This is a genomic window from Rhodoblastus sp. (assembly GCF_052145335.1).
Classification (GTDB): domain Bacteria; phylum Pseudomonadota; class Alphaproteobacteria; order Rhizobiales; family Beijerinckiaceae; genus Rhodoblastus.
In genome coordinates this window covers 1-56,905 of sequence record NZ_JBKQOU010000305.1, presented here as the reverse complement: position 1 = coordinate 56,905, position 56,905 = coordinate 1, and the positions used below count along the sequence as shown (strand labels likewise).

Sequence of the window (56,905 nt, the reverse complement as noted above, 5' to 3'; positions counted from 1 at the left end):
CCATTTTGCCGGCGGCGCGGCGGAAGCTTCCACCTTGCTCGAAGACGCCGTCGCCGCTCTGGTCGAAGGCGAGATCCGCCGTTCGCTCGGCGTCGAGCCGGTTTTTCCCAGGGAAAAATAATCACGAAAATTTTTCGGCGGCGCCTCTGTGCACGGCTTCAATGTAAATGTATATTACATTCACATCGCCGCCGTCCACGGCGGCCGATGAACGGAGCTGTCACATGAGCTGTTCACACCGAGCCTATGCATCGGCTAACTCCCACGCCCATTCCGGGCCGTGCGGACGCATGCGCTGGAAACCGATCGAACTCCTGGCGATGATCCTCGGCTTCATTTTGTTCTGGCCGGTCGGCCTCGCCATACTCGGCTGGAAGATCTTCCAGGCCAAGACCGCCTATGCCGGTGATTTTGGCCAGTTCGCCCAGGAAAAATGGGGCGGATTCGAAAAACGCAGCGGCCTTGGAGCCATGGCGCGCAATTTTTCCGCCGAATGGCCGGCGTCGAGCGGCAATTCCGCTTTCGACGAATGGCGCAAGGCGGAGCTTACGCGCCTCGAAGAGGAACGCCGCAAGATTTTCGAGGCCGAAAAGGCGTTCAACGATTATCTGGACGGCCTGCGCCGGGCCAAGGACCGCGAGGAATTCGAGCGCTTCATGGCCAGCCGAGCCAGTCAGGGCCCGACCGAGCCCCAAGGCTGATCTTTCCCTGGAACGGCGGCCCATTCGGCCGCCGTTTTCCTTTCCGAGGCGAAGACGGGAAATGCCGGCTCTCATCCCCGCCAGAGCGCGCGGTCACTTCGGAAATTCTCAACGTTAACTATTTTGCTTTAGCGCCGATTAACGCGGCGGCTGCAGGAATTGCAGCATGGCGCGCCGCAGTCAAACAGCCCTTTTCATCATGCTTGCGCTCGGCGCTCTCGCCGGCTGCTCGAAATTCCAGCGCGCCGAACGCCCGGCGTGGCGCGCCCGGGCGGAAGCCGCCTGTTTTGCGGAACGGCGCGTCGCCTTGTCGAACTACGTCCAGCCCGCGGCGCATGAGATCGACGGCCCCTCGATTTGCGGCTTGACGCGGCCATTGAAAGTCACGGCGTTGCAGGGCGGGGCGGTGCAGTTCAATGCGACGCAGACGCTGGATTGCTCGATGGTGGCCGAACTCGAATCCTGGCTGGCCGAGGTGGTGCAGCCCGCGGCGCAGGCGCGTTTCGGCCAGCCGGTGGCCGAAATCGATTCCATGGGCTCTTATAATTGCCGCGGCATGAACAACCAGATCGGCGCGCGTCTGTCGGAACATTCCTTCGGCAACGCCCTCGACGTCGGCGGCTTCCGGCTGGCTGACGGACGCATCATCACCCTGGTCCATGACTGGACGCGCGGCGATCCGCAAACCCAGGCCTTTTTGCGCGACGTCCATAGTGGCGCCTGCGGCCATTTCGCCACCGTGCTCAGTCCCGGCTCGAATATGTTTCACTACAATCATATCCATCTCGATCTGGCCATGCACGGCATGACCTCGACCGGCCCTCGCCGGATCTGCAAGCCGGCGCCGCAAATGACCGAGCCGCCATCCCTCAAGGAAGGGCCGCACAAGGACAACCTGCCCGAAGCGCCGGAAATCGACGACGATCTCGACATTGCGCAGGTCGGCGCGCCGCGGGGCGCTAGCGCCTATGCCATGCATTCCGGCCCGGATCTGGCGCTTGCCGCCGCGACCATAGCTGCGGCCGATACGTCCCGGCGCGTTTCACCCAACGGGCCGCCGGCGCCGCCACGGCGCTCGGCGCAAACCGGTCCCATGGCGCTGCACGCGCCTGCTGCCGCCGAAACGCCGTCCCCGCCCGCGCGAGGCGCGATGAGGGAAGACGGGGTCTTTGTGCCGGAAGGCGCGCCAACCGATTTCGACCTGCCGACGTCGCGTTTCCGCTGATTTTTGGTGGCCCGGATCAGCCCCGCCGGTTACTCGTCGTCGAGATCTTCGTCGTCGGCGAATTCGATCAGCGCCAGGCACGCGGCCGGAATGGTCGCGGTGCGAATGGCGTCGTCGGTATCCGCGTACCAGATCACATCGACGGCGTCCTTGGTCTGCTTGACCACGGTCAGGCCGCGACCGCCGGATTTCAACTGCACGATTTCGCCAGGTTTGAATTCCATCGCCTCGCCTCTTGCTTGTTGAGAAATCTATTCCCCGGGCGGGTCCGCAGCCCGGAAAAATGTTAGGGCCATTTCACTATGGGCGGCATGGATGACAAAATGGCGTCGACATTGCCGCCGGTCTTCAGGCCGAAAATGGTGCCGCGATCATAGAGCAGGTTGAACTCCACATAGCGCCCGCGGCGCACCAGCTGCTCCTCGCGTTGTCCGGGCGTCCAGCTCTTGCCCATATTGGCTTCGACCAGGCGCGGATAGACGTCGTCAAACGCCTCGCCCACAGCGCGGGTGAAAGCGAAGGCCGGGTCGAAAGCGGCGCCGCCGGCTTCGAGATAATCATAGAAAATGCCGCCGATCCCGCGCGGTTCGTTGCGGTGTTTCAACAAGAAATACTCGTCGCACCAGGCTTTGTAGCGCTGGTAATCGGCGACGGCGTGGGCGTCGCAGACCTGTCGCATCGCGGCGTGGAAGGCGAGGGAATCCGCGTCGTCCTGGGTGCGGCGAGCGTCGAGAACCGGGGTGAGGTCGGCGCCGCCGCCAAACCAGGCTTTGGAGGTCACCACCATGCGGGTGTTCATATGCACGGCGGGGACATTGGGATTCCACGGGTGGGCGATCAGCGAAATCCCAGCCGCCCAGAAGCGCGGATCCTCGTCGGCGCCGGGAATCTGGCGCGCGAATTCCGGCGCGAAAGTCCCGTGCACGGCGGAGCAGTGGATGCCGGCCTTTTCGAATACCCGCCCCTTGAGCAAGCCCATGCGGCCGCCGCCGCCCGGCGCGCCGTCATGGTTTTGCCGCTCCCAAGGCGTGAGCGAGAATTGTCCCGCTTTCAAGTCCGTTTCGCTCCAGAGGGCGTCTTCGCGCCGCTCCAGAGCCTCGAACGATTCCACGATCCGCGATTGCAACGCGAAAAACCATTCCGTTGCCGTCTTCTGGCGGATTTCAAGTTCCGAATCGCTCACTCAAGTTCTCCCTGCGGAAAAGTCCGCGTCTGGCGCAGAGCTTCGCCCAGAACCATCGCCGCCGCCACCGCGACGTTCAGCGAACGCAGTCCGGCGCGCACCGGAATGCGCAGGCGCGCCTGGGCGCTGGCGTGAACCTCGTCCGGCGCCCCAGCCGATTCGCGCCCGACCATCACGATGTCGCCCGGCTGAAAAATGAAATCCGTATAGGCGGTGTCGCCGCGCGTCGACAAAAGCGCCAGCCTTCGGCCTTTCGCCGCGCGCCAGTCCTCGAACTCGCGCCACGAGACATGTCGCTCGATGTTCACATGGTCGAGATAATCCATGCCGGCGCGACGGAAATGGCGGTCCGACAAGGGAAAGCCCGCTGGTCCGATCAGCGCCGCATCCAGCCCGAGACAAGCGCAAAGCCGCAGCATCGTGCCAGCGTTTTGCGGAATGTCGGGCTGGTAAAGCGCAAGGCAGAAAGGGACGTCGGAGGGCATGAGGCTGGATAGCACCGCCTCGAAGCTCCGCCAAGAGCGCCATAAAGACAGGCCTTGATGCGACGCACTGAAGAGATGCAATAAAATGGCCGGGCGTCGGCGTGGCCGCCGCCCAAATCGCGAGCGTTCTTGCCGCCTGTCCAGCTTGTGGGCGCCAAATCGTCCCTCGAAGGCAAAAAAGCGGTCCCGCGTAAAACTTTCTGCCTATGAACGACTATGGACAAGGCGCCAGAACGATGCCAAATAACGGCGCTTGTTCTGTCAGGCTTAGCCAAGATCACGCTGTCGCGCCCGCCGGCGGGACCGCCACGCTCGCGGCGGACTGGCGCTTATCGCAACGCGGTGACCGGCCCGCCCGGACTCGCGCTCAAAGATTGAGGACGAAAACTTGGCCACCGCAACGACGGTCGAACCGACCCGCAGAGATTTTCTGTACATCGCCACGGGGGCGGTCGCCGCCGTCGGAACCGCCGCGGTCATCTGGCCGCTGATCAGCCAGATGAGTCCCGACGCTTCGACTCTCGCCCTGGCCTCGACCGAGGTCGATATCGGGGCCATTCCGGAAGGCCAGATCGTCACCATCAAATGGCGCGGCAAGCCGGTGTTCATCCGTCACCGCACCGCGAAGGAAATTGCCGCGGCCGAAGACGTCAATGTCGCGACCCTTCCCGACCCGCAGACCGACGCCGCCCGCGTGCAGAAGCCGCAATGGCTGATCGTCGTCGGCGTCTGCACCCATCTCGGCTGCATCCCGCTAGGACACGCCGGCGAATACGACGGCTGGTTCTGCCCCTGCCACGGTTCGGTCTACGACACTTCCGGCCGCATCCGCAAAGGCCCGGCGCCGAAGAATCTCGTGGTTCCGGCCTACAGCTTCCTGACCGACAGCAAAGTCAAAATCGGCTGAAGACCCGGCCCGGCGCAAGCCGGCCGCTTTCGCCCGTCCCGAACGCTTATCCGAAGAGATCACAAATGCACGGACTCTCAACCTTTGAGCCAAAGAGCGGCCTGGTGAAGTGGCTCGAAGCCCGCCTGCCGATCCTCAGCTTCATGCACGGCTCCTTCGTCGCCTATCCCACCCCGAAGAACCTGAACTACTGGTGGACCTTCGGCGCCATCCTGTCGTTCATGCTGATCGCGCAGATCGTCACCGGCATCGTGCTGACCATGCACTACACGCCGGACTCGACCCTGGCCTTCGGTTCGGTCGAAAAGATCATGCGCGACGTGAACTGGGGCTGGATGCTGCGCTACGCGCACGCCAACGGCGCCTCGATGTTCTTCTTCGCCGTCTATGTCCACATGTTCCGCGGCATCTACTACGGCTCCTATAAGGCGCCGCGCGAAGTGCTGTGGATCCTCGGCGTGATCATCTTCCTATTGATGATGGCCACCGGCTTCATGGGCTATGTGCTGCCCTGGGGCCAGATGTCCTTCTGGGGCGCCACCGTCATCACCAACCTGTTCTCGGCGATTCCGCTGGTCGGCGACGACATCACGGTGTGGCTGTGGGGCGGTTATTCGGTCGACAACCCGACCCTCAATCGTTTCTTCGCCCTGCATTACCTGCTGCCCTTCATGATCGTCGCCGTGGTCGCCTTGCATGTCTGGGCGCTGCATGTGTGCGGCCAGAACAATCCGGACGGCATCGAAATCAAGGACGTCGCCAAGGACGCCGTGCCCTTCACGCCGCACGCGACCCTCAAGGACAGCCTCGGCCTCGCGGTGTTCCTGCTCCTCTACTGCTGGTTCATCTTCTATATCCCAAACTATCTCGGCGACGCGGACAACTACATCCCCGCCAATCCGATGAAGACGCCGCCGCATATCGTTCCGGAATGGTATTTCCTGCCCTATTACGCGATCCTGCGTTCAATCCCGAACAAACTCGCCGGCGTCATCGCCATGTTCGCGGCCATCGCCATTCTCGCCTTCCTGCCCTGGCTGGACACGTCGAAAGTGCGCTCGGCCAAATATCGCCCGATCTACAAGATCTTTTTCTGGATCTTCGTGGCTTGTGGCGTCGGCCTCGGCTATCTCGGCGCCATGCCTCCGGAAGGCGGCTATGTGCTGGCGGCGCGGGTTCTGGGCGTGGCTTATTTCGCCTTCTTCCTGATCGTTTTGCCGCTGCTTGGCCTGTTCGAAAAAACCAAGCCGGTGCCGGCCTCCATTGCCGACGCCGTGCTCGCCAAGGGCGGGTCCGCTTCATCGACCGCGGCGGGCTCCGCCTCCGTTCCGCTGACCAGAGGCTGAACGGCCGATTTCGAGGAACTCAAGACAATGGCTTTCACCATGAAACTCGGATTTGTCGCCGCGGCCGTGCTCGGCGCCGTGACCTTCTCCTCCCAGACCCTGCGCGCCGAAGAGCCGGCGGGATTTGCGGAAGCGCCCAATCCGACGCGCCAGGAATGGTCCTTTTCCGGACCGTTCGGGACCTACGACAAGGCGCAGTTGCAGCGCGGCTTCAAGATTTACAAGGAAGTCTGCTCTAACTGCCATGATCTGCATATTCCGATGCGCACGCTCGCCCAACCGGGCGGTCCGGGCTTTACGGAAGAACAGGTCAAGACTTTGGCCGCGACCTATACCGTCCATGACGGACCCAACCTGGCGGGCGAGATGTTCGATCGTCCGGGTCGTCCGTCCGATTACTTCCCGGCGCCTTTCCCCAATCCGGAAGCCGCCGCGGCTGCTCTTGGCGCCGTTCCTCCGGACATGTCGCTGATCGCCAAGTCGATCAAATACGAGCGCGGTTTCCCCAACTTCGTCTTCGACGCCCTGCCGATCCCGGGCGTCGGCATGTATCAGGAAGTCGGGCCCGATCTGATCTACGCCATCCTCAATGGCTACACCAAAGAGGACGACGTCAATTGGAACCTCTATTTCCCCGGCCACAAGATCGCGATGGGCAAGCCGCTCGCCGACGGTCAGGTCGAATATACCGACGGCACGCCCACGACGCTCAAGCAGTATTCCAAGGACGTCGCGGCTTTCCTGTATTGGGCGGCGGAGCCGAGCCTGGAGCAGCGCAAGCGCGTCGGCGCCCGCGTCATGCTGTTCCTGATGCTGCTCGCCGGCCTGCTCTATTTCACCAAGAAACGCGTCTGGTCCGGCGTGGCGCACTGATCTTTTCGCTGGTCGCGGCGAGCGACGATCAACGAATCTTTCGCGTAACCAAATTCGCATCATAAAGAAGGCAGAGGTCGTTCGACCTCTGCCTTCTTTAAATGTCCCACCCGTCGCATACGATAAACAGCAAGAGACCCCGCCGGGGGGCTCCTCATCCGCCTTTTCAGCGTCGTGGTTTAGTGGCGCTCGCCTTCGACGGTCGTGTGGGCGGCGCGACCGCCCTTGCGGCCGGCGTTTTTCGCCAAATCCTTGTCGCGCGCAAAACTCCGGTTGGTCGGGCTGACGCTTTTGCCGCCCTTCCGGCCCGCTTCGGCAGCGAGTTCGGCGTTTTGCGAAAAGCTTCTCTTCTCCCTCGGAACGCTCTCTCCGCCCTTTCGAGCTATGGCGCGCTGCTTTTCGGGATCCATGGAGGCGAAGCCGCGTTTGGGTTTTTTCGCTATGTCAATCATCGACTATCCTCTGGGTCATTCGAGACAACGGGTGCGGCCCCCACACGCTTCAGTCAGAAACGCACGAAACGAGTTTCGGCTTCACTTTTTTGGATCGTTTAGGATCACGAATTCGTGACCACGGGAAACGGGACTGGAGCCGCTCCGCGGCGTTCTTCCCAAGGGAGCTTGATCGTGACTCGATTTCGCACGGAAGTGGACACATTCGGCCCGGTCGAGGTGGCCGACGACCGGCTGTGGGGCGCTCAGACACAGCGCTCCCTGCAGAATTTCGCGATCGGCGGCCAGGTCATGCCGCGCGAAATCATCCATGCTCTGGCGCTCGGGAAGAAGGTGGCGGCCAAGGTCAACGCCGAACTTGGCCTGCTCGACCGGCCCCTCGCCGAGGCCATCGTCGCCGCGGCCGACGAAATCATTTCCGGCCGGCTCGACGACCATTTCCCCCTGCGCGTCTGGCAGACCGGATCGGGCACGCAGTCGCACATGAACGTCAACGAGGTGATCGCCAATCGCGCCAACGAGATTTCCTTCGCCGCGCCGCGCGGCGGCATGAAGCCCATCCACCCCAACGACCACGTCAATTTGGGCCAGTCTTCCAACGATTCGTTCCCCACCGCCATGCATGTGGCGGTGGCTTCCGTGCTGAAGCAGAACCTGCTGCCCGCGTTGCGTCAACTCGAAACCAGTTTTCTTGGACGGGCGGAGAAATTCGCCGGGCTGATCAAGATCGGCCGCACCCATATGCAGGACGCCACGCCGATCTCGCTGGGGCAGGAATTTTCCGGCTATGCGGCCCAGCTGGCGCTTGCGACGGAGCGGATCGAAGCGGTCATGCCAGGTCTTTATTTCCTGGCGCAGGGCGGCACGGCGGTCGGCACCGGGCTCAATGCACACAAGAAATTCGCCGAAAAATTCTCTCGCGAGATGGCCCGCGAGACCGGATTGCCGTTCAAGCCGGCGGAAAATTTCTTCGAGGCCCTGGCCAGCCACGACGCTTTGGTGTTCGCCCATGGAGCGCTGGAATCGGCGGCGACCGGCCTGTTCAAGATCGCCAGCGACATCAGGCTGGCCGGCAGCGGCCCGCGCGCCGGGCTTGGCGAACTGATCCTCCCGCAAAACGAGCCAGGATCGTCGATCATGCCGGGAAAGGTCAATCCCACCCAGGTCGAGGCCTTGACCATGGTCTGCGCCCGGGTTTTCGGCAATCAGACCACCATCGCCTTCGCCGCGTCGCAGGGCCAGTTCGAGCTCAATGTGTTCAAGCCGGTGATCGCCTTCGTCTTTCTCGAAAGCGTGCGCCTGCTCGCCGACGCCATACGCAGCTTCTCGGAGCATTGCGTCGACGGTATCGAGGCCGATGCGCAAAGGCTCGACGAGACCATGCGCCGTTCGTTGATGCTGGCGACGGCGCTGACCCCGAAAATCGGCTACGACAAGGCGGCGCAGATCGCCAAGGCGGCGCACGCCAATGGAACCAGTTTGCGCGAGGAGGCCCTTCGGCTTGGTTTCGTCACCGAGGAGGAATTCGACGCCCTGGTGCGGCCCGAGGACATGCTGTCGCCGAAGGGGTGATCATTTTTTGGCGGCTTCAGCGTAGCAGGCGATGGCCTCGTCGTGGACGGTGCTTTTTTCCGGCTCTGTAAGCCTGCCCCGCGCCAAATTGTTCCACAGTCCCGCGTTTTTGGCCTTTTCGACCACGCAGACGCAGGATTTTTCGCAGATTTCTGCCTCTACGCCCTCGTTGACGCATTGCACGGCGCATTGCCGCACGAAGTCGCCGGCGTCGGGCGCTGGCGTGGCGACTAGCCCGAGAAGGGTGAAAAAGCCGAACAGCAAGGGCTGATGAACGAGGTAGAAGGTCAGGGAATGCCGGCCGCAAAAGGTCACGGCGCGAAACACCCGACCGTCATTGCGAGCGGAGCGAAGCAATCCAGCGGGCGCAGGAAGAGGCCACGGGATTGCCGCGTCGCTTATCTCCTCGCGATGGCGGGAAGAGAACTTGCCGGCAATCGTCCAGCGACCCAAAGCCACGCCGAACAGCACATAGGCCAACCACGGCAGCAAGGGCCGGAAATCATTGCTCGCGGGCAGGTAAGTTCCGAGCCCTGTCCACCAGAAGAGCCTGGCGTCGAAAAGCGGCGAAGCGAAAAAATGCGGCGCCAGCAAAGCGGCGAAACCGCCAGCGAGAGCCCGGATCGGCGGCGCTGCGACAAAGGGCAGGGCGAACAGGCTGGCCAAAGCGATGCAATGCAGAATGCCGAAAAAGATTGGCGTCGTGGGAAACAGCCAGAAGGACACGGCGCTGATCGCGCTCGCCGCCAGCACGATCTCGGCCCACCGCCGCCAGAATTTGGCGCTGCGCCACAGCGGCCCTTTCGCTGTTTCGGCGAGGACGAGACTGACGCCGACCAGAGCCAGGAAGCTCACGGCGATCGCGTGGCCGAACCAATGCATGATCGGGGTATAAGGCGCGTCATGGTCGATCCAGCCGAATTGCGCCAGATCCCAGACCAGATGAAAGACCAGCATCGCCCACAGCGCCAGCCCGCGCAGGAAGTCGACGAGGGGGAGACGCGCCTGCGTGTCGCTCATCGCTGGAAGTGCGAAAAGACCATGTCGGGCGCCGAGAGATTGTGCCGCGAGGAGGCATTGCGTCCGGCCCAGACCTCGGTGGCCAGTGCGCCGGGGAAACTCAGCACCGGCGATTCTCCCCAGCCCTTGCCGTCCTTTTCGCGCCAGGCGATGCGGGCGACGTCGGAGTTGCCCTCGTTCGTGTACATCGAGCGCATCGCGGCGAAGGGCAGGCTGTCGGGCATGGCGCCGGAATAGCTGACGTCGAGCGCGACATGGTCCTGGTCGACCTGCTTGAGCGTCACGGTAGCCGAACCGCCGCGTTTGAAATTCAGCGTGAACGCCTTTTTGGCCGGATCGAACGCGATGTCGCTGATCGCCACGACCGGCCGCGCGCCGCCGGGCCCCTCCTGCATCTCCAGCGGCCCGATCTGGAAGGACGATCCATAGGCCGTCCAGCGCATGTCGCCGTAGGGCAGGGGACGGATGCGCCAGTTGCCGTCCGACGGATACATCACCAAAATTTCTTCCGCGCGCTCGCGGGAAAGCATCCACAGCTGGATGTAATTGAAGCCCGGCTCGACATGGTCGCCGACGCGAATCGGAACATTCGCCGGGCGCCAGAAATCCGGATCGGTCAGGCCGGTGAGCCAAAGGGTCGGAGACTCATAAAAGGTTTTCCGCGGCAGGGCGCCCTCGCCGTGCGGAATGTTGCAGGCGGAAAAATCCGGCGCCCAGCGATCGGTGTTGATCATGCCGATATAGGCGGGATGGGTCGCCTGTATTTCCATGTGGCGCACGTCCGGCGAGATGAAATCCAGTTCGACGTTGTCCCGCTCGGCGCAAAGCTCCGGTGTGGACTTGTTGACGACGCGCACCGCCAGTTCATTGACGAGATTCTGCGAGCCGGCGGCCAATGCTGGCGCGGCGAGACAGAACAGCAGGCAGGCGAGGCGAAGCGGGCGCATGGCGGGATTCCGGGCAGAAAGCGTCGCTGCGGCTTTAAGCCGCCGCCGGGGCGAAGGCAAGCTGGCCAAGCCCAGCCATGGCGCGAGTTTCGCTTAAGACTGGTTCTTGGGCGCGCGAGCGATTATGTAGAGGAAGGAGCGAAAGGTATTCTAAGCAAAATGTCTGAACTTTCCGGTCTTTTTCCGACGCTGGCCGCCTCCGGCTCTGTCGCCGCGGAGCGCGCGATCGCCGAATTGCGCGGTGGGCGACCGGTCGTCGTCAGCGAAGGTGCGACCCGCCTGCTGGTGTTCCCCGCCGAAATTCTCGACGAGGCCTCCGCCTTCGCATTGAACTCGCTGGCCTCTGGGCGGGCCAATCTGATCCTGTCAGCGCAAAGGCTGCGGCGGCTCGGCGTCGAGCGCAACGGTCCTGGCCTGATCGCCCTGCCCGAAATCGACCTCGACCGCATCGGCGCCTTGCTCGCCGAGGAAGACGCCCGCATCGACGCGCCGGTGGCTAATCCCAGTCCGGCGGAGGAGGCGGCGCTCGACCTGTTGCGCCTCGCCCATCTGCTGCCCGGCGCGGTGCTGGCGCCGCTCAAGAACCCCGCGCCGGAATTGCAGGAAGTCTCCGGCTGCGACATCCGGGGCTTCCGGGCCAAAAAAATACTCTCCTTGCATATGGTTGGGCGCGCTCCGGCGCCGCTTGAGGGCGCGCCGCAGTCGGAAATCGTGGTTTTCCGAGGTGGCGAAGGTTTGCGCGATCAAGCCGCGGTCATTATTGGCAAACCCGATCTCGCCGGGCCGGTTCATGTACGGCTGCACTCCGCTTGCCTCACCGGCGATCTGTTCGGCTCGCTGAAATGCGATTGCGGCGACCAGTTGCGCCATACCGCTCGCTATATGGCGGAAAACGGCGGCGGCGTGATCCTCTATCTCGACCAGGAAGGGCGCGGCAACGGCCTCGCCAACAAGGTCCGCGCCTATCGCCTGCAGGCAAAAGGCCACGACACCTACGACGCCGACGAAATCCTGGGCTTCGGCCTCGACCAGCGCCGCTTCGGCTATGCCGCGCGCATGCTCGACCTGCTCGGCGTGACCCGGGTGCGGCTGATGACCAATAATCCAGCCAAGATCGAGGCTTTGCGCGCCGCGGGTCTGGATGTCACCGACCAGCGCATCCAGGGGCGCCCGACGCCGCAGAATATTCATTACCTCGCCACCAAACGCGACAGGGCAGGCCATTTTCTTGATGTCGACATTCCCCCGCCCGACGGCGCCTGAATCTGCGTCAGAATCCTCTCGAGTCTTTCGTTTCGCCCTTGCTTTCTTCGTCCTCGCCAGTCTCTACCTGGCCTGGCCGTGGCTGTCAGGGCAGGTGACGATCCCATGGGATTCCAAGGCGCATTTCCAGCCGCAACTGTCCTTCCTCGCCCACGCCCTGCATAATGGCCAGTCGCCGTTCTGGACGCCGAATGTCTTCGCGGGCATGCCCCAGATCGCCGACCCGCAATCGCTGATCTTCTCGCCGCCCTATCTGCTGCTCGCCGCACTCGATCCGGCCCCGACGTTTCAGGAGGCCGACGCCGTCGCCTTCGCCATGCTGACGCTGGGCGGGATCGGCTGGATGCTCTATTTCCGTGATCGCGGCTGGCGCGCGGCTGGCGGCCTCGTGGCGGCGCTCGCCTTCGCCTATGGCGGCTCGGCGGCCTGGCGCATCCAGCACACCGGCCAGATCCTGAGCCTGTCGTGGTTTCCGCTGGCCTTCTGGGCGCTCAATCGCGCGCTCGACCGCGCTTCGTTTCTGTGGGGCGCGCTCGCGGGATTGTTCGCCGCTTTCATGGTGCTGGGCCGCGACCAGATCGCCTGGCTGTTCGTGCTGACCCTGACCGTCTTCACGATATGGCGGCTGTTTGCCCCGCCTTCGAGCGACCGCAACGGCTTTTTCACCCGAATGAAGCGGATGATCAAGCCGCTCGGCGGCGGCCTGATCGTCGGCCTGATCGTCGCCGGTCCGCCCCTGTTGTGGACCATTGCGTTGGCGCAGCAATCCAACCGCTCCGAAATCACCCTCGACGGCGCCTTGCGCGGCTCGCTGCATCCGGCCTCGCTGCTCACCGCCCTGGTCGCCAATCTCTACAATATCCACGGCGCGCAGTCGCAATATTGGGGGCCGCCGTCGCCAGACTGGGGCGAAACCGGGCTCTATATCGCACGCAACATGGCTGAAATCTATTTTGGCGCCTTGCCCTTCATTGCGTTGCTGGTTCTGGGGCTGGCGCGCGGCTGGATTTTCACCCGACCGATGCGCTTTTTCGCGGTCACGGCGCTGGCCATGGCGGTCTACGCCTTCGGCAAATATACCCCGGTATTCACTGCTTTGTTCAACGTGCCCGGCGCCAGCCTGTTCCGCCGCCCGGCCGACGCCACCTTTCCGCTCTGCGTCTTCGCCGCCGTCATCGGCGGCTATTGCGTCAGCCGCGCCTTCGACGCGCCGCCCGACGCCAGGCGCCGGAACATCGGCTGGGGGCTGGTCGGCGCGCTTTATATGCTCTGTCTTGGCGTCGCTTACGCCAAGGGCCATTTCCCCGACGCCCTGCCGGCAATGCTGTTTTCAGCCTTTTTCGCCTTCCTCTCGCTGCTTGTGCTCGCCAAATTGCCCGGATGGCGGGAAAAGCCGGCGCTCGCCGTGCTGGTCGTCGGCTTGCTGCTGACCTTCGACCTGTCGCTGAACAATGCGCCCAACCAATCCACCGGCCTGCCGCCGGAAACCTACGACATACTGCGTGAGACGACGAAGAATGACACCATCGTATTTCTCAAGGACAGGCTTGCGGAAAACCATGAGCCGGACCGCCGCGACCGGGTCGAACTGGCGGGGATCGACTTCCACTGGCCGAACGCCGGCCTGACCCACGGCTTCGACATGGACCTTGGCTATAATCCGATCCGGCTGACGCTTTTCGTCGATGTCACCCATGCCAACGACCATGTCGCGCTGCCGGAACAGCGGGTGTTTTCCCCGGCCTTCCCCTCCTATAAATCGCCGATGGCCAATCTGATCGGCTTGCGCTGGATCGCCACCGGCGTCCCCGCGGAGGAGATCGACAAGAGCCTGAAACCCGGCGACCTTCCCTTGGTTGCGCAGACACGCGACGCCTATATTTACGAAAACAAGGACGCCCTGCCGCGGGTGCTGCTGCCGGGCCGCGCGGTGGCGGCGGATTTCGCCAGGATCGAGGCCGAGGGCTTGATGCCGGACATCGATTACCGGCAATTCATGTTGCTCGACCGGGCGACCTGCGACGCCCGCCCCGAACTTTCGTGCGCCAACGACACGGCGGCGAAGGGCGCTTCCGGCGTGGCGAAAATCCTGCGCTACGACAACACCTTGATCGATATCGAGGCGCAAGCGCCGGCCAAGGGCGGCTTTCTTGTGCTCAACGACGTCTGGCAGAACTGGCAGACCGCCTCGATCGACGGAATTGAGGTTCCGATACTCCAGGCCAACCTGATGTTTCGCGCTGTGCCATTGTCGCCCGGCCCGCATCGTGTGCGTTTCCGCTTCCAACCGGTCAAGGGCCTGCTGCAATTCCTGCCGGGCCGATAAGCTGCTCCGACAGGACTTGTCGGCCTTGCGACGCGGACGAAACAAAACCTGTCGCTTTCGTTTCCCGTTTGAACCGGCCGCAACAAATTGTCGACCCGTACGGCGCGTCTGTCGCCGCTCAACTCCCCGATTTTCGGCCCTCCAATCCGGGCACGGCTTTTGCTGCCATGTGTCGGGAGCAAACGCGGCTTCAAAAATTTCCGGGAGCAATACCAATGGCCAATGTGACCTTTACTTCGCCGTCGCTGTCGCGCGACGTCACCGTTTATGCGGTGGCGGGCGATCGCGGCACGCTTCTTTCGCTTGCCAAAGACAACAAGATTCCGATTCCGTTCGACTGCCAGGATGGCGAATGCGGCTCCTGCCTCGTCGAGATCACGGTCCTCAGCAAGAAACCTCACGCGATCATGCTGACCGACAAAGAAAAGGAAATGCTCAAGCAACTCGGCAAGATCAGCAAAGCCGAGGTCGTCGACGCCGAGGTCAACGACATGCCGCCGCACTTCCGTCTGGCTTGCCAGTGTGTTTTGCGCGACGAGGACATTCAGGTGAAATTCGTCGGCGACGAAACCATGCCGGTCAAGCAGCACAAGTCGAAGGCCACGGTCACCGAATCCTGATCCCGGACCATCCGGACCGATGCAACGCGGGCTTCCGAGCGGGCCCGCGTTTTTTTGCTGGCCATTATCCTGAGAAACGGGTGGCTTGCCGAAGCAGGGATGGCGCCGTAAAGGAGCCTTAAACGTCCGGCTGTTTGGCGGATGATCGGCAGCGTCAGCGATGGAACGGATGGGGAGCGATAACGAGGGTGAAGCCGAAGCGCCGGAATCGGCGCCGGCGCAATCGGCCCGGTCTCCCCGCCGCCTCGCCAGCGAAGCGGCGGTGAAAAAGCGCAGGTTGTGGGCGCGGATCGGAATGGCGGCCAGCCTGATCGTGGTCGCGGTGGCGGTTGTCGTTCTCACCCGCACCATCTCCAGCCTCAACATGGCCGAATTGCGCGGGGCCTTCGCCGCCACCTCGTCGCGCCAGATCGCGCTCGGCATGTTTTTCACGGCCTTGTCCTATCTGATGCTGACCGGCTACGACGCTTTGGCCCTGCATCAGTTGAAGCTGCGCGTGCCTTACCGGACCACGGCGCTCGGCTCCTTCACCTCCTATGCCGTGTCCTTCACCCTGGGCTTTCCGATTTTCACCGGCGGCACGGTGCGCTACTGGATCTATTCGCGCGCCGGCGTGCGGCCAGGCAAGATCGCCAGCCTGACAGTGGTGGCCGGCGTGACCTTCTGGCTCGGCATGGCTGTGGTGATCGCCCTGGGCCTGCTGATCGAGGCGGAGCCTCTGTCCGAGATCAACCATCTGGCGGTCAATTTGAACCGGCTGATCGGCCTCGGCGTGCTGACGGCGATATTCGGCTATCTCTATTGGGTTTCGGCGCACCCTCGCCGCGCCCGCTGGCAGGGTCTGCATCTTGAACTTCCGGGCCTCGGGCTGACGCTCGGGCAGATGGCGCTCGGGGTGATGGACCTGTGCAGCGCCGCCGGGGTGCTTTATGCGCTGCTGCCGAGCCATGCCGGCCTGGACTTTTTCACCTTCGCCTCCGTCTATGTCTTCGCCAGCCTGCTCGGCATCATCAGCCATGCGCCGGGCGGTATCGGCGTTTTCGAGGCGACCATGCTGAAAGTGCTGCCGGCGCCCTCGCAGGAGGCCCTGCTCGCCTCGCTCTTGATGTTCCGCATTCTTTATTATGTCATCCCTTTCGTGTTGGCTCTCACCCTCCTCGGCGCCAATGAAGGCGGGCGCCGTTGGGACGCCTTGCGCGAAGCGATGAACCGGGCGGAGGCGGAGAGGGACAAGGACGATTGACGTCCTTTGCTTTGCAACTTTGGGAATTTGCGCGGCATGAACGAGACGATGGAAGTCGGCGGCGCGCTACTGGCCAGTTTGATCGAGGCCATGCCGGAACCTGTGCTGGTGGTCAGCGACACCGTGCGGCTTGTCGCGGCCAACGGCCCGGCGCGGGCGCTGTTTCCGCAATTGCGCCTGCAGGCGCCCCTGACGACCAGCCTGCGCGCGGTCGACTTGCATGACGCCATTGCGCGGGTGCTGAATTCGGGACAGGCCGAAAATATTTCCTGGCTCGACCGTGTGCCGGTGGAAAGATTGTTCCAGGTTCATGTCGCCGCCTTCCAGTCTTCGCCGGCGCGTTTCGTCGCCCTGACCCTGCACGACGCCACCGAATCGCGGAGGCTGGAACAGACGCGGGTCGATTTCGTCGCCAACGCCAGCCACGAATTGCGCACGCCTCTCGCTTCGCTGCTCGGTTTCATCGAAACGCTGCAAGGCCCGGCGCGCAACGATGCGGAAGCGCGGGCGCGCTTTCTCGCCATCATGCTCGAACAGGCGCGCCGCATGGCGCGTCTCGTCGACGATCTTTTGTCGCTGTCGCGCATCGAACAGACCCTGCATCTGCGTCCCCGCGGCGCCGTCGATCTTTCGGGTCTCGTGCGCCATGTGCGCGACGCGCTGACGCCGCTGGCCCAGGACAACCGCGTCATACTGGAGCTGAAAACCGAACCGGCCCAGGTGCGCGGCGACCGCGACGAACTGGTGCGGGTCGCCGAAAACCTGATCGAAAACGCCATCAAATACAGCGCGCCGGAGCCCGGTCAAGACGAGCGGCGGGTGTGGGTCTCGGTGGCGCCGCGCGGCTCCTACGGGGTGCTCGAAGTGCGCGACGAAGGGCCGGGCATAGCGCCGGAAAACATTCCGCGCCTGACCGAGCGTTTCTACCGCGTCGATGTCGGCCAGAGTCGCGCCAAGGGCGGCACCGGCCTCGGCCTCGCTTTGGTCAAGCATATCCTTCTGCGCCATCGCGGCCGCATCAGCGTCCGTTCGCAACTGGGCAATGGCGCGACTTTTTCAGCTTTGGTGCCGCTTTACGAGGCGTGACCTTGAGTCGGGGTTTTCGCGTGTTTTCGGGAAAATTCGTCGCGCGCCGTTTCGTGGGCAATTCCGGCCGCTTGCTGTCATCCAGCCGTCATTTCGCTGTCGTAAACGACCGCTGCGCGCAAGCGCGTTCAGGCTGCGGCGTCACGCCGCCGCGAATTCGCCGGTCACGCCTCTGGGCGCGGACGGGCGAACCATTCAACCTCAGAAGAGGTCCGGCATGTCGAAAATCCTTTTGCGCTCCGCTGTTGTTGCGGCTTTTGTCGGCGTTGGCTCGGCCGCCATCGCCGCCGATGTTTCCGGCGCTGGCGCCACATTCCCCTATCCGATCTACGCCAAATGGGCGGATTCCTACAAAAAGGAAACCGGCTTCGGCCTGAATTACCAGTCGATCGGATCCGGAGGCGGCATCAAGCAGATCAAAGCCAATACGGTGACTTTCGGGGCCACCGATGCGCCGCTCAAGGCCGACGAGCTTGAGAAGGCCGGTCTGGTGCAATGGCCGCAGGTGATGGGCGGCATCGTGCCGGTCGTCAATCTCGACGGCGTTTCGGCCGGCGACATCGTCATCGACGGCCCGACCTTCGCCAAAATCTTCCTCGGCGAAATCAAGGTCTGGAACGACCCCGCCATCGCCAAGCTCAACCCCGCCGTCAAGCTGCCCGAGACGGCCATACTGGTCGTCCATCGTTCGGACGGTTCGGGCACGACCTTCAACTTCACCGATTATCTCTCCAAGGTCTCCGCCGACTGGAAATCCAAGGTCGGATCGGCGACTGCGGTGGAGTGGCCGACCGGCCTCGCAGCCAAGGGCAATGAGGGCGTCGCCAATACGGTGGCTAACACCAAGGGTTCGATTGGCTACGTCGAATATGCCTACGCCAAGCAGAACAAGATGACCTACGCCAAGTTGGTCAATCATGACGGCAAGACGGTCGCGCCGACCATGGAATCCTTCCAGGCCGCCGCCGCCAACGCCGACTGGGCCAATTCGCCCGGCTATTATCAAATCCTGACCAATGAGCCGGGCGCGGACTCCTGGCCGATCACCGCGGCGACCTTCATCCTGGTGCAGAAACAACCGGTGGACGCGGTCGCCACAGGCGAAGCGCTGAAGTTCTTTGCCTGGGCTTTCGCCAATGGCGCCAAGGAAGCAGAAGCCCTCGATTACATCCCGATGCCCGACAATGTCATCGGCTTGATCAAGAAGACCTGGGCGGCGGACATCAAGACCGCCGACGGCAAGTCGCTGTTCGTCGGCAATTGATCGTTTGCTGAAAAGCTTCGGGCCGGGGAGTTTCTTCCCGGCCCGCTGCAAACTTCAGGGGGATAGATAATGGCGGAGGCGCTTTTGAGTTCGGACGCGAAGGCAGCGTCGCATGGCGATTTGCGCGACAGCGTGCTGCGCCATTTTGCGATCGGCGACACCACTTTCCGTGTGATTACCCAGACTTGCGCCGTCACCGTTCTGCTGCTGCTCGGCGGCGTCATCGTTTCGCTGGTCGAAGGCGCGGCGCCGGCGCTCCATGAATTCGGCTTTGGCTTCCTCACCTCGGCGTCGTGGAATCCGGTCACCGAGAAATTCGGCGCGGGCCCGGCCATCTATGGAACCTTGGTCACGTCGCTGATCGCTTTGGCGATCGCGGTGCCGATCGGCTTGGGCATCGCCGTGTTCCTGACCGAACTCTGCCCCCACACATTGCGCCGTCCAATCGGCATAGCCGTTGAACTGCTCGCCGGCATACCCTCGATCATCTACGGCATCTGGGGCATGTTCATTCTCGCGCCCTTCCTGCAGGCGCATGTGCAGCCGGCGATCATCGCCTTTTTCTCCGGCATTCCCTATCTCAACGAGATTTTCTCGGGCCCTCCCTATGGCATAGGCATCGCGACGGCCGGCTTGATCCTGGCCATCATGATCCTGCCGCTGATCAGCTCGATTTCTCGCGACGTGTTCAATACGGTGCCGGCGGTGCTCAAGGAAGCCGCCTTCGGCATCGGCTGCACCCGCTGGGAAGTGATGCGCCGCATCGTCGCGCCCTATACCGGCGTCGGACTGGTCGGCGGCATCATGCTGGCGCTGGGTCGCGCGCTCGGCGAGACCATGGCGGTCACTTTCGTCATCGGCAACGCCCACAAGATTTCGCCGTCGATCCTCGGTCCCGGCACCACCATTTCCGCCACCATCGCCAATGAATTCACCGAGGCCGACGGCAAGCTCTACACCTCCTCGCTGATCGCGCTTGGCTTGCTGCTGTTCGTCATCACCTTCATCGTGCTGTCGATTTCGCGCCTGCTGCTGATGCGCATCGAGCAAAAGGGAGCGCGCTGACATGGCTTCTCTGCAATCCTCCCGGCCGGGAGCCGGCCGTCTGCAAGCTGTCCGCAAAACGCGCAGCGCCATCGTCATGGCTCTGTGCTTCGTCGCGGCCGGGCTCGGCCTGCTCGCCCTGGCGCTGATCCTCGGAGCCCTGCTGTGGAGCGGCTTTTCCAGCATTTCGCCGGCCGTTTTCACCCAGATGACGCCGCCGCCCGGTTCCGCCGGCGGATTGCTCAACGCCATTTTCGGCTCGCTGGCGATGACCTTTTTCGGCGTGCTGATCGGGGCGCCGCTCGGCCTGTTCGCCGGCACCTACATGGCCGAATATGGCCGTGGCTCCAGACTGACCACGGTGGTGCGCTTCATCAACGACATCCTGTTGTCGGCGCCCTCGATCGTCATCGGCCTGTTCGTCTATGAAATCGCCGTGGTGCCGATGGGTCATTTCTCCGCCTTCGCCGGGGCTATAGCTCTTGCGCTTCTGGTCGTGCCGGTGGTGGTGCGCACCACCGAGGACATGCTCAATCTGGTGCCCGGCCCGCTGCGCGAGGCCGCTTCCGCGCTCGGCCTGCCGCGCTCGCTGGTCATCCGCCACGTCGCCTACAAGGCGGCGCGGGCGGGACTGATCACCGGGCTGTTGCTGGCGGTGGCCCGCGTCAGCGGAGAAACCGCGCCGCTGTTGTTCACCGCCCTCAACAATCAGTTCTGGAGCACGGACCTCAACAAGCCCATGGCGAGCCTGCCGGTGGTGATCTTCCAGTTCGCGCTGTCGCCCTACAAGGAATGGCAGCAGCTTGCCTGGGTCGGCGCCTTGCTTATTACCCTGGCCGTTCTCGCTTTGTCGATCACGGCGCGCATCCTCGGCGCGCAAAGGACCAGCCAATGACCCAAGTAATGTCCGAACTTTCCACTCCCTCACGGGAAAAGCTCACTGAAAAGATGAGCGTGAAGAATCTCGATTTCTACTACGGCGACAATCGGGCGCTGAAATCGGTCAGCGTGCCGCTCTACGCCAACAAGGCGACGGCTTTCATCGGCCCGTCGGGCTGCGGCAAGTCAACGCTGCTTCGTGTTCTCAACCGCATGTACGATCTTTATCCGGGACAGCGCGCGGCCGGCGAAGTACTGCTCGACGGCGAGAACATTCTGGCGCCGGGTCTCGACGTCAACGGCCTGCGCGCCCGCGTCGGCATGGTGTTCCAGAAGCCGACGCCCTTCCCGATGTCGATCTATGAAAACATCGCCTTCGGCGTCCGGCTCTACGAAAAGCTCGGCAAGACGGAGATGGACGAAAGGGTTGAAAAGGCCCTGCGCGGCGCGGCGATCTGGGGCGAAGTCAAGGACAAGCTGCAAGCCAGCGGCCTCAGCCTTTCCGGCGGCCAGCAGCAACGCCTGTGCATCGCGCGCACCGTGGCGATCCAGCCGGAGGTCATCCTGTTCGACGAACCCTGTTCGGCGCTCGATCCGATCTCGACCGCCAAGGTGGAGGAGTTGATCGACGAGTTGCGAAGCGAATACACGATCGCCATTGTTACCCACAACATGCAGCAGGCGGTGCGTGTCTCCCAACATACCGCCTTCATGTACCTTGGCGAAATGCTCGAATACGGCGCCACCGACCAGATCTTCACCGCGCCGGTCGAACGCCGCACGCAGGATTACATCACCGGTCGTTTCGGCTGATCGCAGCCATTCGACGGCAAACAGGAATTGCAGAAAATGGTCGACCACACTGTCAAATCCTTCGACGTCGAGTTGGAAACGCTCGACCGCTACATCGCCGAAATGGGCGGCATAGCCGAAAAAATGCTGGCCGACGCGATGGACGCGCTTGCCGGCATGAACATCGAACTGGCGCAGAAAGTCGTCGCCACCGATCCTCGCCTCGACGCTCTGCAACGAACCATCGAAGATTTCGCCGTCCATACCATCGCCCGGCGGCAGCCGCTGGCGGTCGACCTGCGCGAGATCATCGGCGCCATCCGCATTTCCGCCGATCTGGAGCGCATCGGCGACCTGGCGAAGAACATCGCCAAGCGGGCGACCAAAGTCGCCGGGGAATCGCGCATTCCGCGCGCCGTCATCGGCCTCAGGTCGATGCATGACGTCGCCGCCACGCAGTTGAACGACGTGCTCGACGCCTACCAGCAGCGCGATACCGAACGCGCCCGCGCCGTGTGGAAACGCGACGCCGAACTCGACTCGCTGGAAGATTCGGTGTTCCGCGACCTTCTGACTTTCATGATGGAAGACCCGCGCAACATCACTTTCTGCACCCATCTGCTGTTCTGTTCGAAAAACCTTGAACGGGTCGGCGATCACACCACCAATATCGCCGAGACCGTGGTTTATATTGTCACCGGGGAATCGCTTCCGGTCGAGCGGCCGCGCGGAATTGACACTTCCGCCATGCCGTAAAGCCAGCGGACTGCGTTTCTTGGGAAAATTTGATTAGGAGCCTTGCGGATTCCATGAACGAGACGCGCGCATCGATTGTCGGAGCCGCTTCGCCTGGCGGAGCGCCCCGCATTCTGGTCGTCGAGGACGAGTCGTCCTTGTCGCTCCTCCTCAGCTACAACCTTGAAGCCGAAGGCTATATCGTCGAGCGCGTCGAACGCGGCGACGAAGCCGAGTTGCGGCTGGAGGAGGCGGCGCCCGACCTGGTCATTCTCGACTGGATGCTGCCGGGCGTCTCGGGTCTTGAAATCTGCCGCCGCCTGCGCGCCCGCGAGATCACCCGCACCCTGCCGGTGATCATGCTGACGGCGCGCGGCGAAGAGGGCGAGAGGGTGCGCGGACTGTCGGTCGGCGCCGACGATTACGTGGTGAAGCCCTTTTCCGTCCCGGAACTGATGGCGCGGGTCAGGGCCCTGCTGCGCCGGGCGCGTCCGGAGCGGGTGGCGGTCAAGCTGGTCGCCGGCGATCTCGAACTCGACCGGGAAACCCGTCGCGTGCGCCGCTCTGGCCGCGACGTGCATCTTGGCCCGACCGAATTCCGCCTGCTCGAATATTTGATGGAGAAGCCGGGCCGGGTGTTCGCCCGTTCGCAATTGCTCGACAGCGTCTGGGGCTTTTCCGCGGAGATCGACGAGCGCACGGTCGATGTCCACATCGGTCGCCTGCGCAAGGCGCTGGCGCAGGACGATCGCGAAGACCCGATCCGTACGGTGCGCGGCTCGGGATACGCCTTCGACGAAACTTTCGGTCGCGGCTGACGCGCCTATCGCAGCAAAACGCCGCGCGAAAACAATTTTGCGCGCGGCGCCGGTCCTTCGGGATCAGCTCTTCTTGCACTTGCTCATGAAGGCGTGGCGCGGCTTGCCGTGCAGGCTCTGGCTGTCCGCCTGTTTGGAACATTCCATCGACTTGGCGCTGCGGGGTTTCTGCATCTTGCCAGTATCGGCCTTGGGCATGGCCGGCGCCGCCGGGGCTGCGGGCGCGGCCGGCGCCGGGGCGGTCGTCTGGGCGACAGCGGCGCCCGAAAAGGCGAGCAGCGAAATCAGGACGATCGATCGAGTGAGCTTCATCGCAATCTCTCCAAATTTTTGACCCGCCGCGGCGGCCAGCGCCCGAAATGCTATCTAATGCGCCGTGCCTTCGATGCTAGTCCTGTTTTGGAAGCCTGTCCCTCAGGAAAATCACTTAACTTCGGCCTGCTCCCACCACTCGAGCGCGGCTTCCAGTGAAAAGGGCAGGGTCTCGGCGAAGTCGCCGGCGAAGGCGCGCCAGTCCGCCTCGCGCTTGGCGTTGACGCCGATCAAGGTCGGGGTCTCGGCGCAAGCCGCCGCGCCGATCTCGGCGAGAAAGCCGCCGCCCTCGGCCTCGGCGCGGCCAAACCGGCTGATCATCAACAGGTCCGGCGCGCCGGCGAGGCTTTCCGCCAAGAGGCCCGCCGCCTCGGCGAGAGCGCCTGTGTCGAGCCGGCAACCCTCCGAGCAGGCCCCGAGATTCTGCATCAGGTCGATCTTGCGGCCGCTTTCGATATGGGTGGCGTAGATCGTCTCCTCGCAGGGCGATTGAATGATGCCGCCGACGCGCCGTCCGCGCGATTCCACAATGGCCCGCAATTCGGAGAAAAGCGCGTCGATCGGCTCATTTTCACGAAAGACGACGGCGGCCAGGGCATGAACGCTCATGTCGCCGCGCCTTTGCGGATCAGGAACAACAACGCGCCGTCCGACTTGCCGCTGGCTTCCAGCGCATCACCGGTCTCGCGCAGCATGTTGGGCAGGTCAATGACGCTGAGCGGATCGGTGCAGGCGACCTCGACTTTTTCGCCCGGCGCCAGCGCAGACAGGAATTTGCGGGTTTTCAGCACGGGCAGGGGACATTTCAGCCCGCGCAGGTCAAGTTTGTGCAAGGTTTCAGTCCTCGTCCTCGTTTGGCGCCAACAAGTCTTGCGCCCGCAATAGATCATCCGGCGTGTTGATGTTGAAAAAAGGGTCGCGTTTGCGGAAATTCCATTCGACCGAAGCCATATCATATCCGTGCTGAAACTGTCCGACCTTGCGCAAGCCCTGATCGATCAGGGCGCGGCGCAAATCCTCGCGCAAGCGCGTCGGCCATAACGCGACGACCGGGTGAATCCGCCCTCCCGAGGCCGCGCAGGCCAGACCGTCCCGCGTCTCCAGCGACGCCGCGCGCAGTCGCGCTGCAAGGTCGGCGGGCAGAAATGGGCAGTCGCAAGGCACGCTGAGAACATGGCTCAAGCCCTTTTGCCAGGCATAATCGAGGCCCGCCAGCACGCCCGCCAGCGGCCCGGCGTGGCCCAAAACAGCGTCGGCCACCAGCGGCAGGCCGATCCCGGCGAAAGCGGCCTGGGTTTCCGCCGTCGCCTCGTAAGGATTGATCGCCAGAGCGCCGCATTGGTCGCGGACAAGGGAAATCACCCGTTCGATCAGGCTCACGCCGCCGATCCGCGCGGAAAATTTTGGCGTGCCGCCCATGCGGCGGCTCAGGCCGCCGGCGAGGATCAATCCGAGGATGGGTGTGTTTTCGTCGCGCATGTTTCGCTCATCATAAGGCCCCATCGGGCGATCCGCCATTGCGGCAACGCCAAATGAGGTATAAAGATATGTTTATATCTAATTGACAGGCCCATGACCGTAAAAATCGCCGCCACTTTGCCAGACGCCCTGACCAGCCTCGCCGCCATCGGCGAGGAGACGCGGCTGCGGGTCTATGCGCTGCTGGCCGAAGCCGAACTGGCGGTCAACGAACTGGTGGCGATCCTCGGCCAGTCGCAGCCGCGCGTGTCGCGCCATCTCAAACTATTGCTTGAGGCCGGTCTCGTCGAGCGTCATCGCGAGGGCGCCTGGGCGTTTTTTCATGTCGCCGAAAAAGGGCCGGCGGCGGCTTTGGCGCAAGCCATTCTCGGCGAACTCGCGGGCGACGATCCCGTGCTCGCCGGCGACCGCGCGCGACTTGCTGAAGTTCGCGCGGCGCGCGCGGCGCAGGCGCAGAAATATTTCGCCGATCATGCGCCGTCGTGGAACGAGACGCGCCGCCTGCACGCGCCGGAGGCCGAGGTCGAGGCTGCGATTCTTGCGGCGGCGCTTGAAAAAACGCCTCATTGGGGACGCCTGCTCGATATCGGCTGCGGCGCCGGACGGATGCTGGAGCTGCTGGCGCCCCGCGCGGAGACCGCCATCGGCGTCGATCTTTCCCCGGCCATGCTCGGCGTGGCGCGGTCGCAGATGGAAAAGGCCGGCCTGCGCAATGTGCAATTGCGCCAGGGCGACATCTACGCACTTCCGGTCGATGGCAGCTCCATCGATCTGGCCGTTATGCATCAGGTGCTGCATTATCTCGACAATCCCGCCCGCGCCCTGCGCGAGGCGGCGCGGGCGTTGGCGCCGGGCGGCCGGCTGATCGTGGTCGACTTCGCGCCGCATCGCTGCGAAATCTTGCGCGAAAGACATGAGCACCGGCGGCTTGGGTTCTCAGCTGAGGAAGTCGCCGAATATCTGCGCCAGTCCGGACTTGAATTGCTGCTCCATCGCGACATGGCGCCGGGCGGCGACTACGCTGAGGAAAAACTCACGGTATCCCTGTGGCTGGCGCGCGATGTGCGCGGCGTCGGAATCGAGAAGAGTAAAGCCTGATGATGCAAGAGCCGAGGCGCAGCCGCCTTCACCACAAGCCGATCGACGTGTCGTTCGAATTCTTTCCGCCGAAAACGCCGGAAATGGAGGCGAGTTTGTGGGAGGCCGTCGCGCGCCTCGCGCCATTGTCGCCAAAATTCGTCTCCGTCACCTATGGCGCCGGCGGCTCTACCCGCGAGCGCACTCACGCCACGGTGGCGCGCATCCTGCGCGAAACCAATGTCAAGCCGGCCGCCCATCTCACCTGCGTTGGCGCGACGCGCGAAGAGGTGATTGACGTGGCGCAAAGCTACTGGGACGTTGGCGTGCGCCATATCGTCGCCCTTCGCGGCGATCCCCTGGGGGGACTCGGCGCGGTCTATGCGCCGACGCCGGGCGGCTACGCCACTTCGACCGATCTGGTGCGCGGATTGCGCGCCATCGGCGATTTCGAAATCTCGGTTTCGGCCTATCCGGAAAAGCACCCGGAAAGCGCCAGTTTCGAGCAGGACATCGACGTGCTCAAGGCCAAGATCGACGCCGGCGCGACCCGCGCCATCACCCAGTTCTTCTTTGACAACGAGATCTATTTCCGCTTTCTCGACCGGGTGATGGCGGCCGGGATCACAATTCCGATCGTGCCCGGCATCACGCCGGTGCAGAATTTCAAACAAACCGCGAATTTCGCGCGCAAGACCGGGGCGAGCGTGCCGATCTGGCTGGCCGAGCGTTTCGACGGTCTCGACGACGATCCGCAAACGCGGCGCCTGATCGCCGCGGCGGTGGCGGCGGAACAGGTGTTCGACCTGCTCGATCGCGGCGTCGAGCAGTTCCATTTCTACACCATGAACCGCGCCGACCTGGTCTATGCGGTTTGTCACCTGCTGGGCTTGCGCGCGACGGCGCCGGAAAAAGTGCTGACCTAGGTGTGCGTCCCGTCTCCCCTTGCGGGAGAAGGTGGATCGCCGCGTAGCGGCGAGACGGATGAGGGGTTCGCGTCCCGAAGGCCCCCTCATCCGGCGCTTCGCGCCACCTTCTCCCGCAAGGGGAGAAGGGCGCCAATTCCAAAATAATGCGCCCGCCGACCGCAGGCCTATCGCAGGACAAAGACATGACTTCGACGCAAGACAATCGTTTCGGCGGCAAGACCGCCTTGCAGGCGCTGACCGAAGCGGCGCGCGAAAAAATCCTGGTGCTCGACGGCGCCATGGGCACGATGATCCAGCAGCGCAAGTTTTCGGAAGAAGCTTTTCGCGGCGAACGTTTCGCCGACTGGCCGCGCGACCTGCGCGGCAATAACGATCTCCTGATCCTTACCCAGCCCGATGCGATCCGCGAAATCCACCTCGCCTATTTCCAGGCCGGCGCCGATATTGTCGAGACCAACACCTTCTCCTGCACCACCATCGCCCAGGCCGATTACGGCATGGAATCGCTCGCCCGCGAATTGAACGTCCAGGGCGCGCGCCTGGCGATGGAAGCGGCGATCGAGGCGGAAAAACGCGACGGCAAGAAGCGCTTCGTCGCCGGCGCCATGGGGCCGACCAATCGCACCGCGTCGATCTCGCCGGACGTGTCCAACCCCGGTTTTCGCGCTGTCACTTTCGACGAATTGCGCGTCGCTTACAAGGAAGCAGCGAGCGGGCTGATCGAAGGCGGCGCCGACATCATCCTGCTCGAAACGATCTTCGACACGCTCAACGCCAAGGCGGCCTTGTTCGGCATCGACGAGGCTTTCGAGGAGGCCGGCGTCACGCTTCCGGTGATGATTTCCGGCACCATCACCGACCTGTCGGGACGCACGCTTTCCGGCCAGACGCCGGCGGCGTTCTGGAATTCGCTGCGCCATGCGAAGCCCTTTTCCATCGGCCTGAACTGCGCGCTGGGCGCGCGAGAAATGCGCGCCCATATCGCCGAACTGTCGCGCATCGCCGACACTTTCGTCTGCGCCTATCCCAACGCCGGCCTGCCCAACGAATTCGGCCTTTACGACGAAAGCCCGGAGGCCATGGCCGAACTGGTCGGAGAATTCGCCGACAGCGGCTTGGTCAATATCGTTGGCGGCTGCTGCGGCACCAGCCCGGCGCATATTCACGCCATCGCCAAGCGCGTGGCGGGCGTGAAGCCGCGCGAGATTCCTGAAATCGAACCGCTTTTGCGCCTGTCCGGCCTCGAGCCCTTCACGCTCACTTCCGACATAAAATTCGTCAATATCGGCGAGCGCACCAATGTCACCGGCTCGGCGAAATTCCGCAAATTGATCAAGGCCGGCGATTATTCCGCCGCGCTCGACGTAGCGCGCGATCAGGTCGTCGCCGGCGCGCAGATCATCGACGTCAACATGGACGAGGGCCTGCTGGATTCGCAGAAGGTGATGGTCGAGTTTTTGAATCTCGTCGCCGCCGAACCCGATATCGCGCGCGTGCCCGTCATGGTCGACAGCTCGAAATTCGAGGTGATCGAGGCGGGGCTGAAATGCCTGCAGGGAAAGCCAATAGTCAATTCGATCTCGCTGAAGGAAGGCGAGGAAAAGCTCATCGCCCAGGCGAAGACCGTGCGCCGTTATGGCGCCGCCGCCGTGGTCATGGCCTTCGACGAACAGGGCCAGGCCGACACCTTTGCGCGAAAAGTAGAGATCTGCGCGCGGGCCTATAAAATCCTCACCGAAAAAGTCGGTTTCGAGCCGCAGGACATTATCTTCGATCCTAATGTTTTCGCTGTGGCGACGGGCATCGAAGAGCATAATCATTACGGCGTCGATTTCATCGAAGCGACGCACGAAATTCGCAAGACCCTGCCGCACGCCCATGTGTCGGGCGGCGTGTCGAACCTGTCCTTCTCGTTTCGCGGCAATGAGATCGTTCGCGAAGCGATGCACAGCGTGTTTCTTTACCACGCCATTGCCGCCGGCATGGACATGGGCATCGTCAACGCCGGCCAGCTCGGGGTTTACGAAAAGATCGATCCCATCCTGCGCGAGGCCTGCGAGGATGTGGTGCTCGACCGCCGCGCCGACGCCACCGAACGGCTTTTGGCGCTTGCCGAACAGTTCAAGGGCCAGAGCACGGAGACGCGCGAAAAGGACGCCGCCTGGCGCGAGGGGACTGTCGACGCGCGGCTGGAATATGCGCTGGTCAATGGCGTGACCGACTTCATCGACGTCGACGTCGAGGAAGCGCGAGCCCGTTCTGCGCGGGCGCTCGACGTGATCGAGGGGCCGCTGATGGCTGGGATGAACAAGGTCGGCGACCTGTTCGGCTCGGGGAAAATGTTCCTGCCCCAGGTGGTGAAGTCGGCGCGGGTGATGAAGTCGGCGGTGGCCTATCTGCTGCCCTTCATCGAGGCGGCCAAGGCGGAAGGCGACCGCAAAAACGCCGGCAAGATCCTGATGGCGACGGTCAAGGGCGACGTGCACGACATCGGCAAGAATATTGTCGGCGTGGTCCTCGCCTGCAATAATTTCGAGATCGTCGATCTTGGCGTGATGGTTCCGGCGGCGCGGATTCTGGACGAGGCGCGCAAGCACAAGGTCGACATTATCGGCTTGTCCGGCTTGATCACGCCGTCGCTCGACGAGATGGCTTTTCTCGCCAGCGAAATGCAGCGTGAAGGTTTCGACATTCCGCTGCTGATCGGCGGCGCCACCACTTCGCGCGTCCACACGGCGGTGAAAATCGCGCCCAATTATCTGAGCGGGCAGGCGGTTTACGTCAACGACGCCAGCCGCGCCGTCGGCGTCGCGCAGAGCCTGCTTGGCGCCGACAGGGAAAAAGTCCAACAGGATTTGCGCGCCGAATATTTACGCGTCGCCGAAGCGCACGCCAGGGCGGAAACCGAGAAGCAGCGCGTGCCGCTTGCCCGCGCCAGGGCGAACGCGTTGAAGATCGACTGGAGCGATTATGCGCCGCCGCGTCCGACCTTCACGGGAACGCGGGTGTTGTCGTCGCTCGATGTCGCAGAGCTGATCCCCTATATCGACTGGACGCCGTTCTTTCAGACCTGGGAATTGAAGGGGCGTTTTCCGAAAATACTCGAGGATGAAAAGCAGGGCGCGGTGGCGAAAACCCTGTTCGAGGACGCACAGAAAATGCTCAGGCGCATTGTCGAGGAGCGCTGGTTCAATCCCAAGGCGGTGCTCGGTTTCTGGCCGGCCAATGCGGTCGGCGACGACATCGCGCTGTTCACCGGCGAGTCGCGCGGCGAAAAACTCGGCGTCCTGCATTCGCTTCGCCAGCAATTGGCGCGCCCCGATGGCAAGCCCAATGTCGCGCTCGCCGATTTCGTCGCGCCGGTCGAGAGCGGCAAGGCCGATTATATCGGCGCTTTTGTCGTCACCTCGGGCGCGGAGGAGCAAAAGATCGCGCAAAAACTCGCGCGCGCCAATGACGATTACGGTTCGATCATGGTCAAGGCGCTCGCCGACCGTCTGGCGGAAGCCTTCGCCGAATATCTGCACGAGCGCGTGCGCAAGGAATTCTGGGCCTATGCGCCGGAGGAAAAGCTTTCCAACGACGAGCGGATGGCGGAGAAATATCGCGGCATAAGGCCGGCGCCGGGCTATCCGGCCCAGCCCGACCACAGCGAGAAGCAGACCATTTTCGATCTTCTGGCGGCAGAGCGGCGCATCGGCGTGTCGCTGACCGAAAGTTTCGCCATGCTGCCGGGCGCTTCGGTCAGCGGCCTCTATTTCGCGCATCCGGGCGCGCATTATTTCGGCGTCGCCAAGGTCGAACGCGATCAGGTCGAGGATTATGCCGCGCGGAAAAACATGTCAGTGGCGGAGGTCGAACGCTGGCTGGCGCCGGTGCTGAATTACGTGCGCAACTGACCGGGCGGCGGCAAAGCGGCGATTAAATCGTGCAGCGTCTCCATCGTCGAAACATCGGCGATCCCGTCCACTTTTTCGGGGCGGAAATGGCGCTGGAAAGCGGCGACGACGTCGCTCGTCGCCGCGTCGAAAAACCCGGATGGCGTCACGCCATAGCCATAGGAGGCCAGCATGGCCTGCAAGGCGGCGACCGGCGGGCCCATGGCGCCGGGCTCATAGACCGGGCCGGGGCGGATCGGCGCGGGGGCGACCCAATGGCCGATTCCGGCCTCGAACAGGCGCGGCCAGGGAAAGATTTCGCCAGGATCGATCTTGCGCCCGGGCGCGATGTCGGAATGGCCGAGAATGCGCTCCGGCTTGATATTGCGGCGGCCGGCGATATCGCGGCAGAGCGCGATCACCGCCTCGATCTGCGCGTCGGGGAACGGCGGGGCGCCGCCGAATATTTCGTGGGGACAGGACGGCAAGCCGTCCCTATGGCCCGGATTGACGATTTCAATGCCGATCGACCGCGAGTTCATGTCGGCCTCGCCGGCCCAGAAGCTTTTTCCGGCATGCCAGGCGCGGCGGGCCTCGGCGATCAGTTGCCAGATTCGTCCATCCTCCCAGACCAGATAATGGCAGGAGACCTGCGCCGCGGGGCTGCACATGAGTTCGAGCGCCGCCGCGCCCGTCGTCATGCCGGTGTAATGCAGGACGATCGCGTCGATCGACCCGTTCCGCTCGCCATGATTGGGCGAGGCGGAATAGCGCTCCACCAATGTGCTGTCAGGGCTCATTTACCGTTCATCCCGGCTGATGGCGCCGGCTGGAAAAAAGGCGGCCCGTGAAACCGGCCGCCCCGATTCGGCGACAAGCGCGAATGCCTTATCAGTACCAGGACACGCAATGGCGACGACCCCAATCGTCCACCACGAATTCGGCGCAACGGGGCGGCGGCGGCGGCGGCGCGGTATTGGCGCCGATAATGCCGCCCGCGGCGGCTCCGAGCAGGCCGCCGGCGACGGCGCCGCCCGCATGTCCGCCCGCGGCGGCGCCGATCGCTGCGCCGGTGGCGCCGCCGATCAGGGCGCCCCCGACCGCGCGATCCTGCGGGTTGTAGCTATTGCAGCCGCCGAGGGCGAGCGCGCTCGCCAAAGCGACGGTCAGCAAAACGGTTTTCTTCATCAAGACTTCCTCCAGATCGCCAAAAGGCTCGATTAAAACAGCCCGGCCGCCGTTGCGCCTCCGGCCGCCCTATCTCCTAGCGCATGGGGACAAAAAATTCACCCCCGCCGGCGCCCGATTCGCAGCAAGCGATATCTTAGCCGAAATCGGGCGCTTGCGCCCTGCATATGAACGCCGCCCACCGCGCTTGTTGCGTAAACCCCGAATTCGCTTGACGCGAGGTGTCCGGCTGTTATGCCGGGGACGTCAGTCGGCCGGATGGCCGCCGTCCTGCAGGGGACGGAGGAAAGTCCGGGCTCCACGGAGAAACGGCGCCGGATAACGTCCGGCGGGGGCGACCCCAGGGAAAGCGCCACAGAAAGCAAACCGCCTTCGTCAAGGGAGACCTTTTCGGGGGTAAGGGTGAAAGGGTGCGGTAAGAGCGCACCGCGCTGGCGGCAACGTCGGCGGCACGGCAAGCCCCGCCGGGAGCAAAACCGAATAGGGACGACAGGGTTCGCCCAGCCCTTCTCCGGGTCGTCGTCCGGGTTGGTTGCTTGAGGCGGCCGGTAACGGCCGTCCCAGAGGAATGGTCATCGCGCGCCGCAAGGCGCCATACAGAACCCGGCTTACAGGCCGACTGGCGCTTCTCTACTCTTATGCAGGACGGCCCGAGGGCGAAGCCCAAGACTTGTGGAGCATGCAAGACTTGTGGAGCATGCAAGACTTGCGCAGCCTGAATGCCTATTCCGTTGGGACTGCGCGGTCGCGATGCTGTTCAGATCGGCAACTTCCGTCCGTCATGTCAACAAACCTTTAACGCTAACGATGGTTTAATGCGCCTCGTTTAGAAGCTCTCGAAGGCCGCCGCGCGCGCGTTGACGCTCAAAATGCCGCATGTTAGCCCACACCACCCTCTCAGCGGCGCAAGGGCGGCGACACCCGACGCGCGCCGTCAAAACTTTGTTTTCGCAGCCAAAAATTTGGAGCCGGGTCACGGATTCGCAGTTTCTCATCCCCGTCGCAGAACCCAGCCTTCCTGCGGGAGGCCGCTCATGACCAGCGCCCCGCACGTGCCGGTGATGGCGGCTGAGGCGGTGGAATCGCTGGCGGTCGCGCCCGGCGGGCTTTATCTCGACGGCACTTTCGGCGCTGGCGGCTATACGCGCGCCATTTTGGCGGCAGGCGGGCGCGTGCTGGCGCTCGACCGCGATCCAACCGCGATTCAAGCCGGACAGGCTCTGGTCGCGGAAGGCCAAGGCCGTCTGGTCCTCGCGCGCTCGCGCTTCTCGCGCATGGAGGCGGCGGCTCGCGAACGCCAACTCGGGCCTTTCGATGGCGTCGTGCTCGACATCGGCGTGTCCTCAATGCAGATCGACGCCCCGGAGCGCGGCTTTTCCTTTCGCTTCGACGGGCCACTCGACATGCGCATGGAAGGCGCCGGACGCAGCGCCGCCGATCTGGTCAACGAACTGGAGCAGGACGCTCTGGCCGACCTGCTTTATCTCTATGGCGAGGAGCGCGCGTCCCGCAGGATCGCCCGCGCCATCATTGCCGAGCGCGCCAAGGCGCCGATCACCAGCACGGCGCTGCTGGCCGAGACGATAAGGCGCGCCAATCCTGGCAAGCCCAATGAAATCCACCCCGCCACGCGCTCATTCCAGGCTTTGCGCATCGCCGTCAACGAGGAACTGGATGAGCTGACCCAGGCTTTGGCGGCGGCCGAACGGCTGCTGAGACCGGGCGGAAGGCTGGCGGTGGTGACCTTCCATTCGCTGGAAGACCGTATCGTCAAACAGTTTTTCGCCGCGCGCAGCGGCCGCGGCAGGGCGGTCTCGCGCCTGCTGCCGGGCGAGGTCGCGCCGCCGCCGCCGACCTTCGCGCTTCAGGGGCGCCAGCCCGTCGTCCCCGGCCCGCGCGAATGCCATGAAAACCCCCGCGCGCGCTCGGCCAAATTGCGCTGGGCGGAGCGAACCGACTCGCCGGTCCCGAACGAAACGGAGAGAAGCTGACATGTTGCGCATTCTCAACGTCCTGGCGATCGTGGCTCTGGTCGGTTCGGCCGTTTACGCCTATTCGATCAAGTATGCGACGCTCTATCAGGCGGAGCGCATGGCCAAGCTCAAGCGGGAATTGCAGAGCGAGACCGATAGCGTCGCCATGCTGCGCGCCGAATGGTCGCATGTCGCCAACCCGGTCCGCATCGAAGTGCTGGCCGACAAATATCTTGGCGGCCAGGTGATGCAATTGTCGCAGATCACCACGTTCGCAGGACTGCCTGAGAAGGCGGCGCGCGGCGATGAGATCGGAGCGAAATTGCAGGACCTCGGCCTCGCCGAGCCGACCAATACGCCGGCGGCAGCCAGCGCCTTCTCGGCGACGCCGGCCGCGCCCAAGCCGGCGACGCCGGCCGCGCCCAAGCCGGCGACGCCGGTTGCGCTCAAGCCGGCCACGTCGGGGAGGTGAGGCATGCATTTCGACACTCCCCCCAGCGAGCCTGAATTTTCCGCTCAGGCGTCGCCGCCTGGAGCGGCTTATCCGCCTATCGAGCCGCGCCAAGCCGGTCCGCAAGGCGCCGGTCCGCCCCATGCCGATTCGCCTTGTTTCGAGCCGCCGCCAGCCTCTCCCGCCCGGCCAAAGCGCTCTTTCGGAATCGTGGCTCGCGCCGTCAAGGCCTGGGTCGACGACATGCGTTCGACCCATCTGTCGAAAAGCACCTTCCGCATAAGGCTGGTCGCCGTCTGTTTCGCCGCACTTTACCTGTTGTTCGTCGGTCGCCTCGCCTATTTCGGCCTGAAGCCGGAACAGCATTCGGTGCGGCGCGAGGCGTCGGAAGCGGCTTCCGCCGCGCGGCCCGATCTGGTTGACCGCAATGGCGAAATCCTCGCCACCGACGTCAAGGTCATGTCGGTTTTCGCTGAGCCGCGCCGCATCATCGACAAGGACGAGGCGACCGAACTCATCACCGCCATCCTGCCCGACGTCAACGCCCATGAATTGCGCGAGAAACTCGGCTCGCGCAAAGGCTTTGTCTGGATCAAGCGCGAAGTCACGCCGACGCAGCAGCAGCAGATCTTCCGTCTCGGCCTGCCGGGCGTGGGTTTCATGCCGGAAAACAAGCGCGTCTATCCCAACGGCCCGCTCGGCGCCCATGTGCTCGGCTTCACCAATTCCGACAATAACGGCATCGCCGGCATCGAAAAATACATCGACGGCCAGGGCCTGGCGGATCTTCACGGCGCCGGCTTCAACCTGACGCCGGAAAATCTCGCGCCCATCGCCCTGTCGCTCGACATGCGCGCCACCCACGCGCTGCGCGACGAACTGACCCACGGCATGGAGCGATTCCAGGCCAAGGCCGCCGCCGCCGCCATTCTCGACGTCAATACCGGCGAGGTCGTCGCCGAGGCCTCGCTGCCCGATTACGATCCCAATAATCCGACCGACGCGCTCAAGAACAACAATATCAACCGGCTGACCGTCGGCGTCTATGAAATGGGTTCGACCTTCAAGGCGCTGACCATCGCCATGGCGCTGGATTCCGGCAAGGTCAATCTCAACACCCGCATCGACGCCCATGGGCCGCTGCACGCCGGCCATGGCCTGATCCACGATTATCACCCGGAAAACCGCCCGCTCTCGGTGCCGGAAGTCTTCACTTATTCGTCGAATGTCGGCACGGCGCGCATGGCGCTGATGGTCGGCGTCGAAGGCCACAAGGCCTTTCTGCGCAAAATGGGACAGCTGGACCGGATGCGCACCGAATTGCCAGAGAACGCCGAGCCGATCGTGCCGCGCTACTGGAGCGAGGTCTCGACCATGACCATCGCCTTCGGCCACGGCCTGGCGGTGGCGCCGCTGCAGGCGATGATGGCGGTGGCGGCGATCACCAATGGCGGCTATCTGGTCACGCCGACTTTCCTGAAACGCCCCGCCGAATTCGACAAGACCACGGCGCCGCGGGTGGTGCGCCCCGAAACCTCGGAATCCCTGCGCTATATCCTGCGGCTCAACGCCGAAATCGGCACGGCGAAAAAGGCCAATATTCCCGGCTATTTAGTCGGCGGCAAAACCGGCACGGCGGAAAAGGTCATCGGCGGCCATTATTCGAAGACCAAGCTTTTCACCACTTTCATGGCTCTCGTGCCGGCCGACAAGCCGCGCTATTTGTTCATGACGGTGATGGACGAGCCGCAGGGGCGCCCCGAAGACGGCCATTACGCCACGGCGGCCTATAATTCCGGCTGGGTCACCGGCAGGCTGATCGAACGCGTCAGTCCGATCCTCGGCCTGGAGCCGCATCTCGATTTGCCGGTACAGCCCTTTCCGTTGCTGGCGCGCATGGGATATGGCTTCGCCAATACGCCAGCCAAACCCGGCGCGGGAGAACATTGATGCGGCTCGACGCCCTTTTGCCCGAAGCGCCCGATGCTTTCCGCGCCATCGAGGTGACGGGCGTGACCGCCGACAGCCGCACTGTCGCGCCCGGCATGCTGTTTTTCGCTCTCGCCGGGGCCAGGGCGGACGGAATGAGCTTCGCGGCCCAGGCCTTGGCCGCCGGAGCCGTCGCTATTGTCGGCGAGCATCCGCCTCTGGGGGAATTGTCGGGGGCGCCCTTGATTCAGGTGGCCGACGCGCGCGCCGCCTTGGCGAAAGCCGCCGCCGCGCTTTACCCGCGCCAGCCGGAGATAATCGTCGCGGTGACCGGCACCAGCGGCAAGACCTCGGTCGCCGATTTCACCCGCCAGATTTTCAGCTTTTGCGGGCATGAAGCCGCCTCGCTCGGCACCATCGGGGTAATCAAGCCGTCGGGCGCGGTTTACGGTTCTCTGACCACGCCCGATCCGGTGACCCTCCACAAGACGCTCGAAGCCCTGGCCGACGAGGGCGTCACCCATCTCGCCATGGAGGCGTCGTCGCATGGTCTCGACCAGCGCCGCCTCGACGGAGTGCGGCTGTCGGCGGGCGCCTTCACCAACCTGTCGCGCGACCATCTCGATTATCACGCCGATCTCGAAGACTACCTCAAAGCCAAGCTGCGACTGTTCGAAACATTGCTGCAGCCCGGCCAGCCCGCGGTCATCGCCGCCGACGGCGATTTCTCCGATCGCGTCATCGAGGCCTGCCGCGCCAGAGGCTTGGAGGTGTTTTCGGTCGGCGCCAAGGGCGAGGCCCTGCGCCTGACCGGCATGGAGGCGGAAGGTTTCTCGCTTCTTCTCGACCTGACCCATGAGGGCAGGGCATGGCGGGTGAAGCTGCCGCTGGCCGGTGGTTTTCAGGCGGAAAACGCTTTGGTCGCGGCCGGTCTGGCCTTGGTCGTCGGCTGTCCGGCGGAACAGGTTTTCGCCGCGCTCGAAAATCTGCGCGGCGCGCCGGGGCGGCTGGAATTCGTCGGTGAAAAGGCCGAGGCGCCGGTTTTCGTCGATTACGCCCACAAGCCCGACGCTTTGGAAAAGGCGCTCGCGGCGCTGAGGCCTTTCGCGGAAAAGCGCCTGATCGTGGTTTTCGGCTGCGGCGGCGACCGCGACGCCGGCAAAAGGCCGATCATGGGCGAAATCGCCACACGCGGCGCCGATGTGGTTGTTGTCACCGACGACAATCCGCGCAGCGAGGACCCCGCGCGCATTCGTGCGGAGATTCTAGGCCAAGCGCCTGGCGCGATAGAGATCGGCGACCGCGCCGCCGCCATTCGCGCGGGCATCGCCATGCTGCAAAAGGGCGACGTGCTGCTGATCGCCGGCAAGGGCCACGAGACTGGCCAGACCGTCGGCGGCGAAGTGCTGCCTTTTTCCGATCACGAGGAAGCCCTCGCCGCGCTGGAGGAGTTTTCCAGTCCCACCGGCTTCCTGTGGAGCGGTCTCGGCCTCGTCGCCCCGCTTCGCGCCCGCGTCTGCGGCCCCGTGCCCGATGGCGTCACCGGAATTTCCATCGACACGCGGACGCTGCGGCCCGGCGAGCTGTTTTTCGCCATCAAGGGCGACAATAGCGACGGCCACGATTATGTCGCCAAGGCTTTCCGCGGCGGCGCCACGGCGGCCGTGGTCGACGAGGATCATGTCGACGCCCTGCGTGGGCTGGGGACGCTCTATGTCGTCCATGACGTGCTCAAGTCGATGGAAGGCCTCGCCGTCGCCGCGCGAAAGCGCAGCCGGGCGCGCATCGTCGCGGTGACCGGTTCGGTCGGCAAGACCTCGACCAAGGAGGCTTTGCGCAAGGCGCTCGGCGACGCCGGGCCGACCCACGCTTCCGACAAATCCTACAATAATCACTGGGGCGTGCCGCTGATGCTGGCGCGGCTGCCGGAACAGGCGCGCTACGCCGTGTTCGAGATCGGCATGAACCATGCCGGCGAGATCACGCCTCTGGTCGCCATGGTTCGTCCCCATGTCGCCGTCGTCACCAATGTCGCGCCGGTCCATCTCGAACATTTCGCCAATGTCGAGGAAATCGCCCGCGCCAAGGCGGAGATTTTCTCGGGGCTGGTCAGGGGCGGCGTCGCCATCCTCAATCGCGACAACGAGACGTTCGAATTTCTGGAGGCGGCGGCGAAGGCTTCGCCCGCCGGCCATGTCCTCAGCTTCGGCGCCGATGCGGGCGCCGACGCGCAATTGCTGAAATTCGACCAGGAAGACAGTTTTTCTCAAGTTTCCGCCCGCGTGCTCGGTCATGAGCTGAATTTCACGATCGGGGCGCCGGGGCGCCATCTGGCGATCAACGCTCTTGCCGTCCTGCTCGCCGCCCGCGCCGTCGGCCTCGATATTGCCGCGGCGGCCGCCTCGCTGGCCGATTTCGCAGCCCCCCAGGGGCGGGGGGCGCGCGAAAAACTGCGGCTCGACCCGGACGCCCCGAAAAGCGAAATCCTGCTGATCGACGAAAGCTACAACGCCAATCCGGCGTCCATGCGCGCAGCCATCGAGCTTCTGGGGGCGACGAAAACCGCCCGCAAGGGCCGCCGGATCGCGGTTCTCGGCGACATGTTGGAGTTGGGCCCGACCGCGCCGGAACTGCATGTCTCCCTTGGAGACGCCCTCGCGCAGAACCGCGTCGATCTGGTTTTCGCCGCCGGCCCGTTGAGCCGCCATCTTTTTGACTCGCTGCCAAAGCAAAAGCGCGGCGCCTGGGCGCCGGACGCGGCCAAGCTCGAACCCGAAGTCGCCGAGGCCCTGCGTCCCGGCGACATCGTGATGGTCAAGGGTTCGAACGGTTCGCGCATGCACGCGCTGGTCGCCGGCCTGAAAGCCCGCTACGCCGCGCGCGAAAAGCAAAAGATCGAGGACTGAGAGAATGTTCATCTGGCTGGCGGAACTTTCGCATCATTTCGGTCCGCTGAATGTCTTTCGCTATATCACCTTTCGCGCCGCCGGGGCTTCGGCCACGGCTCTGGCCATCGTGTTCTTCTTTGGTCCAGCCATCATCGCCTCGCTGCGGCTGAAACAGGGCAAGGGCCAGCCGATCCGCAGCGACGGGCCGCAAAGCCATCTGGCGAAAAAGGGCACTCCGACGATGGGCGGGCTGATGATCCTCGCCGGCACCGTGGTCTCCACCGTGCTCTGGGCCAATCCGAGAAGCGCCTATGTCTGGATCGTGCTGTTCGTGACCCTGGGCTTCGGCGCCATCGGCTTCTACGACGACTATCTGAAAGTGACGAAGCAGAACCACCAGGGTTTTTCCGGCCGCCGGCGCCTTGCTCTCGAGGCGGGGATCGCCATACTCGCCGCCTATTTCATGATGTGCGCCTCGGCCAGCGGGCCGGTGACGTCGCTCGGTGATTTTTTTCACTCCTTCGCCGCGCCCTTTCTCGCGAGCGCGCCGGCGACCAAACTGGCGGCGCCCTTCATCCATGGCTGGATCGTCGATCTCTCCTGGTTGTTCCTGCCCTTCGCGGGGGTGGTCATCGTCGGCTCCGGCAATGCGGTCAATCTCACCGACGGGCTCGACGGCCTCGCCATCGTGCCGGTGATGATCGCGGCGGGGACCTTCGCCATCATCGCCTATCTCGCCGGCAATGAGATTTTCGCCCATTACCTCGGTATCAATTACGTGCCCGGCGCCGGTGAACTGACGGTGATGTGCGGCGCGGTGATCGGCGCCGGCCTGGGCTTCCTGTGGTTCAACGCGCCCCCGGCGCAGATCTTCATGGGCGATACAGGATCTTTGGCGCTGGGCGGCATGCTGGGCGCCATCGCCGTGGCGGTGAAACATGAAATCGTGCTGGCGGTGGTCGGCGGCCTGTTCGTGATGGAGGCCCTGTCGGTCATCGTCCAGGTCGCCTCATTCAAGATGACCGGCAAGCGGGTGTTCAAAATGGCTCCGATCCATCATCATTTCGAGCAATTGGGCTGGTCCGAGCCGCAGGTGGTGGTGCGTTTCTGGATCGTCGCTTTCGTTCTCGCCTTGATCGGCCTCACGACATTGAAGGTGCGCTGATGATTCCTGTCACCTCTTTCGAAGGCAAAAATATCGCCCTTTTCGGACTGGGCGGCTCCGGCCTCGCCACCGCCCGCGCCCTGGCCGCCGGCGGCGCCCATGTTTCCGTGTGGGACGATTCCTCGACAGCGCGCGAAAACGCCTTTGCCGAGGGTTTCTTCCCGGTCGATCTCCATGAGGCCGACTGGAGCGTCTTCTCCGCTTTCGTCCTGGCGCCGGGTGTGCCGCTGACCCATCCCAAGCCGCACTGGAGCGTCGAACTGGCGCAAAAGGCCGGCGTCGCGATCATCGGCGACATCGAATTGTTTTGCCGCGAACGGGCGATTCACGCGCCCGGCGCGCCGCTGATCGCCATCACCGGCACCAATGGCAAGAGCACGACCACGGCCCTGATCGCCCATATTCTGCGCGAGGCCGGGCTGGACGTTCAGATGGGCGGCAATATCGGCGTGCCGATCCTCGAACTGGAGCCGCCCGCGGCGGAACGTGTCCATGTCGTCGAATGTTCGACCTTCCAGATCGATCTGGCGCCCTCGCTCGATCCAAGCATCGGCCTGCTGCTCAACTTGACGCCCGACCATCTCGACCGCCACGGTTCGATGGAAAATTATGCCGCGATCAAGCAGAGGCTGGTCGCGGCCGCCGATTATGCCATTGTCGGGCGAGACGACGCCTGGTGCGAGGCGATTTTCCAGGGCCTGAAACAGGCCGGGCGCTCTGTGGTCGGCGTCACCAACAGCCGCCCGCAGGCGCTGGCCAGTGTTTGCTATGATTCCGGGCGGCTGCGCCGCGCCTTCGCCTTGCCGGCGCTGAAGACGCTGGAAGAAGTCCTGTTCGATCTCTCCCGCGCCGAAAACCTGCGTGGCGCGCATAATGGCCAGAACGCCGCGGCGGCTTTCGCCGCCTGCGAGCGCATCGGCCTGCCGCATGACGAGATCGGTCTCGGCATGCGCTCCTTCCCCGGCCTGGCCCATCGCATGGAGCAGGTCGGCAAGCGCGGCGCCGTGCTGTTCGTCAACGACAGCAAGGCCACCAACGCCGACGCCGCGGAAAAGGCTCTGGCGAGTTTCGACAACATCTTTTGGATCGCCGGCGGCCGGGCCAAGGCGGGCGGCATCGAGCCGCTAAGACCGCTGTTCGGCCGGATCGCCAAAGCCTATCTGATCGGCGAGGCGGCGGAGGATTTCGCCGCGACGCTGGAGGGCGAAGTCGCTTTTGAGCGTTGCGGCACGCTGGATGCGGCTTTAGCCGCTGCCGCAGACGATGCGGGAGAGAGCGACGCCCCGGAGCCGGTGGTGCTGCTGTCGCCGGCCTGCGCCTCTTACGATCAATTCGCCAATTTCGAAAAACGCGGAGACGCGTTCCGCGAACAAGTAGGTTTGTTGTTGAAAGATGAAGGCGAGCAAGGCGCTCTCTTCTGAAGTCTATCAAGAAAGGGCGCGGGCGCCCGTTCCCGCTCCGCGGGAATGGGCCAGGAGCGAACGCGACGCCGAGCAAGTGCGAGGGACTCGCCGACAAAGTCGGCGAAACGAAAAAAGGAGCAATTCCATGGTTTCGCGCGCGGAGCGCTCGGCGATCGCCGGCTGGTGGTGGACGGTCGATCACTGGCTTCTGGCCGCCATCGCGGCGCTGGTCGTGCTGGGTCTGGTGCTGGTCATGGCGGGCAGCCCGCCGGTGGCCGATCGCCTGCACCTGCCGCCGTTCCAGTTCGTCAACAAGCAGGTGGAATTTCTGATCCCCTCGCTGATCCTGATGATCGGCATTTCCTTCGCCACGCCGCGCGAGGTGCGGCGTCTGGCGCTGCTCGGCTATATCGCCTCCATGGCGCTGATTTTCGCGGCGCTGTTTTTCGGCCACGAGGTCAAGGGCGCGCGGCGCTGGATTTTCGGCGTGCAGCCGTCGGAATTCGTCAAGCCGGCCTTTGTCGTGCTGGCCGCCTGGGCGATTTCCGAAGGCGCGCGGCGGCGCGACGTGCCGGGGAACTGGCTGGCGCTGCTCCTGCTGCCGGCGACGGTGGTTCCGCTGATCCTGCAACCCGATTTCGGCCAGACCATGCTGGTGGCGCTGGTGTGGGGCGCGATGTTCATCATGGCGGGGCTGCACTGGTTCTGGATCGCCGGTCTTGGCGGCTTCGCCGCTTCGGCGGTGGTCGTGGCCTATAAATTCGTGCCGCATGTGCGGGCGCGCATCCTGCATTTCATCGATCCCGGCCAGAGCGGCGGCGTCGCCGACACGTTCCAGGTCGACACCGCGCTCGACAGTTTCATTTCCGGCGGCTGGTTCGGCCGGGGGCCGGGCGAGGGAACGCTGAAACGCATTCTGCCGGACGCCCATACCGATTTCATTTTCGCGGTGACGGGCGAGGAATTCGGGCTTTTGTTCTGCATGGCCATCGTCGCGTTGTTCGCCTTCATCGTGCTGCGGGGCCTGCTCAAGGCCGCCGTCAACGAGGACCCGTTCTGCCGCTTCGCCACGGCCGGTCTGGTGCTGCTGTTCGGCATCCAGGCGTCGATCAACATGGCGGTCAATCTGCATCTGATGCCGGCCAAGGGCATGACCCTGCCGTTCATCTCCTATGGCGGCTCGTCGCTGATTTCGCTGGGGATCGGCATGGGCTTCCTCATCGCCGTGACGCGGAAGCGGCCGCGTTCGGAGATCCTGTTCGATCGCGGCGCCAAGACGCCTGCAGGGGCGTCGGCGCAATGAAGCAAGACAACCTGATTCTCGTTGCGGCCGGGGGCACCGGCGGCCATCTATTCCCCGCCGAGGCGCTCGCCTATGCGCTCGCCAAGCGCGGGGCCCGTGTGCGCCTCGCTACCGACGAGCGGGCGCTGCAATATGGCGCGGCCTTTCCCGCCGAAGCGATTCATGAAATCGCCTCGGCGACGCCGATGGGCGGCTCAATGGTCGCCAAGGCGCGCGCGGCGCTGAAACTTGGCCAGGGCGTGCGCCAGGCCTATGCGCTGCTGGGCGAAATCAAGCCCCGCGCGGTGGTTTCCTTCGGCGGCTATCCCACCGTGCCGCCGGCCCTCGCCGCGGCGCTGCGCGGCATTCCGCTGATTCTGCACGAGCAGAACGCGGTGATGGGACGCGCCAACAAGTTCCTCAGCCAGCGCGCGAAAATCATCGCCTCGGGCTTTCCGATCATCGAGAACCTCCCGGAGTCGCTGCGTGATCGCGTGGTTCACGTCGGCAATCCGCTGCGCCCGGCGGTGCTGGCGGCGGCGGCTCTGCCTTACCCGGATTTCGCCGATGGCAAGCTGCGTCTCCTGGTCACCGGCGGCTCGCAAGGGGCGCGCATCATGTCGGATGTCGTGCCGGAGGCGATTGGCCTGCTGAGCAAGGAGCAGCGCGGACGACTGTTCATCGTGCAGCAGGCGCGCGGCGAGGATCTTTTACGCGTGCAGAACGCCTATTCGCTGCTGAATGTCGCGGCGGATGTGGCGCCGTTCTTCGCCGACTTGCCGCTGCGCATGGCTGGGGCGCATCTGGTGATCGGGCGCTCCGGCGCCTCGACGGTGTCGGAACTGGCGGCGATCGGCCGTCCGTCGATCCTGGTTCCTTTTCCCCATGCGCTCGACGCCGATCAGGCGGCCAACGCCGCGCAGCTCGCCAAAACCGGCGCGGCGGAGGTCATCCGCCAGATCGCCTTCACCCCGCAATGGCTGGCGGAAAGCCTCGTCAAGGCGCTCGACGACCCAAAGGACTTGACGCGGCGCGCGCAAGCGGCCAAGAGCGCGGGCATTCCCGACGCCGCCGAAAGGCTGGCCGATCTGGCGATCGCTACCGCCGGTCAGTGATTCTTCAGGAGAATGCGCATGAAACTGCCGTCGCATCTGGGCCCCATTCATTTCGTCGGGATCGGCGGCATCGGCATGTCGGGCATAGCCGAAGTCCTGCTCAATCTCGGCTATGACGTGCAGGGCTCGGACGCTTCGGACAACGCCAACGTCAAGCGGCTGCGCGAAAAAGGCGCTAGGGTCTTCGTCGGCCATGACGCGCAAAACCTCGGCGAAGCGGCGGTGGTGGTGGTCTCGACCGCGATCAAGCGCGACAACCCCGAACTGGCCGCCGCGCGCGAAAAACGCCTGCCGGTGGTGCGCCGCGCGGAAATGCTGGCCGAACTGATGCGGCTGAGACAATGCGTGGCGGTCGCCGGCACCCATGGCAAGACCACGACCACCTCGCTGGTGGCGACCCTGCTCGACGCCGGCAAGATGGACCCCACCGTCATCAACGGCGGCATCATCAACGCCTATGGCACGAACGCCCGCGTGGGCTTGGGCGAATGGATGGTCGTCGAGGCGGATGAGAGCGACGGCACCTTCCTCAAGCTGCCGGTCGACGTCGCCGTGGTCACCAATATCGACCCGGAGCATCTCGATCATTTCAAGACCTTCGACGCCATCAAGGAAGCCTTTCGCGCCTTCATCGAAAACCTGCCCTTCTACGGCTTCGCGGTGATGTGCCTCGACCACGTCACGGTGCAGGAACTGGTCGGCAAGATCGAGGATCGCCGCGTCGTCACCTACGGCGAGAACCCGCAGGCCGACGTGCTCCTGTCCAATATCGATCTCACCGGGGGCGTGTCGCGCTTCAACGTGACCATCCGCGACCGCCTGCATGGGCGCGAAGTCGAGCTGCACGATCTGGTCATGCCGATGCCCGGCCATCACAATGCGCTCAACGCCACGGCGGCGATCGCGGTGGCCTATGAACTCGGCGTCAGCGTCGAGAACATCCGCAACGGCCTGGCCGCGTTCGGCGGCGTCAAGCGCCGCTTCACCCGCACCGGAGAATGGAACGGCGCGACCATTTTCGACGATTACGGCCATCACCCGGTCGAAATCGCCGCCGTTTTGCGCGCGGCGCGGGCGTCCACCACCAACCAGGTCATCGCCGTGGTCCAGCCGCACCGCTACACCCGCCTGCAATCGCTGTTCGACCAGTTCGCCACCTGTTTCAACGACGCCGATTGCGTCATCGTCGCCGATGTCTACGCCGCCGGAGAGGCGCCTATCGAAAACGTCAACAAGGACGCGCTGGTTTCGGCGATCAAGGCCCACGGCCACCGCCAGGTCTTCGCCCTGTCCCATCCCGACGATTTGCCCGGCCTGATCCGCGATCTGGCCAGGCCCGGCGATTATGTGGTGCTGCTCGGCGCCGGCAATATCACCCAGTGGGCCTATGCCTTGCCCGGCCAGTTGGCGGCCAGGGACGCGGCATGAGCGAGCGGTCCTGCCTCGTCCTGCGACACGTCGCCTTCGAGGGGCTGGGGGTGCTGGCCGAACTGCTGCCTGAATATGGGTTCGGGACGCGGATCTGCGAAATCGGCGTGGAGCCTTTCCCGGCGGCCGAAATCTCTGAATGCGATCTTTTGATCGTGCTGGGGGGGCCGATCGGCGTTTACGACACCGAGGCCTATCCATTCGTGTTCGGAGAAATGGTGGCGATTTCCGCTCGATTGGGATCGAAAAAGCCGACATTGGGCATTTGCCTCGGCGCGCAATTCATGGCGGCGGCGCTCGGCGCCGGCGTTGCGCCCGGGTCGGCCAAGGAAATCGGCTATGCGCCGCTGATCTTGACCGACGAGGGCCGAGCCTCGCCGCTGGCCTGCCTGGAGGGCGTCAATGTCCTGCATTGGCACGGCGACAATTTCGACCTGCCGCCGGAGGGGCGAAATCTAGCCTTCACCGCTCATTGCCCGCATCAGGCTTTCGCGCTGGACTCCTACGCGCTGGCGCTGCAATTCCATGTCGAGGTCGAACCGGAGGAGCTGGAGTCCTGGTTGATCGGCAACGCGGTAGAACTTGCCAAGGCCGGTGTCGACCCTCGCGAAATCCGGGCGCAGGCGGTGGAATTCGGCCCCGCGACGGCCGAGGCGGGCAAGCTTCTGTTCCGCGCCTGGCTCGACGGAGCCTTCGCATGAACGAGAGTTTTGGCGATCTTGCCAGCCTGCTGGCGGCGAAAATGCCGGAGTTGCGCGGACGTCTCGCCGCAAACCAGCCGCTCGCCCCCTTCACCTGGTTTCGCGTCGGCGGACCGGCGCAAGTGCTGTTCAGCCCGGCCGACGAGGCCGACCTGGCCTATTTCCTGAAAAATCTCGCTTCCGAAATTCCGGTCACCACCATCGGGCTCGGCTCCAACCTGATCGTGCGCGACGGCGGCGTTCTTGGCGTGGTGATCCGGTTGGGGGGCAAGGCTTTCGGCGAGATCACGGTCGAGCCGGGGCATCGTTTGCGCGCCGGCGCCTGCGCGCCCGACATGCGCGTCGCCCGCGCCGCCGCCGAGGCCGGCATCGACGGGCTGGCGTTTTTGCGAGGCATTCCGGGCTCCATCGGCGGCGCCTTGCGGATGAACGCCGGCGCCCATGGCGGCGAAACCAGGGACGTCCTGATTTCCGCGAGGGGCGTCGACCGGGCTGGCCAGATAAGGACCTTTACCGTCGATGAACTGGGCATGAGCTATCGCCACAGCGAGGCGCCTTCGGGCGTCATTTTCACCAGCGCCTTGTTTCAGGGGCGCCCCGGCGAGCCGGCGGATATTTTGGCGGAAATGGACCGGATCACCGAGGCGCGCGAAAAGTCGCAGCCGATCCGCGAAAAAACCGGCGGTTCGACCTTCAAGAATCCGCCGGGCGAAAAAGCCTGGCAACTGGTGGACAGGGCCGGCTGCCGGGGGCTGGCGGTCGGCGACGCGCAGGTGTCGCCGATGCATTGCAATTTCCTGATCAATCGCGGCGCGGCCACCGCCGCTGACATCGAGAATCTCGGCGACGAGGTCAGGGCGAGGGTTCTGGCGGCGACGGGCGTGGAGCTGCACTGGGAAATCAAGCGGATCGGCGTCAAAGCCTAATCATCATTACGCGCCGTCATTGCAAGGAGCGTAGCGACGCGGCAATCCAGAGGCCGCAAGCTGGGTCTGGATTGCTTCGCTCCGCTCGCAATGACGGCGCCCCACAGGATCGGGGATTAAAATGACCAAACATGTCGCGGTTCTGATGGGCGGACTTTCCAGCGAGCGCAGCGTTTCCTTGCGTTCCGGCGAGGCCTGCGCCAAGGCGCTGGAAGGCGAGGGGTTCACCGTCACCCGCGTCGATGTCGGACGCGACGTGGCGGAAGTTCTCGCCCGCCTGAAGCCCGATGTCGCTCTCAACGCCCTGCACGGACCGGGCGGCGAGGACGGAATCATCCAGGGCGTGCTGGAAATCCTGAAAATCCCCTACACCCATTCCGGCGTGCTGGCCTCGGCGGTCGCCGCCCATAAGGACAAGGCGAAAATCCTGTTTGCCGCGGCCGGCGTGCCGGTGGCGGAGGGCAAGGTGGTCACGCGATTCGTGGCGGCCGAGGCCCACGTGCTGCCGCCGCCTTACGTGCTGAAGCCGGTGTCGGAGGGCTCGTCCTATGGCGTGTTCATCGTCAAGCAGGGAACATCGCATCCGCCGCAGGAGCTGTTGCGCGAGGACTGGTCGCACGGCGATCTCATGCTGGCGGAAAAATATATCGCCGGACGCGAACTGACCTGCGCCGTGCTCGGCGACCGTCCCCTTGGCGTCACCGAGATCAAATCCGTTTCCAGCGAGTGGTACGATTTCGATTCAAAATATGCGCCCGGAGGGTCAATTCACGAACTTCCGGCAAAAGTTAAAGGAAATATTTACCAAAAGGTCCAAGAGTTGGCTCTCAAGGCGCACAGGGCGCTCGGTTGTCGCGGAATTAGCAGAACGGACTTCCGTTACGACGATCGCCCCGAAGGCACGGGCGAACTCGTCGTACTGGAAGTCAATACTCAACCGGGAATGACGGAAACCTCCCTGGCGCCGGAAATGGCCGCTTTTGCCGGCATTACGTTCGGTGAGCTTGTTAGATGGATGGTGGAAGACGCCTCCTGCGATCGGTAAACGGGCTGGATTCAGCCCTCGCGGCGCCGCGCGCTGTTTTTGCCGGCGCGTCGGCCCATAGGGCCTTCTCGGCGGCGCATTCCTTCGTCGCGGCGCCGGCGAAGCGCCATTCGAAGGTTGAAAAACTCCCTCCGCGCCAGCGCCTCCGCCAGAACGACGGCTTCTGGCGCCGGCTCGTCGAATTCCTCAATCTTCCGGGCGTCGGAATCGTCCTGACGGTCGGGCTGTTTGCCGGCGTCGGCCTCTATGGCGCGCAACTGAACGGCCAATATGCCGGGTTCGTGCACGATCACGGCCGCCCCCGCGATATCGCCGCCCGGGCGCTCGGTTTCGGCGTCGACGCCGTGACCATAGCCGGGCAGATCGAACTCGGCGAAGCGCAGATCCTGCAGGTCGCTGGCGTAAATCCGCTGCAGTCGCTGCTGTTCCTTGACGTCGACGACATGCGCCAGAAGCTGCTGGCGCTGCCGCTGGTGAAAAACGTCAGTGTGCGCAAACTCTTCCCCGACCGGCTGGTGATCGAAGTCGTCGAGCGCCAGCCCTACGCCCTGTGGCAGAAAGACGGGACCGTTTCGATCATCGCCGCCGACGGCGCGCCGATCGACGTTTTCCACGACGAAAAATTCGCCCGGCTGCCTTTCGTCGTCGGCGAAGGCGCCAATCTCCGCATCGATGAATTCCTGGGCCTGCTCGCGGCGTCCGGCGATCTGCGCGAAAAGATTCGCGCCGGCATTTTGGTGTCGAACCGCCGCTGGACGCTGAAAATGACCTCGGGCGTCGAAGTAATGTTGCCGGAGGCCGATCCCAAGGCGGCGATCGCGCTGCTGGCGCGGCTGGAGCAGGAAAAGAACATCCTCGAAAAGGACGTGGTTTCGCTGGACCTGCGGGTGCCCGGGAAAGTCTACGCCCGCCTGACCGAGGAGGCCGCCGACGCTCGCGAGGCGCGCGAAGCCAAGGCCCATGGCAAGGGGGCGCGGACATGAACGCATCCATGACGCTGCCCCGGATGAAAAAGATTTCGGCGCGCAAAAGCGCCATTCTCTGCGTGCTCGACGTCGGCGCGTCGAAAGTGGTCTGCCTGGTCGCCAAGATGATCCCGGCCGAACCCTCCGACATGCTGCGCGGGCGCACCCATCGCACCCGAATCCTGGGTATCGGACACCAGCGCTCGCGCGGCATAAAAGGCGGCGTGGTCATCGACATGGAGGAGACCGAAGCCGCGGTGCGCCTCGCCGTGGACGCCGCCGAACGCATGGCGGGCGTCCAGGTCGAAAGCGTCATCGTCGCCAATGTCGGCGGGCGTCTCGGCTCGGCATATTACAACGCCAGCGTGCCGATCGTCGGCTCAGGCGTCAGCGACGGCGACCTGCATCGGGTGCTGGAGGCGACCAGCCTGCGCACGGCGCAAAGGGGCCGCTCGGTCCTGCACAGCCTGCCGACCGGCTTTTCCCTCGACGGGGCCGCCGGCATCCGCGATCCCAAGGGCATGATGGGCGAGCGCCTCGGCGCCGACCTCCATGTCGTCAGCGCCGATTCCGTCGCCCTGGGCAATCTGCTGCTCGCCATCGAGCGCTGCCACCTGACGGTCGAGGCGGTGGTCGCCACGCCTTATGCGACGGGCCTGGCGGTGCTGGTCGACGACGAGGCGATTCTCGGCGCGACCGTGCTCGACATCGGCGGCGGCTCGGTCGGGATGGGAGTATTCCGCGACGGCAAGCTGGTTCACGCCGACGCCGTGGCGGTCGGCGGCAAGCACGTCACCATGGACATCGCCCGTGGCCTGAACACCAGGCTCAGCGACGCCGAGAGGCTGAAGACGCTCTATGGCAGCGCCATTTCCTCGCCCTCCGACGACCGCGAATCGCTGTCGGTGACGCAGGTCGGCGAGGAGGGCGACAGCGCGATCCATATTCCCAAATCGCAGCTGGCGCGAATCATCCGGCCAAGGGTCGAGGAAATTCTCGAACTGGCGCGCGACCGGCTGAAGGCGGCGGGTTTCCCGGCTTCATCCGGCAGCCGCATCGTGGTCGCCGGCGGATCGAGCCAGCTCACCGGCCTGCCGGAAGCGGCGCGAAGGATCCTTGGCGGACAGATTCGCGTCGGGCGTCCGCTGGGCGTGCAGGGAATGCCGGAATCGGCGAAAAGCCCCGGCTTTGCGGCGGCGGTCGGGCTTTTGATCTATCCGCAGTTTTCCGGCGTCGAACATTTCGAGCCAAGTCGGGCGGGGCAGGGGATGGTTCGCCATCCGCAGGGCTATTTCGGCCGGGTCGGCCGATGGCTGAAGGAAAGTTTTTAAATCTTCAACACGGCTCGCGGTTGTCGGGAGCCGATTCATTTTAACAGGCACGGGCTGGGTTCCGGTTAACTAAGAGGCCAAACATGTCAATCAATCTGAAGGCGCCTGAACTGCGCGAACTCAAGCCCCGCATCATGGTTTGCGGCGTCGGCGGCGCCGGCGGCAACGCCGTCAACAACATGATCGCCTCCGGTCTCGCCGGCGTCGATTTCATCGTCGCCAATACCGACGCCCAGGCGCTGACCAGTTCCAAGGCCGAGCGCATCATCCAGATGGGCCTCCAGGTCACCGAGGGCCTCGGCGCCGGTTCGCAGCCGGAAGTCGGCCGCGCCTCCGCCGAAGAGGCGATCGAGGAAATCCGCGATCATCTCGCCGGCGCCCATATGGTTTTCGTCACCGCCGGCATGGGCGGCGGCACCGGCACCGGAGCCGCGCCGGTCATCGCCCGCACCGCGCGCGACATGGGCATCCTGACCGTCGGCGTCGTCACCAAGCCGTTCCAGTTCGAGGGCGCGCGCCGCATGCGCCTCGCCGACGGCGGCATCGAGGAATTGCACAAGGCGGTCGATACGCTGATTGTCATCCCCAACCAGAACCTGTTCCGCGTCGCCAATGAAAAGACCACTTTCGCCGACGCCTTTTCGATGGCCGACCAGGTGCTCTATTCCGGCGTCGCCTGCATCACCGACCTGATGGTGCGCGAAGGCCTGATCAATCTCGACTTCGCCGACGTGCGCGCGATCATGCGCGACATGGGCAAGGCGATGATGGGCACCGGCGAAGCCACCGGAGACCGCCGCGCCGTTCTCGCCGCCGAGGCGGCGATCGCCAATCCGCTGCTCGACGAGGTGTCGATGAAGGGCGCCAAGGGCCTGCTGATCTCGATCACCGGCGGCAACGACCTGACCCTCTATGAAGTGGACGAAGCCGCCAGCCGCATCCGCCAGGAAGTGGACGAGGACGCCAACATCATCCTCGGCGCGACCTTCGATTCGAGCCTCGACGGCATCATCCGCGTCTCGGTGGTCGCCACTGGAATCGACAAGCCGGCCGGCATCGCCGACATGAACGACCAGCGCCTCGCCGAACATGGCGAGCGCCTCCGCGCCCAGGCCGCGGCCCGCCAGGCCGAGGCCGCGATGGCCCAGCGCCCGGCGGCGCCCGCCGCGGCGCCGGCTCCCGCCGCTGCGGCGCCAGCGCCTGAACAATATTACGCCATCCCGGCGCCACAGCCGGCGCCGCCCCAGCCGGCCACGGCCAAGGCCGCGCCGCAGGTCGCCTATGCCGCGCCCGCCCCGGCCCCGGCGCCCTATGCCCCGCCGCAGCAGCAGAGCTACGCCCCGCATCATGGCGAAGTGCAGATCAAGCGCGCGGCCCCGCCGCAGCACGCCTACCAGGAGGCCCCCGCCGCTCCGGTCCGCCGCGTCGAGGCCCCGATGCAGGCGGAATTCGTTCCGCCAGCCCCCGAACAGCCTTTCCGCCAGGTGCAAATGCCCAAGGCCGAGGATTTTCCGGTGCCCGGCCAGAACCTGATTCGCCAGCGGCATGGGGCGGAAGCGCAGCCGGCCGCTGAAAACCGCCGCCGCACGCTTCTCGAGCGGCTCGCCACTTTCGGCATGAGCCGCGCCGAAGAGCACAATGCGCCGGCGCCGCAACTGGCGCCTCCGCAGCAGAATTATGGCCAGCCAGGCTTTCAGCCGCGCCAGGCCAGCCCCTCTCCGGTCCATGCCGAATACGCCAAGCGCCCGCCGGCGCAGCAGCGCCCGGCTGCGCCGATCGAGCAGCACGCCCGCCCGCATATGCGCGCCGAGGACGATCAGCTGGAAATCCCGGCCTTCCTGCGCCGCCAGTCGAACTGAGCTGGCGATCCCGTCGGGACGCAAGTCACAGCGTAAAACGCAAACAACGAAAACCCGCCGTGAAAGGCGGGTTTTTGGTTAAAAAAGGATCAAGGGCGGCCGATGCTCGCGAACGCCCGCAATTAGACTGATTTCATTGAGGTTTTAGTTGCAAATGACGCGCGTAAATGGGGACTGGATTGCAATTAAGGCAAGTCGGACAAAAACAAGGTAAATTTGTAACAGCTACGTAAGAAAGAGTGATTTGGCTCGTTGGGCGGCGCAAGGTAGTTCTTGGCTGTGGTGGATCAAGCGAATCGGCGCATCTCATGCTGGCGCCGTTCGCGGGCGAGGCTCCCAGGGGCCTTGTGTTTTGCGGTTCGCCATAACGTCGCTGGGCCAAAGCCGTAACATAACGGCGGAACAATGGCGTTTTTGTAACGACCCCGCGACCAATCCGGGGCGAGCCGACGGAATGCTGATGAAGCCGAGCTTTCAGACCACTCTCCGCGACCGCGTCGTTCTTTCCGGGGGCATCGGCGTTCATTCCGGCAAGCCCGTCCGTCTCGTGCTCAACCCCGCCGAAGCCTCCACCGGCCTGGTTTTCCTGCGTAGCGGCCTGCCTAACGGCGCCAGCCGGCGCATCGAGGCCAATTGGTCGAAAGTGACCATGACCGAGCTTTGCACCGTGATCGGCGACGGCGCACAGCATATGGTCGGCACCATCGAACATCTGGTCGCCGCGCTGCGCGGCCTCGGCGTCGATAATTGCCTGGTCGAAGTCGATGGTCCGGAAGTGCCGATCATGGACGGTTCGGCCGCTGCTTTCGTCGAGGCGATCGATCGCGTCGGCCTGCGCCAACTGGCCGCGCCCCGCCGTTTCGTGAAAATCCTGAAAGCCGTGCGCATCGAACAGGGCCGCGGCTTCGCCGAGCTCCGGCCTGCTGACAGCGGCTTCCGGCTCGATGTCGAGATCGATTTCAAGAGCGACGTGATCGGGCGCCAGCGCAAGATCCTCGATCTGGAGCCAAGCGCCTTCCGCCGCGAACTGGCCCGCGCCCGCACTTTCGGTTTCCTCGCCGATGTCCAGCATCTGCTCAAGGCCGGTTTTGCCCTGGGCGCCTCGCTGGAAAATTCGGTAGGCATCGACGACGGCCGCGTTCTCAATCCCGAAGGACTGCGTTACACCGACGAATTCGTCCGCCACAAGATGCTGGACGCGGTCGGAGATCTCGCCCTGTCAGGTTCGCCGCTGATTGGCGAATACCAGTCCTATTGCGGCGGTCACAAGATGAATGTCGCGGTGCTCGAGGCGCTGTTCTCCGACCGCTCCGCCTATCGCATCGTCGAAGCGGCTCCTGTGGCGCGCGAAGGCGCCCGCGCCGAATTCGGCATGGCGGTTTCCCCGGCCTTCCTGCCCGAGCGCAGCTGAGCGCTAACGCGGATCCTTCGGTTCAAGCGAAATGAATACCGATTCGAGCGGATCGGTAAGTGGCTCCAGCCCGGCGAGAACGGGTCGCGGACGCCCAAGTCTTAAAAATGCCGCAAAAAATCGGTTCTGCTAGGCTGTGACCGGCAACGGCGAATTCCGACGCGGCAAAGAAAGCCGCGCGCGCCGGGTTCCGCTGCAGGGCGGTTTAGGCTAAGACCATTTTGCGCGAAAGTCGCCGTCTGGCGTCGCGCCTCTCCATGACGAGCGGGTTGAATGAAAAGAACGAAGGCAATTGGCTTGAATGTTTTGCGCGCAGCCGCTCTGGCCGCTGTGGGCTCGACCTGTTTCGTCTCCGCGGCGCAGTGCTTTTCGTGGGAAGACCTCAATCCTTTCGCTGGCTCGAAATACGAGATGAAGGTCGACCCCGATGTCCCGGTGGACCGGCTCTATAACGAAGGGCTGATGAAGCTCGACAAGAAGGACTACGAGGGGGCGGCGAAACGCTTTGCCGAAGTGCAGAAGCAATATCCCTTCTCGCAGTGGGCGCGCAAATCGCTGATGATGGAAGTCTACGCCTATTACGAGAACGGCTCCTATACCGAGACCGTTTCGGCTTCCGACCGCTACACCACGCTATATGGAAACTCTCCCGACGCCCCTTACGCCACCTATCTCGCCGGCGTGGCGCTGTTCGGCGAACTTCCCGACGAGCATCGCGACCAGGACCGCGTCGCCAAGGCGATCAAATATTTCCAGATCATTGTGGATAAATATCCCAAGTCCCCCTACGTCGCCGACGCGCGCTTCAAGATCCAGGTCGCCCGCGACCAGCTCGCCGGACACGAGATGAACGTCGGCCGCTATTATCTCAAGCGCCAGAATTACACTGCGGCGATCAACCGGTTCCGCGAGGTCCTGTTCAAGTATCAGAACACGCGCGAGGCCGAAGAGGCGCTGGAGCGTCTGACCGAGGCCTATCTGGCCATGGGCATTGTCGACGAGGCGGAGACAGCCGCCGCCGTGCTGGGGCATAATTATCCCGATTCGGAATGGTACAAGGAAGCTTTCGAACGCTTGAAGACCGACGGCTATGCGCCGCAGGACCATCAGGACTCGTGGATTTCCAAGGCCTTCAAAAAAGTCGGTGTGACCTGATTCTTCCATTTGCTGACGGAATTTCATGCTGGTCCAGCTCGCGATTCGCGACATCGTACTGATTGACCGGCTAGAGCTCGATTTCGGCGCCGGCCTGACGGTGTTGACGGGCGAGACCGGCGCCGGCAAGTCGATCCTGCTCGACGCCTTTTCGCTGGCGCTCGGCGGCCGCGGCGACGGGGGGCTGGTGCGCTCCGGCCAGAGCCAGGGCCAGGTGACCGCCGTTTTCGACCCGCCACCCGAGCACCCGGCGCGAAAATTGGCTTTGGGCCAGGATCTCGCCGTCGAGGGCGATCTGATCCTGCGCCGCGTGCAAATGGCCGACGGCCGCAGCCGCGCCTTCGTCAACGACCAGCCGGTCAGCATTCAGGCGCTGAAAGCCATCGGCGGCGAACTGGTCGAAATCCACGGCCAGCACGACGATCGCGCCCTGGTCGATCCGGCCTTCCATCGCTCCCTTGTCGACGCCTATGGCGGCCTCGAGCCGCTGGCTGAGAAGACGCGCGCCGCCCATGGCGGCATGCGGCGGGCGGAAAAAGCCCTGCAAGAGGAGCGTCTGGCGGTGGAGGCGGCCCGCAAGGAGGCCGATTTCCTGCGTCACGCCCATGAAGAGCTGTCCAAGCTGAACCCGCAATCGGGCGAGGAGGAAAAGCTCGCGACCGAGCGCGCCGCCATGATGCAGGCGGAAAAGGTGATGGGCGATCTGCGCGACGCGCATGAGAGCGTGGCCGGCGACGGCTCGCCGCTCTCCACCCTCTCGGCGGCGATGCGCCGGCTGGAGCGGCGGGCGTCGCAGGCGCCGGCGCTGATCGAGCCCTCGCTCAAGGCGCTCGACGCGGCCCTGACGGCTCTCGATCAGGCGCAGCAGACGCTCGATCAGGCTTTGCGCGACGCGCAGTTCGACCCGCGCGCGCTGGAGCGGACGGAGGAGCGGCTGTTTTCGCTGCGCGCGGCGGCGCGCAAATACGCCACGCCAGTGGAGAGCCTCTCCAATTTGGCGGACAAATTCGCCGCCGATCTCGCCGCGCTCGACGCCAGCGAGGCGCGGCTGGTCGCGCTTGCCAGCGCCCGGGAACAGGCGGGCGCCTATTGTCGCAGCTGCGCCGCCGAGTTGAGCGCCGCGCGGATCGCGAGCGCGAAAACCCTGGACGCCGCGGTCACGGCCGAGTTGCCGCCGCTGAAGCTGGGACAGGCGAAATTCACGGCCCAGATCGTCACCGACGAGGCGCAGGCCGGACCGGATGGGGCCGACCGCGTCGAATTCTGGGTGCAGACCAATCCCGGCGCGCGGCCGGGGCCGCTGATGAAAGTCGCCTCCGGCGGCGAATTGTCGCGTTTCATGCTGGCGCTGAAAGTGGTTCTGGCCGATCGCGGTTCGGCGCCGACGCTGGTGTTCGACGAAATCGATTCTGGCGCCGGCGGCGCGGCGGCTGACGCTATCGGCCAGAGGCTGGCGCGCCTCGCCGCGCGGGTTCAGGTGCTCTCGGTCACCCATGCGCCGCAGGTGGCGGCGAGGGCCGGGCGGCACTTACGCATTTCCAAGGACCTGGCCGACAAGGGCGCGCGCACGGCGACGCGCGTCGCGGCGCTGGAGGACGAGCACCGGCGCGAGGAAATCGCCCGCATGCTGGCCGGGGCGACCATCACCGACGAGGCGCGGGCGGCGGCGGCGAGCCTGATGAAAAGCGACGGCTGAGCTGGGTCATCGATCGACCGAGATCCCGCGCAAATATAAAAGCCGCCTCGAAACGACCGCCATGTATGAAAGAACGGCGCGCATGTCTCTTTCCGGTCCGGACCGACTGCATCGCCAAAGGTGATTTAATATTACGTTAGCTATACCTTGGCAGATTCACCGCTAACCCGTTGCAAAGACTTTTGAAAGCCGCCACCGTGGTGGGTGGAAGTCGTCCGAAATCCCTGATTCCTTAGGAGCAACAAATGAAAGCCATAGCCGTCGCGGCTCTGGCGTCGGTGACGCTCGCGCTCACGACGCCCGCCTTCGCGGAATACAGAGGAACCGCCGAAGCCCAGCAGGCCTGCACGCCAGACGCGTTCCGCCTCTGCGGGCGGTTTATCCCGGACTCAGGCCTGATCACCGCTTGCCTCGCTCGGCAGAAGGCCCGCTTGAGCCCCGAATGCCATAAAGTGTTCGCAGGCGGATCGCACGGCGACGGTCAGAGTTTCGCCGACCGATGACGTTGTCGCCTTCTCCCCGCGAGCGGCGCGAGCGG

50 protein-coding genes, 1 other RNA gene and 2 pseudogenes (1 of these 53 cut by a window edge) are annotated in these 56,905 nt (G+C 64.2%); 41 read left to right on the top strand and 12 right to left on the bottom strand.

The genetic code is table 11. The features are described from left to right. From ACLP2E_RS18785 to ACLP2E_RS18775, 3 genes are all read left to right on the top strand, one after another. Positions 1-121 carry the 3' portion of a TetR/AcrR family transcriptional regulator gene (locus ACLP2E_RS18785; protein WP_442463699.1) on the top strand. It extends 572 nt beyond the left edge of the window, so 121 of the gene's 693 nt are visible here — the last part of the coding sequence; its start codon lies beyond the left edge, outside the window; it ends in the stop codon at positions 119-121. Positions 122-224: 103 nt separating this feature from the next. After that, a complete protein-coding gene (locus ACLP2E_RS18780) occupies positions 225-701 on the top strand; it encodes a DUF2852 domain-containing protein (protein WP_442463700.1) in 477 nt (158 codons plus the stop codon). Positions 702-867: 166 nt separating this feature from the next. Next, positions 868-1,926 carry an extensin-like domain-containing protein gene (locus ACLP2E_RS18775; protein WP_442463701.1) on the top strand — a complete coding sequence of 353 codons (1,059 nt, stop codon included), beginning with the start codon at positions 868-870 and terminating at the stop codon, positions 1,924-1,926. A gap of 29 nt (positions 1,927-1,955) precedes the next feature. On the opposite strand, the gene ACLP2E_RS18770 is transcribed toward ACLP2E_RS18775, so the two are convergent. The 3 genes from ACLP2E_RS18770 to ACLP2E_RS18760 form a co-directional block, all read right to left on the bottom strand. Further along, entirely contained in the window at positions 1,956-2,150 is a 195-nt protein-coding gene (locus tag ACLP2E_RS18770; RefSeq protein ID WP_442463702.1) for a DUF2158 domain-containing protein, read from the bottom strand. A gap of 62 nt (positions 2,151-2,212) precedes the next feature. After that, entirely contained in the window at positions 2,213-3,109 is an 897-nt protein-coding gene (gene hemF / locus ACLP2E_RS18765; RefSeq protein ID WP_442463703.1) for an oxygen-dependent coproporphyrinogen oxidase, read from the bottom strand. Beyond that, entirely contained in the window at positions 3,106-3,594 is a 489-nt protein-coding gene (locus ACLP2E_RS18760; RefSeq protein ID WP_442463704.1) for a tRNA (cytidine(34)-2'-O)-methyltransferase, read from the bottom strand. The genes hemF and ACLP2E_RS18760 overlap by 4 nt, the downstream gene beginning before the upstream one ends. Positions 3,595-3,982: 388 nt before the next feature. On the opposite strand from ACLP2E_RS18760, the gene petA reads away from it, so the two are divergent. Then, positions 3,983-4,501 (top strand): ubiquinol-cytochrome c reductase iron-sulfur subunit, encoded by a 519-nt coding sequence (gene petA, locus ACLP2E_RS18755; RefSeq protein ID WP_442466789.1) that lies wholly within the window; start codon positions 3,983-3,985, stop codon positions 4,499-4,501. 65 nt (positions 4,502-4,566) lie between these two features. Next, positions 4,567-6,720: pseudogene (locus tag ACLP2E_RS18750) on the top strand (cytochrome c1). 179 nt (positions 6,721-6,899) lie between these two features. Here ACLP2E_RS18750 and ACLP2E_RS18745 read toward each other — a convergent pair. Further along, positions 6,900-7,172: a KGG domain-containing protein gene (locus ACLP2E_RS18745; protein WP_442463706.1), complete on the bottom strand. Its 273-nt coding sequence runs from the start codon at positions 7,170-7,172 to the stop codon at positions 6,900-6,902. 168 nt (positions 7,173-7,340) lie between these two features. Here ACLP2E_RS18745 and fumC point away from each other — a divergent pair, with 168 nt between their 5' ends. Continuing rightward, complete coding sequence (gene fumC / locus ACLP2E_RS18740; protein ID WP_442466788.1) at positions 7,341-8,744, top strand: class II fumarate hydratase; 1,404 nt, start codon at positions 7,341-7,343, stop codon at positions 8,742-8,744. Here the strand turns inward: fumC and ACLP2E_RS18735 are convergent, their stop codons facing one another. Further along, positions 8,745-9,764: a heparan-alpha-glucosaminide N-acetyltransferase gene (locus tag ACLP2E_RS18735; RefSeq protein ID WP_442466787.1), complete on the bottom strand. Its 1,020-nt coding sequence runs from the start codon at positions 9,762-9,764 to the stop codon at positions 8,745-8,747. Next, a complete protein-coding gene (locus ACLP2E_RS18730) occupies positions 9,761-10,711 on the bottom strand; it encodes a hypothetical protein (RefSeq protein ID WP_442466786.1) in 951 nt (316 codons plus the stop codon). The genes ACLP2E_RS18735 and ACLP2E_RS18730 overlap by 4 nt, the downstream gene beginning before the upstream one ends. Positions 10,712-10,870: 159 nt before the next feature. Between ACLP2E_RS18730 and ribA the strand changes: the two genes are divergently transcribed. From ribA to phoB, 11 genes are all read left to right on the top strand, one after another. Further along, positions 10,871-11,974 (top strand): GTP cyclohydrolase II RibA, encoded by a 1,104-nt coding sequence (ribA, locus tag ACLP2E_RS18725; protein WP_442463710.1) that lies wholly within the window; start codon positions 10,871-10,873, stop codon positions 11,972-11,974. Further along, positions 11,943-14,300 carry a hypothetical protein gene (locus ACLP2E_RS18720; RefSeq protein WP_442466785.1) on the top strand — a complete coding sequence of 786 codons (2,358 nt, stop codon included), beginning with the start codon at positions 11,943-11,945 and terminating at the stop codon, positions 14,298-14,300. The genes ribA and ACLP2E_RS18720 overlap by 32 nt, the downstream gene beginning before the upstream one ends. Before the next feature lie 215 nt (positions 14,301-14,515). After that, positions 14,516-14,920 (top strand): 2Fe-2S iron-sulfur cluster-binding protein, encoded by a 405-nt coding sequence (locus tag ACLP2E_RS18715; protein WP_442462401.1) that lies wholly within the window; start codon positions 14,516-14,518, stop codon positions 14,918-14,920. 169 nt (positions 14,921-15,089) lie between these two features. After that, complete coding sequence (locus ACLP2E_RS18710) at positions 15,090-16,163, top strand: lysylphosphatidylglycerol synthase domain-containing protein (protein WP_442462402.1); 1,074 nt, start codon at positions 15,090-15,092, stop codon at positions 16,161-16,163. Between the two features lie 36 nt (positions 16,164-16,199). Further along, on the top strand, positions 16,200-17,249 hold the full coding sequence (locus tag ACLP2E_RS18705) for an ATP-binding protein (RefSeq protein WP_442466784.1): 1,050 nt from the start codon (positions 16,200-16,202) through the stop codon (positions 17,247-17,249). Positions 17,250-17,466: 217 nt separating this feature from the next. After that, a complete protein-coding gene (gene pstS, locus ACLP2E_RS18700; protein WP_442466783.1) occupies positions 17,467-18,513 on the top strand; it encodes a phosphate ABC transporter substrate-binding protein PstS in 1,047 nt (348 codons plus the stop codon). 69 nt (positions 18,514-18,582) lie between these two features. Then, positions 18,583-19,578: a phosphate ABC transporter permease subunit PstC gene (gene pstC / locus ACLP2E_RS18695; protein WP_442462487.1), complete on the top strand. Its 996-nt coding sequence runs from the start codon at positions 18,583-18,585 to the stop codon at positions 19,576-19,578. Positions 19,579-19,654: 76 nt separating this feature from the next. Beyond that, positions 19,655-20,452, top strand: a complete 798-nt coding sequence (gene pstA, locus ACLP2E_RS18690; RefSeq protein ID WP_442462494.1) for a phosphate ABC transporter permease PstA — start codon at positions 19,655-19,657, stop codon at positions 20,450-20,452. A gap of 8 nt (positions 20,453-20,460) precedes the next feature. Next, positions 20,461-21,249: a phosphate ABC transporter ATP-binding protein PstB gene (pstB, locus tag ACLP2E_RS18685; RefSeq protein ID WP_442462495.1), complete on the top strand. Its 789-nt coding sequence runs from the start codon at positions 20,461-20,463 to the stop codon at positions 21,247-21,249. Between the two features lie 36 nt (positions 21,250-21,285). Beyond that, positions 21,286-21,984, top strand: coding sequence for a phosphate signaling complex protein PhoU (gene phoU / locus ACLP2E_RS18680; RefSeq protein ID WP_442462488.1), 699 nt, complete (start codon positions 21,286-21,288; stop codon positions 21,982-21,984). Between the two features lie 53 nt (positions 21,985-22,037). Further along, entirely contained in the window at positions 22,038-22,781 is a 744-nt protein-coding gene (gene phoB / locus ACLP2E_RS18675; RefSeq protein WP_442462489.1) for a phosphate regulon transcriptional regulator PhoB, read from the top strand. Between the two features lie 63 nt (positions 22,782-22,844). Here phoB and ACLP2E_RS18670 read toward each other — a convergent pair whose 3' ends face one another. From ACLP2E_RS18670 to mobA, 4 genes are all read right to left on the bottom strand, one after another. After that, on the bottom strand, positions 22,845-23,093 hold the full coding sequence (locus tag ACLP2E_RS18670) for a PsiF family protein (protein ID WP_442462490.1): 249 nt from the start codon (positions 23,091-23,093) through the stop codon (positions 22,845-22,847). A 111-nt stretch (positions 23,094-23,204) separates the two neighbouring features. Further along, positions 23,205-23,702, bottom strand: coding sequence for a DUF2478 domain-containing protein (locus ACLP2E_RS18665; RefSeq protein ID WP_442462491.1), 498 nt, complete (start codon positions 23,700-23,702; stop codon positions 23,205-23,207). Then, positions 23,699-23,926, bottom strand: a complete 228-nt coding sequence (locus tag ACLP2E_RS18660; protein WP_442466782.1) for a sulfurtransferase TusA family protein — start codon at positions 23,924-23,926, stop codon at positions 23,699-23,701. The genes ACLP2E_RS18665 and ACLP2E_RS18660 overlap by 4 nt, the downstream gene beginning before the upstream one ends. Before the next feature lie 4 nt (positions 23,927-23,930). Further along, a complete protein-coding gene (mobA, locus tag ACLP2E_RS18655) occupies positions 23,931-24,572 on the bottom strand; it encodes a molybdenum cofactor guanylyltransferase MobA (protein ID WP_442466781.1) in 642 nt (213 codons plus the stop codon). 93 nt (positions 24,573-24,665) lie between these two features. Here mobA and ACLP2E_RS18650 point away from each other — a divergent pair, with 93 nt between their 5' ends. The 3 genes from ACLP2E_RS18650 to metH all read left to right on the top strand — a co-directional run bounded on the left by ACLP2E_RS18650 (position 24,666) and on the right by metH (position 30,477). Then, a complete protein-coding gene (locus ACLP2E_RS18650) occupies positions 24,666-25,670 on the top strand; it encodes an ArsR/SmtB family transcription factor (RefSeq protein WP_442466780.1) in 1,005 nt (334 codons plus the stop codon). Then, positions 25,670-26,575, top strand: a complete 906-nt coding sequence (gene metF / locus ACLP2E_RS18645) for a methylenetetrahydrofolate reductase [NAD(P)H] (protein ID WP_442463514.1) — start codon at positions 25,670-25,672, stop codon at positions 26,573-26,575. The genes ACLP2E_RS18650 and metF overlap by 1 nt, the downstream gene beginning before the upstream one ends. A 185-nt stretch (positions 26,576-26,760) precedes the next feature. Then, positions 26,761-30,477 carry a methionine synthase gene (metH, locus tag ACLP2E_RS18640; protein ID WP_442466779.1) on the top strand — a complete coding sequence of 1,239 codons (3,717 nt, stop codon included), beginning with the start codon at positions 26,761-26,763 and terminating at the stop codon, positions 30,475-30,477. On the opposite strand, the gene ACLP2E_RS18635 is transcribed toward metH, so the two are convergent. Beyond that, entirely contained in the window at positions 30,462-31,256 is a 795-nt protein-coding gene (locus ACLP2E_RS18635; RefSeq protein ID WP_442463512.1) for an N-acetylmuramoyl-L-alanine amidase, read from the bottom strand. The two genes, metH and ACLP2E_RS18635, sit on opposite strands and share 16 nt — an antisense overlap. Positions 31,257-31,347: 91 nt before the next feature. Continuing rightward, positions 31,348-31,644, bottom strand: coding sequence for a hypothetical protein (locus ACLP2E_RS18630; RefSeq protein ID WP_442463511.1), 297 nt, complete (start codon positions 31,642-31,644; stop codon positions 31,348-31,350). A gap of 246 nt (positions 31,645-31,890) precedes the next feature. Here ACLP2E_RS18630 and rnpB point away from each other — a divergent pair. The 21 genes and pseudogenes from rnpB to ACLP2E_RS18525 all read left to right on the top strand — a co-directional run bounded on the left by rnpB (position 31,891) and on the right by ACLP2E_RS18525 (position 56,870). Beyond that, positions 31,891-32,271, top strand: an RNA gene (rnpB, locus tag ACLP2E_RS18625) — RNase P RNA component class A. 407 nt (positions 32,272-32,678) lie between these two features. Further along, positions 32,679-33,635 (top strand): 16S rRNA (cytosine(1402)-N(4))-methyltransferase RsmH, encoded by a 957-nt coding sequence (gene rsmH, locus ACLP2E_RS18620; RefSeq protein WP_442464652.1) that lies wholly within the window; start codon positions 32,679-32,681, stop codon positions 33,633-33,635. Position 33,636: 1 nt separating this feature from the next. Continuing rightward, entirely contained in the window at positions 33,637-34,089 is a 453-nt protein-coding gene (gene ftsL, locus ACLP2E_RS18615; RefSeq protein ID WP_442466778.1) for a cell division protein FtsL, read from the top strand. A 222-nt stretch (positions 34,090-34,311) separates the two neighbouring features. Beyond that, positions 34,312-36,018 carry a peptidoglycan D,D-transpeptidase FtsI family protein gene (locus ACLP2E_RS18610; protein ID WP_442466795.1) on the top strand — a complete coding sequence of 569 codons (1,707 nt, stop codon included), beginning with the start codon at positions 34,312-34,314 and terminating at the stop codon, positions 36,016-36,018. Next, a pseudogene (locus ACLP2E_RS18605) lies at positions 36,018-37,442 on the top strand (UDP-N-acetylmuramoyl-L-alanyl-D-glutamate--2,6-diaminopimelate ligase); the annotation flags it as partial. The gene ACLP2E_RS18610 and the pseudogene ACLP2E_RS18605, both read left to right, overlap by 1 nt. Beyond that, positions 37,440-38,903 carry a UDP-N-acetylmuramoylalanyl-D-glutamyl-2,6-diaminopimelate--D-alanyl-D-alanine ligase gene (locus ACLP2E_RS18600; RefSeq protein ID WP_442466794.1) on the top strand — a complete coding sequence of 488 codons (1,464 nt, stop codon included), beginning with the start codon at positions 37,440-37,442 and terminating at the stop codon, positions 38,901-38,903. The pseudogene ACLP2E_RS18605 and the gene ACLP2E_RS18600, both read left to right, overlap by 3 nt. A gap of 4 nt (positions 38,904-38,907) precedes the next feature. Continuing rightward, positions 38,908-40,050 (top strand): phospho-N-acetylmuramoyl-pentapeptide-transferase, encoded by a 1,143-nt coding sequence (gene mraY, locus ACLP2E_RS18595; RefSeq protein WP_442464654.1) that lies wholly within the window; start codon positions 38,908-38,910, stop codon positions 40,048-40,050. Further along, a complete protein-coding gene (gene murD / locus ACLP2E_RS18590; protein ID WP_442464655.1) occupies positions 40,050-41,471 on the top strand; it encodes a UDP-N-acetylmuramoyl-L-alanine--D-glutamate ligase in 1,422 nt (473 codons plus the stop codon). The genes mraY and murD overlap by 1 nt, the downstream gene beginning before the upstream one ends. A gap of 127 nt (positions 41,472-41,598) precedes the next feature. Beyond that, entirely contained in the window at positions 41,599-42,756 is a 1,158-nt protein-coding gene (locus tag ACLP2E_RS18585) for an FtsW/RodA/SpoVE family cell cycle protein (RefSeq protein ID WP_442464656.1), read from the top strand. Further along, a complete protein-coding gene (gene murG / locus ACLP2E_RS18580) occupies positions 42,753-43,850 on the top strand; it encodes an undecaprenyldiphospho-muramoylpentapeptide beta-N-acetylglucosaminyltransferase (protein WP_442464657.1) in 1,098 nt (365 codons plus the stop codon). Before ACLP2E_RS18585 ends, murG begins: the two co-directional genes overlap by 4 nt. Positions 43,851-43,868: 18 nt before the next feature. Beyond that, positions 43,869-45,278, top strand: coding sequence for a UDP-N-acetylmuramate--L-alanine ligase (murC, locus tag ACLP2E_RS18575; protein ID WP_442466777.1), 1,410 nt, complete (start codon positions 43,869-43,871; stop codon positions 45,276-45,278). Next, positions 45,275-45,979: a glutamine amidotransferase gene (locus tag ACLP2E_RS18570; RefSeq protein ID WP_442460999.1), complete on the top strand. Its 705-nt coding sequence runs from the start codon at positions 45,275-45,277 to the stop codon at positions 45,977-45,979. Before murC ends, ACLP2E_RS18570 begins: the two co-directional genes overlap by 4 nt. Beyond that, positions 45,976-46,905: a UDP-N-acetylmuramate dehydrogenase gene (murB, locus tag ACLP2E_RS18565; protein WP_442460998.1), complete on the top strand. Its 930-nt coding sequence runs from the start codon at positions 45,976-45,978 to the stop codon at positions 46,903-46,905. The genes ACLP2E_RS18570 and murB overlap by 4 nt, the downstream gene beginning before the upstream one ends. Positions 46,906-47,026: 121 nt before the next feature. Beyond that, positions 47,027-47,950, top strand: a complete 924-nt coding sequence (locus ACLP2E_RS18560) for a D-alanine--D-alanine ligase (protein WP_442460997.1) — start codon at positions 47,027-47,029, stop codon at positions 47,948-47,950. Continuing rightward, positions 47,917-48,933 (top strand): cell division protein FtsQ/DivIB, encoded by a 1,017-nt coding sequence (locus ACLP2E_RS18555; protein ID WP_442466776.1) that lies wholly within the window; start codon positions 47,917-47,919, stop codon positions 48,931-48,933. Before ACLP2E_RS18560 ends, ACLP2E_RS18555 begins: the two co-directional genes overlap by 34 nt. Continuing rightward, positions 48,930-50,246, top strand: coding sequence for a cell division protein FtsA (gene ftsA / locus ACLP2E_RS18550; RefSeq protein ID WP_442466775.1), 1,317 nt, complete (start codon positions 48,930-48,932; stop codon positions 50,244-50,246). Before ACLP2E_RS18555 ends, ftsA begins: the two co-directional genes overlap by 4 nt. An 83-nt stretch (positions 50,247-50,329) precedes the next feature. Further along, positions 50,330-52,105 carry a cell division protein FtsZ gene (ftsZ, locus tag ACLP2E_RS18545; RefSeq protein ID WP_442460994.1) on the top strand — a complete coding sequence of 592 codons (1,776 nt, stop codon included), beginning with the start codon at positions 50,330-50,332 and terminating at the stop codon, positions 52,103-52,105. Between the two features lie 460 nt (positions 52,106-52,565). Beyond that, positions 52,566-53,516, top strand: a complete 951-nt coding sequence (gene lpxC / locus ACLP2E_RS18540) for a UDP-3-O-acyl-N-acetylglucosamine deacetylase (RefSeq protein ID WP_442466774.1) — start codon at positions 52,566-52,568, stop codon at positions 53,514-53,516. Between the two features lie 273 nt (positions 53,517-53,789). Continuing rightward, entirely contained in the window at positions 53,790-54,671 is an 882-nt protein-coding gene (locus tag ACLP2E_RS18535; protein WP_442460992.1) for an outer membrane protein assembly factor BamD, read from the top strand. Between the two features lie 25 nt (positions 54,672-54,696). Then, complete coding sequence (gene recN / locus ACLP2E_RS18530) at positions 54,697-56,367, top strand: DNA repair protein RecN (RefSeq protein ID WP_442466773.1); 1,671 nt, start codon at positions 54,697-54,699, stop codon at positions 56,365-56,367. A gap of 245 nt (positions 56,368-56,612) precedes the next feature. After that, positions 56,613-56,870 carry a hypothetical protein gene (locus ACLP2E_RS18525; RefSeq protein WP_442466772.1) on the top strand — a complete coding sequence of 86 codons (258 nt, stop codon included), beginning with the start codon at positions 56,613-56,615 and terminating at the stop codon, positions 56,868-56,870. Positions 56,871-56,905 lie beyond the last annotated feature (35 nt).

Coding starts and splice junctions, on each gene's coding strand:
- ACLP2E_RS18780 (WP_442463700.1), top strand. CDS start 225: ATGAGCTGTTCACACCGAGCCTATGCATCGGCTAACTCCCACGCCCAT.
- ACLP2E_RS18775 (WP_442463701.1), top strand. CDS start 868: ATGGCGCGCCGCAGTCAAACAGCCCTTTTCATCATGCTTGCGCTCGGC.
- ACLP2E_RS18770 (WP_442463702.1), bottom strand. CDS start 2,150: ATGGAATTCAAACCTGGCGAAATCGTGCAGTTGAAATCCGGCGGTCGC.
- ACLP2E_RS18760 (WP_442463704.1), bottom strand. CDS start 3,594: ATGCCCTCCGACGTCCCTTTCTGCCTTGCGCTTTACCAGCCCGACATT.
- ACLP2E_RS18745 (WP_442463706.1), bottom strand. CDS start 7,172: ATGATTGACATAGCGAAAAAACCCAAACGCGGCTTCGCCTCCATGGAT.
- ACLP2E_RS18735 (WP_442466787.1), bottom strand. CDS start 9,764: ATGAGCGACACGCAGGCGCGTCTCCCCCTCGTCGACTTCCTGCGCGGG.
- ACLP2E_RS18730 (WP_442466786.1), bottom strand. CDS start 10,711: ATGCGCCCGCTTCGCCTCGCCTGCCTGCTGTTCTGTCTCGCCGCGCCA.
- ribA (WP_442463710.1), top strand. CDS start 10,871: ATGTCTGAACTTTCCGGTCTTTTTCCGACGCTGGCCGCCTCCGGCTCT.
- ACLP2E_RS18720 (WP_442466785.1), top strand. CDS start 11,943: ATGTCGACATTCCCCCGCCCGACGGCGCCTGAATCTGCGTCAGAATCC.
- ACLP2E_RS18715 (WP_442462401.1), top strand. CDS start 14,516: ATGGCCAATGTGACCTTTACTTCGCCGTCGCTGTCGCGCGACGTCACC.
- ACLP2E_RS18710 (WP_442462402.1), top strand. CDS start 15,090: ATGGGGAGCGATAACGAGGGTGAAGCCGAAGCGCCGGAATCGGCGCCG.
- ACLP2E_RS18705 (WP_442466784.1), top strand. CDS start 16,200: ATGAACGAGACGATGGAAGTCGGCGGCGCGCTACTGGCCAGTTTGATC.
- pstS (WP_442466783.1), top strand. CDS start 17,467: ATGTCGAAAATCCTTTTGCGCTCCGCTGTTGTTGCGGCTTTTGTCGGC.
- pstC (WP_442462487.1), top strand. CDS start 18,583: ATGGCGGAGGCGCTTTTGAGTTCGGACGCGAAGGCAGCGTCGCATGGC.
- pstA (WP_442462494.1), top strand. CDS start 19,655: ATGGCTCTGTGCTTCGTCGCGGCCGGGCTCGGCCTGCTCGCCCTGGCG.
- pstB (WP_442462495.1), top strand. CDS start 20,461: ATGTCCGAACTTTCCACTCCCTCACGGGAAAAGCTCACTGAAAAGATG.
- phoU (WP_442462488.1), top strand. CDS start 21,286: ATGGTCGACCACACTGTCAAATCCTTCGACGTCGAGTTGGAAACGCTC.
- phoB (WP_442462489.1), top strand. CDS start 22,038: ATGAACGAGACGCGCGCATCGATTGTCGGAGCCGCTTCGCCTGGCGGA.
- ACLP2E_RS18670 (WP_442462490.1), bottom strand. CDS start 23,093: ATGAAGCTCACTCGATCGATCGTCCTGATTTCGCTGCTCGCCTTTTCG.
- ACLP2E_RS18665 (WP_442462491.1), bottom strand. CDS start 23,702: ATGAGCGTTCATGCCCTGGCCGCCGTCGTCTTTCGTGAAAATGAGCCG.
- mobA (WP_442466781.1), bottom strand. CDS start 24,572: ATGCGCGACGAAAACACACCCATCCTCGGATTGATCCTCGCCGGCGGC.
- ACLP2E_RS18650 (WP_442466780.1), top strand. CDS start 24,666: ATGACCGTAAAAATCGCCGCCACTTTGCCAGACGCCCTGACCAGCCTC.
- metF (WP_442463514.1), top strand. CDS start 25,670: ATGATGCAAGAGCCGAGGCGCAGCCGCCTTCACCACAAGCCGATCGAC.
- metH (WP_442466779.1), top strand. CDS start 26,761: ATGACTTCGACGCAAGACAATCGTTTCGGCGGCAAGACCGCCTTGCAG.
- ACLP2E_RS18635 (WP_442463512.1), bottom strand. CDS start 31,256: ATGAGCCCTGACAGCACATTGGTGGAGCGCTATTCCGCCTCGCCCAAT.
- ACLP2E_RS18630 (WP_442463511.1), bottom strand. CDS start 31,644: ATGAAGAAAACCGTTTTGCTGACCGTCGCTTTGGCGAGCGCGCTCGCC.
- rsmH (WP_442464652.1), top strand. CDS start 32,679: ATGACCAGCGCCCCGCACGTGCCGGTGATGGCGGCTGAGGCGGTGGAA.
- ftsL (WP_442466778.1), top strand. CDS start 33,637: ATGTTGCGCATTCTCAACGTCCTGGCGATCGTGGCTCTGGTCGGTTCG.
- ACLP2E_RS18610 (WP_442466795.1), top strand. CDS start 34,312: ATGCGTTCGACCCATCTGTCGAAAAGCACCTTCCGCATAAGGCTGGTC.
- mraY (WP_442464654.1), top strand. CDS start 38,908: ATGTTCATCTGGCTGGCGGAACTTTCGCATCATTTCGGTCCGCTGAAT.
- murD (WP_442464655.1), top strand. CDS start 40,050: ATGATTCCTGTCACCTCTTTCGAAGGCAAAAATATCGCCCTTTTCGGA.
- ACLP2E_RS18585 (WP_442464656.1), top strand. CDS start 41,599: ATGGTTTCGCGCGCGGAGCGCTCGGCGATCGCCGGCTGGTGGTGGACG.
- murG (WP_442464657.1), top strand. CDS start 42,753: ATGAAGCAAGACAACCTGATTCTCGTTGCGGCCGGGGGCACCGGCGGC.
- murC (WP_442466777.1), top strand. CDS start 43,869: ATGAAACTGCCGTCGCATCTGGGCCCCATTCATTTCGTCGGGATCGGC.
- ACLP2E_RS18570 (WP_442460999.1), top strand. CDS start 45,275: ATGAGCGAGCGGTCCTGCCTCGTCCTGCGACACGTCGCCTTCGAGGGG.
- murB (WP_442460998.1), top strand. CDS start 45,976: ATGAACGAGAGTTTTGGCGATCTTGCCAGCCTGCTGGCGGCGAAAATG.
- ACLP2E_RS18560 (WP_442460997.1), top strand. CDS start 47,027: ATGACCAAACATGTCGCGGTTCTGATGGGCGGACTTTCCAGCGAGCGC.
- ACLP2E_RS18555 (WP_442466776.1), top strand. CDS start 47,917: ATGGATGGTGGAAGACGCCTCCTGCGATCGGTAAACGGGCTGGATTCA.
- ftsA (WP_442466775.1), top strand. CDS start 48,930: ATGAACGCATCCATGACGCTGCCCCGGATGAAAAAGATTTCGGCGCGC.
- ftsZ (WP_442460994.1), top strand. CDS start 50,330: ATGTCAATCAATCTGAAGGCGCCTGAACTGCGCGAACTCAAGCCCCGC.
- lpxC (WP_442466774.1), top strand. CDS start 52,566: ATGAAGCCGAGCTTTCAGACCACTCTCCGCGACCGCGTCGTTCTTTCC.
- ACLP2E_RS18535 (WP_442460992.1), top strand. CDS start 53,790: ATGAAAAGAACGAAGGCAATTGGCTTGAATGTTTTGCGCGCAGCCGCT.
- recN (WP_442466773.1), top strand. CDS start 54,697: ATGCTGGTCCAGCTCGCGATTCGCGACATCGTACTGATTGACCGGCTA.
- ACLP2E_RS18525 (WP_442466772.1), top strand. CDS start 56,613: ATGAAAGCCATAGCCGTCGCGGCTCTGGCGTCGGTGACGCTCGCGCTC.